Consider the following 57,161-nt stretch of genomic DNA (forward strand, 5'->3'; position numbering starts at 1 on the left):
CCGGCGGCACCCTGCACGTCACCGGACGCGAGCTTCGCCAGGAAGTCGTTGGTGATCTCCGGTGCCCCTGGTTCGGATTCGAACAGCCCACAGCCGCTCACCGTCACCAGCAACACCGTGATCGTCGCGAGAAGGCGCACTCGCGCGAGTATGCCCGTTCAGAAGAGGACAGTGGCGTATTGCCCGACTTGTTCGAATCCGATTCGCCGGTAGGCGGCCTGCGCCACGTGGTTGTAGCCGTTGACGTAGAGGCTCGCGGTCCTGTTGAGAACCCTGGTCAGCCGGTCGGCCACCGCCGCAGTGCCCGCGGTGCCGATGCCCTCGCCCCGGCGGTCCGGGCGAACCCAGACGCCCTGGATCTGGCCGACCCTGCTCGACATGGCGCCGATCTCGGCCTTGAAGACGACCTCGCCGTGTTCGAACCGGGCGAAGGCCCTGCCCGCGGCGATCAGCTCGGACACCCGTGCCCGGTAGCCCGCGCCGCCGTCCTCGGCGCACGGGTCGATGCCCACCTCTTCGATGAACATCGAGATGGCGGCGGGGAGGTAGCGGTTCAGCTCGTTCGGGCGGACCTGGCGGACGTGCGGGTCCGGGGTGATCTTCGGGGCCGTCGAGATGGCCATCAGCGGCTGGTCCCCGCGGACCTCCCTGGCCGGGCCCCAGTCGGACTGGAGCTCGTCCCAGAGGGTCAGGACCTGCTCGGCCGGGCCGACGAGGCTGGAGCACATCCGGCCACGGCGGCGGGCACGGTCGGCGAACATGCGCATGGCCGTCGCGCTGCCCCTGAGCGGGATCAGGTTCGGCCCGGAAAAGCACAGGCCGTCGACACGGCCGCGGATGGGCCGGGAGTCCGAGCCCCACATCTCGCCGCCCAGGCGCCACGGGTCGAGACCCGCCACTTCCACCCGTGCCGCGACCATGCACGCCGCCACGGGGTCGTTGTCGAAGACCCCGCGCACGTCGATCAGGTCGCGCTCGTCGAGAACGCGAGCTCCGGCAAGCCTCAGCACGTCACCTAGCGTGCCAGATTCACCGCGTGTGTGGCATCAGCCAACGGTGCCTTGTGCCTGGACACACGGTAAGGGGCACCTCACGGCCATGAGGCGCCCCTTTCGTTCGTACGTGCTACTAGCCGACCGTGACGGCGGGGGTTCCGCCCTCGACCGGTTCCATCTCCTCGGCGAGGCGCATGGCCTCCTCGATGAGGGTCTCCACGATCGCGTGCTCGGGCACGGTCTTGATGACCTTGCCCTTCACGAAGATCTGGCCCTTGCCGTTGCCGGAGGCGACACCCAGGTCGGCCTCGCGGGCCTCACCGGGGCCGTTCACGACGCAGCCCATGACGGCGACGCGCAGCGGCACCTCCATGCCCTCCAGGCCGGCCGTGACCTGCTCGGCGAGCGTGTACACGTCGACCTGGGCGCGGCCGCACGACGGGCAGGAGACGATCTCCAGCTTGCGCGGGCGCAGGTTGAGCGACTGGAGGATCTGGTGGCCGACCTTGATCTCCTCGACCGGCGGCGCGGACAACGACACCCGGATGGTGTCGCCGATGCCCTGGCGCAGCAGCGCGCCGAACGCCACGGCCGACTTGATGGTGCCCTGGAAGGCGGGGCCGGCCTCCGTGACGCCCAGGTGCAGCGGGTAGTCGCACTGCTCGGCCAGCAGTTCGTACGCGCGCACCATGACCACGGGGTCGTTGTGCTTGACGGAGATCTTGATGTCGTGGAAGTCGTGCTCCGCGAAGAGGGACGCCTCCCACATCGCCGACTCGGCCAGCGCCTCGGGCGTGGCCTTGCCGTACTTCTTGAGCAGGCGGGGGTCGAGCGAACCGGCGTTGACGCCGATCCGGATCGGGGTGCCGTGGTCCTTCGCGGCGGCCGCGATCTCCTTGACCTGGTCGTCGAACTTGCGGATGTTGCCGGGGTTCACCCGGACCGCGGCACAACCAGCCTCGATGGCGGCGAAGACGTACTTCGGCTGGAAGTGGATGTCGGCGATCACCGGGATCTGGGACTTCCTGGCGATCGCCGGCAGTGCGTCCGCGTCGTCCTGCGAGGGGCAGGCGACACGGACGATGTCGCAGCCGGACGCGGTGAGTTCCGCGATCTGCTGCAACGTCGCGTTGACGTCCGACGTGAGTGTCGTCGTCATCGACTGGACGGAGACGGGGAACTCGCTGCCGACACCGACGTTGCCGACCATCAGCTGCCTGGTCTTGCGACGTTCCGACAGCACCGGCGGCGGCAGTGCCGGCATTCCGAGCATCACGCCGTCACTCATGGGTTGTGCACCTTTCCGTGGATCACTTATTGCAACCTGATCGGGTTGACGATGTCGGCGGTCACGGTCAGCAGCGTGATGGCGCCGCCGATGAAGATGACCACGTAGGTGAGTGGCAGCAGGCGCATGTAGTCGACCGGGGCGCCGGCGGGCTTCCCGCGCAGCTTCCTCACCCAGTCTCGCACCCGTTCGTAGAGGTTGACGGCGATGTGACCACCGTCAAGCGGGAGCAGCGGCAGGAGGTTGAACACACCGACGAAGAAGTTCAGACCGGCCAGCATGAGGATGAAGAACGCCCACAGGCCCCGTTCCGCGGCGTCGCCACCGAGACGGGACGCACCCACGACGGAGATCGGGGTGTCGAGGTCGCGCTGGCCGCCACCGATGGCCTGGACGACGGCCGGGATGCGCTCCGGGAAGCGCATGAGGCCCTTCCAGGTGTTCACGAACATGTCGCCGGTGAAAGCGATCGAGGCCGGGACCGCCGCGAGCGGGCTGTACTCGAAGTTCTGCTGCCAGGTGACGCCGATGGCGCCGACCTCCTTGACCTCGCGGCCGCCCTTGCCGTCCAGCACCTCGCGGGTGACCTTCGGCACGTTCACCGAGAGCGCGACCTCCTTGCCGTCGCGCAGCACCTTGAACTCGGTCGGGCCGTTCAGCTCCCGGGTGATCGTGAGCATCTCCGACCACGTCGAGATCGGCTTGCCGGCGATGGCGACGACCTCGTCGCCGGGCTGCAGGCCCGCGTCCTTGGCCGGAGCCGGGGCGCCGGGCTGGCACGGCGCGGTGAGGCCGACGGTGTGGTTCTGCACGCACGGCGTGATCTCGGCGAGGACCGGCTGGTCCTTGTTGTTGGGCAGACCCAGCGTCATCGCGAGGATCAGCAGGATGATGAAGCCGAGGATGAAGTGCGTGATCGAACCGGCGGACAGCACGACGACGCGCTTCCACACCTTCTGGTTGTAGAAGGCGCGCTTGCGGTCGTCCGGATGCACCTCGTCCAGCGCCGTCATGCCGGTGATCTCGCAGAAGCCGCCGGCCGGGATCGCCTTCAGGCCGTACTCGGTCTCGCCCTTGCGGAACGAGAAGAGCTTCGGGCCGAAACCGATGAAGTAACGGGTGACCTTCATGCCGTAGAACTTCGCGGTCAGCAGGTGCCCGAACTCGTGCAACGCGATGGAGACCGCGATGCCGAACGCGAACAGCAGCACCCCGAGGATGTTGATGAATGTGTTCACGAAAGTTCAGTTCCTTCCAACCAGCTCGCGGGCACGTGCGCGTGCCCAATCCTCGGCGGCCAGGACCTCCGCGACGTCCGCGGGGTCCTTCTGCCAGTCGTTCGCCTCGCCGAGAACCTGGCCGATGGTGTCCACGATCGACAGGAACGACGTGTGGCCGGCGACGAAGGAGGCGAGTGCCTCCTCGTTCGCGGCGTTGTAGATCGCAGGAAGGCAACCGCCGGCGGTGCCTGCCTGCCGCGCGAGCTCGACCGCCGGGAAGGTGACGCTGTCCAGGGGTTCGAACGTCCACGAGGTGGCGGTGTCAAAGGTACAGGCGGCCGCCGCACCCGCGACGCGCTCGGGCCAGGACAACCCCAACGAGATCGGCAGCCGCATGTCCGGAGGAGACGCCTGCGCGAGCGTCGATCCGTCCGTGAAGGTGACCATGGAGTGGATGATGGACTGAGGGTGCACCACGACGTCGACGCGGTCGTAGGGGACCCCGAACAGCAGGTGCGCCTCGATCAGCTCCAGGCCCTTGTTGACCAGGTTCGCCGAGTTGATCGTGACGACCTGGCCCATCGACCAGGTCGGATGCGCCATCGCCTGCTGCACGGTGACGGCCTCGAGGTCCTTGCGGGTCTTGCCGCGGAACGGCCCGCCGGACGCCGTGAGCACCAGCTTGTGCACCTCGTCAGCGGTGCCACCCCGAAGGCACTGCGCGAGTGCCGAGTGCTCGGAGTCGACCGGCACGATCTGGCCGGGCTTCGCCGCCTTCAGCACGAGCGGCCCGCCCGCGATGAGCGACTCCTTGTTCGCCAGGGCGAGCGTGGCCCCCGTTTCGAGCGCCTTGAGCGACGGTTCCAGCCCCCTGGACCCGTCCATGGCATTGAGGACGACGTCCGCCGGGACCGCCTCGACCAGGTCGGCCATGCTGGTCAGCGTCCGGACGCCGGGGACCTCGGCGCCGTTGGCGACGGCGACCGTCTTCACGTCGAACTCCGCTGCCTGCTCTTTCAGCAGGCCGAGCTGACGTCCACCCGCGCCGAGGCCGACGACCTGGAAGCGGTCGCGGTTGCGCCGGATGACGTCGAGCGCCTGGGTGCCGACCGAGCCGGTCGAGCCCAGGACCAGGACAGTGCGTGGAGTACTCATCGCCCCTCATTGTTCCGGAGAGTGCCTGAGAGCACGGCACAGCCCGTTACTTTGATAACGGAGCGGTCTTGAAGGTGTGAAGTCGCCAGTTCGAGGGCATTCCATCGGCGTCAAGTCGTTGGAAGGAGACTCTCCGTGGGCATCCTCGGATGGATCGTGCTCGGTCTGCTGGCTGGAGCCATCGCCAAGGCAATCATGCCTGGCAACGACCCCGGCGGTTTCATCATCACGATGCTGCTCGGCATCGTGGGTGCGATTCTCGGCGGATTCATCGGATCCGCGCTCTTCGGGACCGACCTGGGCTCGTTCTTCGATCTTCGGACCTGGCTGCTGGCGATCGTCGGATCGCTGATCCTGCTGGGCATCTACCGCCTGGTAGCAGGCAAGCGCAGTCACGCTTAGCCGCGACAGACGTTTGAGGCCGTTCGGGTGTCACCCGAACGGCCTCTGTCTTTGGTCGCTGCTTCGCAGACTCCGGCGAGTTCGCCGGGAAGCTGGTCGTCCGGCCGCCGCTTCGACCGGACGACCAGCGCGAACTCGCGTTGATCAAGTCAGGTCGCGATGCCCGCGTCGCGTGCCAGCAGCGCCGCCTGCACCCGGTTCGTGAGCCCCAGCTTGGCCAGCAACCGGGACACATAGGTCTTCACCGTCGCCTCGGACATGTGCAGCTTCGCGCCGACGTCGGCGTTCGACATGCCCTGCCCGAGCAGCGCGAGCACCTCCACCTCGCGGTCGGTCAGCCCCTCGACGGCCTTCTGCGCCTCCTGCCGCTTCGGCTGCCCCGACGTCGCCACCATGCCGACCACACGCGACGTGACCATCGGCGACAGATACGCCTCGCCGTTGTTCACCGCGCGCACGGCTCGGAGGAGTTCCTCGGGTGCGGAGTCCTTCAGCAGGAAGCCGGCCGCGCCGTCCGACAGCGCGCGCACGATGTTGTCGTCCTCGCCGAACGTCGTCAGCATCACGACCCGGACCGAAGGTGCCACCACCCGCAGTTCCTTCGCGCACGCCAGGCCGTCCATGCGCGGCATGCGGATGTCGAGCACGGCCACGTCGACCCGGCGTTCGCGCACGATCTGCAGGGCCTCGCGACCGTCACCGGCCTCCGCCACGAGCTCGATGTCGTCGGCGGTGCCGAGAATGGCCTTGATGCCGGCGCGCATCAGCGGCTCGTCGTCGGCGATGAGCACCCGGATCATTGACCTGTCCTCTGAACGTGGATCTTCTTCTCGACCAGCTTGCCGTCCCGGAAGCAGAAACGCACCACTCGGGTGCCTTTCGCGAGGTACGACTGCTCGTCGGTGATGTGGTAGACGCAGCGTGCACCCGGCGGTTCCGGGCTGGCCTGGGACTTGCGTTCACCGTCGGCGACCAGGGGTTCGTCACCGGCCGGGAGCAACGCGAGCACGTCGGCCTCCGGCTGGCCCACCTCGATCCTGTCGAGGCTCTCCTGCGACACGACGTCGGTGACGGGCTGCGAGCCGAGGTAGGTGAAACCGCCGATGATGATCGTCAGCACCAGCGACGCCCCCGCTATCGAGCCGACGCCCGCCCACTTGCGGATGCCGCGCGGCGATTCGGTCTCGTCCTGTTCGTCCTCGGGCTCGTCGGGGAGCGGCGTCTCCTCGTACGGCAGCACGGCGGCGATGCGGAAGCCTCCGGAGGGCAACGCGCCGACGTGCAGGATGCCGCCGGCCACGCGCACGCGTTCGGTGAGCCCGATCAGGCCCACGCCCGGCGCCTGGACCGGCGAACCGTTGCGCGACGGGTTGTTGCGTACCTCCACGACCAGCGCGTCCGGCTCGTACTTCACCGTCACCTGCACGGCGGCGCCCGGTGCGTGCTTCGCGGCGTTGGTCAGGCCCTCCTGGGCCACGCGATAGGCCGCGTGAGAGACGCGGGACGGCAACGGGTGTGCTTGTCCGCCGCGCACCAGACTGACCAGAACACCGGCCTTGCGCGCGTCGCTCACCAACGAGTCGATGGACTCTGCGGTCCGTGTCGCGGGGTCGTCGTCGGGACCGTCCTCCGCGCGCAGCACGCCGATGATCGCCCGCAACTCCCCCATGCCGGTCAACGCCGCCGAGCGCAGCACCCCGATGGCCTCGCGCTGCTTGTCCCCCAGCGACGGATCCAGCGCCAGCGCGCCGGCGTGCACGGAGATCAGCGACAGGCGGTGGCCGAGGCTGTCGTGCATGTCCTGGGCGATGCGGCTGCGTTCGCGGAGGCGGACCTGGCGCGACAACATCTTGTGCTCGACGCGCATGCGCGCCTCGCGGTCCTGCATGGCCTGCACCAGTGCCTCGCGTTGCGCCAAGTAGCGGCCGACGAGGAACGGCAGCGCCACGCCCACGCCGAAGATCGTGATCAGGATCAGCATGCCGTAGACGGGTTCTACGTCGAGCGGGCGCTGGTCCCAGTCCCACAGCAGCACCACGACGACGAACGTGATCGCGGTCGACACGACGGCCTTGACCCACGACTCGATCCGGCGGCCCGCCGTGTAGCTCAGCACGACCATCATGGCGGGACCGAAGAACGGGATCGCCGCGCCCGCGATCATGACCGTCGCCGGCAGCAGGTGCCGCAGGGGCAGCGTCACCACGTAGACGGCGAAGTAGGCGACGAGCGTCCAGCCCGACGCCTTCGTCTCCGCCCACGGCCCCGGCCACAGGTCCAGCAGGAGCACGCCGACCATGACGAGCAGGTCGCCGACGAGCCGCACCGGGGTCAGCGCCCGGAGCCGGGCCAGGGTGTCGGCGCGGAACGCCTCGGCCCTGGTCCGCACAGCAGTAGTCACGGTTTCAACCTACGAGAGGTCCCATGTCCGCGCGGCACGCTGGAGTATCGAATTCCCGCGACGAAAGTTGACGCCGAGGTTGACCCAGGTCGCTTGGAACCCCTTCGACGAGGTTCGAAGGACCCCTTCCGCTCATGATCGTCTCGGCATACTCCGCCTCCTGCACATCAATCTCAGGGGGGAAACATGAGAAAAGCGTTGTGTGTGCTGTTCGCCGCCGCCTTGGCGTTGATGTCGTTGCTGGGGACGGCGGCAGCGGCGACACCGGTCGAGATCAACCTGAGCGGTCCCGCCGAGGTGGGCGCGCCGGCGCAGCCGGACGTGTCGGCTCAGGCCTTGTCGTGCGGCAGCGGCAACATGTGCGCGTGGCCGGTCAGTGACGGCAGCAGCAGCCGCTGCAGCTGGGGTGGCGCCGACCCCGACTGGCGGGGCGGGGACGTCCGGTGTTCCTGGTCGGGAACCCGCGCGGTGAGGGCGGTCGAGAACGCCGGGGTCAGCACGTCCTACACCAGGGTGTGCCTGTACCTGGGCGCGAACTACACCGGCGGCACCGCCTACTGGGTCGCTCGGGGCGCGGAGGCACCGAACTTCCCGAACGTGCAGATCCGCTCCCACAAGTGGGTCACCGGAAACACCTGCTGGTGAGCAGCTGACGACTGAGGGCCGTCCGGCAGTGTCCGCAGTGGACGCCGTCGCGACGGCCCTCAGCCGCGTTCACCGCCCCGCGGCGAGCACCCGCAGTCCCAGCGGGGTGATCAGGTGCCGGGCGAAGTTGTCCTCGCGTTCGGTGGCGATGAGACCCGCCTCGCGCAGGACACCGGTGTGGTGGCTCACGGTCGCGGGGGCGACGCCCACCAGCCTCGCCAGCCTGGTGGTGGTGCTCCCGCCGACCACCGACCGCAGGATCGACGCCCTGGTGGCACCCAGCAGCGCGGTCAGCTGGCCACCGCCCGCGCGCCCGCCGGCCAGGAGGCGGGACTCGGTCCGGATCGGGAACACCAGCACCGGGCCCGCCGGAGCGACCAGGTGGCGCAGGGCGAAGTAGCAGGGGATCAACGTGAGACCCCGCCCGCCGAGGTGCAGGTCCCGGTCGTGCGGGTGGTCGACGGACAGCACGGGCGGATGCCAGCGCGTCGCGGTGCCCAGCGTGCTCAGCAGCCCTTCCGGGCCGCACTGCAGGTACTCGTGGATCCTCGCTGCCGCATCGGTGCACAGGCCGGCCTCGATGATCGGCAGGTGCGGCTCGATCACGCGCCGGCGGTAGACGCGCAAAGCCTGGCGCAGCTGCCGGAACGCGGCGGTGGCGAGGTCGTCCGGCCAGTGCGGCGCCGCGGTCATCACGGTGTGCAGTGCCATCCGCAGATCCGGGTCGTGTACGGCGAGCTCGCGCACGTGGCGGCGCCATGGACCGAAGGACAGGTCCCCGTTCCCGTGTCGCAGGACCTGGGTGCTGCTGACGGTCTCCCACGTCAGGTCGGTTTCCAGTTTCAACCCCGTGTGCGCGATGTCCCGATCGGTGAAATGGATGCGCAACTGCGGCACGTCTTCCCCCAAGGAATGCCCATGTCCCCCACCGGAGAAGTCATCCGCACACGGGCGGAGATACAGCCCTGGCTCGAAGTTAGGCCAGCCGCGCGACGGATCCCGCCCTGCGCGCCCGCCACGACGCGATCACCACGCCGATGATCAACAGCAGCGCCGTCGCCGCCACCATCAGCGTCGACAACGCCACGATCTCCGGCGAGATCCCGCGCTTCGAAGCCTGCGCGTAGACGAACACCGGCAACGTCGTGGACCCGACGCCGGTCAGGTACGACGAGATCACCACGTCGTCGAACGACAGCAGGAACGCGAACGCCGCACCGGCCACCACCGCGGGCGCCACCAGCGGCAGCGTCACGGTCCGGAACGCGACGAAGGGCGACGCGCCGAGATCGGCCGCGGCCTCCTCCATCCGGGCGTCCATTCCGGACACCCGCGACCGCACCACCACGACCACGAAACTCAGTGAGAAAGCCACGTGCGCGAACAGCAGAGCCCCGAACCCCAGGGGCACACCGGCGAGCTTGACGAAGAACCCCAGCATCGCCACACCCATGACGACCTCGGGCACCACGAGAGGCAACGACAGCAACACAGTCCACAGCCCGCGACCGGGAAACGCACGCCGCAGCCCGAAAGCAGCCAACGTCCCGATCACCGTCGAGATCGCCGCCGACGCCGACGCCAGCTGCAACGTCAGCTGCAGCGAAGCGAACACACGCGTGTCGTCGGCCAGCTCCGCGTACCACTGCAGCGAAAACCCGCTGATCCGCGACAACGACCGAGACGAGTTGAACGACGCGATGGCGAGCCACGCGATCGGTGCGTACAAAAACAGGAAGACCAAGGCCACCACGGCGCCGAGCGCCCACGGACGACGGTTCACAGGACGTCCTCCCCACGCCGCCCGCGCAACACGAGCACGAACACCACCAGCACGAGTAGCAACACCGCCATCGCCGAACCCAGCGGCCAGTTGTTGCCGCCGCGGAACTGGTCGTCGATCACCGACCCGAACGTCGACTGCTCCACCCCGCCGAGCAGCTTCGGCGTCACGAAGTCACCGGCCGCGGGCACCAGCACGAGCAACGACCCGGCCAGCACGCCGCTCATGACCCCCGGCAGCACCACACGGAAGAACGTCGACACCCGCCCGTGCCCGAGGTCGTACGAGGCCTCCACCAGCCGCACGTCGAACCGTTCGCACGCCACGTACAACGGCAACACCATGAACGGCAGAAAGCCGTACGTCAGACCGAGCACGACCGCGCCGTGGGTCAGCAGGAACCCGCCGTCCCTGTCCAGCCCGACCCACCCGAGCACGGTGTTCACGAGCCCTTCGCCGTCCAGCAGCGCCTTCCACGCGTAGATCCGCGCGAGATAGCTCGACCAGAACGGGATCAGCACCGCCGCGAGCAACGCCGTCCGGTAGCGCCCGCCGTACCGCGCGATGAACCACGCCAGCGGAAACCCGAGCAGCAGGCACGCGACGGTGGTGGCGCCGGCGTACAGCAGGGTCCGGCCGAAGATCGGCAGGAACGCCGGGTCCAGCGCCGTCCGGTAGGCCTGGACCGTCCACGGCAGCACCGCGCGGGCGACCCCCGTGTGCCGCGTGGCGAAGCTGAACTCGACGACCACGACGAGGGGCGCGATCAGGAAGAACCCCAGCCAGAGGCCGGTCGGGGCGAGGAGGGCGTTGGCCTTCAGCCAGCGTCGAGGCACAGATCCACATCTTGCCATGCGAACATTCATGTACCGTTGTGAACATGAGTGTTCACCTCCTGCAGACGGCGACATCGGTGCTGCTCAAGGACCCGACCGCGTCCTTGGGCGACGTCGCACGGGCGGCCGGTGTCGGCAGGACCACACTCCACAAACGCTTCCCGACCCGGACGGACCTGGTCCGCGCGGTCGCGAACGACGCGCTGGACCTGATCGACTCCGTGTCGTGCCAGGTGGACTTCGGCAGCGACGACGCGATCGAGGACCTCATGACGCGCCTGGTCGCGCTCGGCCCGCGGGTGGAGTTCCTGCTCCGCTTCCCCGGCCTGGAGCGCGACGAGGAACTGAGGACGCGCATCGAGGAGATGGACCGGCCCGTGCTCGACCTGATCACCCGGCTGCAGGGCACCAAGCTGCGCCGCGACCTGCCCGCGTGGTGGATCCTGCACACCCTCTACGCCGGGCTCTTCAACGCCTGGGAAGCGATCAACTACGGCCGTCTCGCGCCGTTGGACGCTCCCCGGTTCGTCCTGACCACGGTGTTCGAGGGGGTAGCAAGTGCTGGAGCAACTGACCGGACATGAAGACCCGCACCCGATCTACGAACGGCTACGCGCGCAAGGGCCGCTGACGCACGATGGCGGCACGTGGCTCACGACGAGCCATCCACTGGCCAACAGGATCCTGCGCGATCGGAGGTTCGGCGTCCGGCTCTCCGACGGCAGCTATCCGAGCAACGGCAGCCTGCTGCCCGAGTCGTTCCTGGAACAGGACCCGCCGGACCACACCCGGCTGCGCCGGATCGCCATGCCCGCGTTCAGCCCGAAGAAGATCGACGAGTACCGGACCCGCGTGGAGAAGGTCGCGGAGTCGTTGCTGGACAAGGACGAGTTCGACCTGATCGCGGACTTCGCGGCGCCGCTGCCGATCTCGGTGATCAGCGACCTGCTGGGCATTCCCGACGCCGACACCGCGGAGTTCGCGGACTACGGCGCGCTCGTCGCCGCGTCGTTCGACTCCGGGGTGACGCAGGAGATGGCGAACGCCAACGACAAGGTGCTCGCGCTGTTCGACCGGCTCATCACCCAACGCCGCAGGACACCCGGCGACGACGTGATCAGCTCGCTGGTCGCCGCGGAGGCCGAGCAGAAGCTCACCGCGCAGGAGATGCTCGGCACGCTGGTACTGCTGCTGGTCGCGGGTTTCGAGACCACGGTGAACCTGATCGGCAACGGCACGCGCGCACTGCTCGACCACCCCGCGCAGTGGAAGCTCTTCAAGGCTCGGCCCGAACTCGCGTCCGCGGTAGTCGAGGAGACACTGCGGTGGGCACCGCCGGTGCAGATGACCAGCCGGATCGCGCACGAGCAGGTCGACGAGATCGGCAAGGACGAGTGGGTGACGTTGCTGATCGGCGCCGCGAACCGCGACCCCGAGGTCTATCCGGAGGCGCACAAGTTCGACGTGATGCGCGTGCACAAGCCGGAGCACCTCGCGTTCTCCAGCGGCATCCACTACTGCCTGGGCGCGACGCTCGCGCGCATGGAGGGCGAGGTGGCGTTCCGCGCGCTGGCCCGCCGGATGCCGGAACTGCGGCAGACGGGGCCGGTGACGTTCCGCGAGTCCGTGGTGATCAGGGGGATGAGGTCGTTCCCCGTCAGCCGGTCTTGACCTTCGTCCAGGCGTCCGCGTAGAGCGCTTCGGCGTCGCCGCCGAGGTCCTTGGTGAACGGGAGCTTCGCCAGCTGTTCGTCCGGCGGGTAGACCACCGGGTCGTTCAGGAGTTCCTTGTCGATCAACGGCTTCGCGGCGGCGTTGGGGCTGCCGTACCGGACGGCGTTGGACAGCGCCGCACCCGTTTCCGCACCGAGGATGTAGTCGATGAACCGGTGCGCGTTCCCGGCGTGTGGCGCGTCCTTCGGGATGACGAGCAGGTCCACGTAGGACAGTCCGCCCTCGGTCGGGATCGCGTACCCGAGGTCGTCGTTGGCGGCGCGAGCCTGGAACGCGTCACCGGAGTACGACTGCGCGAGTCGCACCTGGCCCGAGGTCAGCGGTTCGATCACGTCGGAGGTGATCTGGCCGAGCTTCTTCTTCAACGACAGCAGGAAGTTCGCCGCGTCGTCGATCTGTCCCGCGTCGGTGGTGTTCGGGTCGTGACCGAGCTTCAGCAGGCCGATGGCCATGCCGTCGCGGGCCTCATCGAGAATCGAGCTGCGGCCTTGGGCGTTCGGCAGGTCGAAGGCGTCGAACCCGGTGACGTCACCGCCGATCTGCGACTTCGAGTACGCCAGACCCGTTGTACCCCAGGCCCACGGCACGGAGTACTTGTTGCCGGGGTCGTACTCGGCCTCCACGAACCGCTGTTCCAGGTTGCGCAGGTTCGGGATGGCGTCGTGGTCGAGCGGCTGGAGCAGTCCGGACCGCAGGAACCGGCGCAGGAAGTTGTCCGACGGCACCACCAGGTCGTAGCCGGCCTGGCCGGACGCGATCTTGGCTTCCATCTCGTCGTTGGTCGAGAAGTTGTCGTACGTGACCTCGATGCCGCTCACGGACGTGAAGCCCGGCAACGTCTCCGGCGCGATGTAGTCCGTCCAGTTGTAGAAGTTGAGCATGGGCTCGTCGACCAGGTTCGCGGCCCTGCCGGCACTCGGGCCACCGGCATCGGTGGGCGCCGGGCCGACCGCGCAGGCGGCGAGCGCGAAGAACGCCATCGAGCCCAGCATCGTGCGCCGGGTCACCCGCGGGCTGTCGACGTCCCACAGCCGGGCGATCCGGACCTGCTCAGCCATCGTCCGGCTCCAGCAGCACGGTGAACTCGGGGTCCCACGCCACCCGCACGGACTGGCCGGGCGAGCCCGCGTCGTCGATGCGCTGGGCGTTCTGCACGAACGCCGTGAGCACACCTCCGGGGGTGCCGACCACGAACTGCGTGGACACGCCCGTGTAGACGACGTCCTGAACGACGCCCTGGAGCACGCACCAGCCGGTCGGAGGCTCGGCGGACTCGTTGAACAGGTGCACCTTCTCCGGCCGCACGGTCGCGGCGACCTTGCGGCCGTGGCTGACGCTGCCGGAGAACCTGGCACGCAGGTTCGTGGCGCCCGGAGCCGTCAGCGACACCAGCCCACCGTCCACACCGGACACCTCGGCGTCAAGGATGTTGGACGTGCCGATGAACCCGGCGACGAACCGGGTCGCGGGCCGTTCGTAGACGTCCTCGGGGTAGCCGACCTGCTCGATCCTGCCCGCGTTCATCACGGCGATGCGGTGCGAGAGGACCAGCGCCTCTTCCTGGTCGTGCGTGACGTAAAGGAACGTCGTACCGACCTCGCGCTGGATGCGCATCAGCTCGATCTGCAGTTCCTTGCGGAGCTTGGCGTCGAGCGCGCCGAGCGGTTCGTCGAGCAGCAACAACTGCGGACCGGCGGCGAGCGCACGGGCGATGGCGACACGCTGCTGCTGGCCACCGGAGAGTTGCGCGGGCCTGCGCTTGGCGAACTGCGACAGCCGCACCAGTTCGAGGTGCTCACCGACGCGCTTCTTCAACTCGTCGCCGCGGATCTTCTTGCGCTTGAGCCCGTACGCGACGTTGTCCCACACCGACATGTGCGGGAACAGCGCGTACGACTGGAAGACGGTGTTGACGTCCCTCCGATAGGGCGGAACGCCCACCATGTCGTTGCCGTCGAGCTCGATACGGCCCTCGTCGGGGTCAACGAATCCGGCGATCATGCGCAGGACCGTGGTCTTGCCGCAGCCGGACGGCCCGAGCACCGAGAAGAACTCGCCCTCGTGGACGTCGAGCGAGACGCCGTCGACCGCCACCTGGTCGGAGAAGCGCTTGCGCACACCGTGGAGACCGATCTCGACGGGGGCGAACGTGTCCGGGGTGGAGCCCTCGGCGGGAGAGAAGCCGGTCAAGTCGAGGCGCCTTCGCAAGATCGGACGGGCAGGCCCCGAAGAGCCTAAACCCTCGTCAGTCGTGCGCGCGCGACCTCACACCTCAGTGCTCACCGTCATGTGCGACGATGGTTTCGTAATCCGGATGAGCAGTGGAGGAAACCGTGGCTACGTCCTCGGAACTGGACAAGCGTCCTGCCGTCGACCCTCACGAGGAGCCGTCGCACGAGTGGGGCTGGCACGGCACGTTCCCCAAGGGCACCCGCATCGCGGGCTGGCTCTCGGCGATCTTCTGCTTCCTGATGCTGATCGGCAACCACCACGGCAAGACCGAGGACATCTTCCTCGTCGTCACCGGGGTCTCGATCATCGCCTTCCTGCTGTGGGACGCCGCGCGCAGCAAGAAGCCCTGGCGCCGCTAGAAGGTCTCCAGCACGATCTTGCCCTGGGTGCGGCCCGTCCCGCCCAGGGCATGTGCTTTTCCGGCGTCTTCCAGCGGGAACGTCGCGTCGACGTGCACCCTGAGCTCGCCCGACTCGGCCAGCGCCGCGATCGCCTCCAGGCCCGCGCGGTCGGGTTCAACCAGGATCGGACTGGTCCTGATGTCGTCGCGCAGGGGCCTGTCCACTCCGGACGGCACGCCGACGAACAACCCGCCCGGCCGCACCGCCGCCGGTGACGCGCCACCCACCAGGTCGACGAACACGTCGACGTCGGTGCCTTCGTAGTCGCCCTTGGTGTAGTCGATCACTTCGTCGGCGCCGAGGTCCTTCAGGAACGCGTGCTTGGGCTCGCGCGCTGTACCGATGACGTACGCGCCGTGCGCCTTCGCGATCTGGACCGCGAGGTGGCCGACGCCGCCCGCCGCGGCCGTGATCAGCACCTTCTGGCCCTTCCGCACGTCCGCGGTGTCGATCAGGATCTGGTGGGCGGTGAGCGCGGCGAGAGGCAGCGCGGCCGCCTCGACGTGGGTGAGGCTCTTCGGCTTCTTCGCGAAGTGACGGGACGGAGCCGTGACGTACTCGGCGTACGCGCCCGCGGCGTGCGGGAACCACGGCATGCCGTAGACCTCGTCGCCGGCCTTGAGGGTCGTGACGCCGAAGCCGACCTCCTCGACCACGCCGGAGACGTCCCAGCCGTTGATGAACGGGAACGTCTGCATCCCTGCCATACCGCTACCGGCGCTGGTCTTCCAGTCGACCGGGTTGACGCCCGCCGCGTGCACCCTGACCAACACCTCCGTCGGAAGTGGTGCCGGCTTGGGCACGTCGGTGAGGGTCAGAGGGCCGCCGAACTCGTGCTGGATGATCGCTCGCATGCTGTCAAGCATGGGAGAGCAGGTCTCTCCTGGCAATCAGGCACTATCTTGTGCACTAGGTACCTGATAGAAACTAGCTGTGATCAGGGACGTTTACCTCAAGATGTGTCCGTGCCGCGACCTGCTGGACATGGTCGCGTCGAAGTGGACGGCGCTGGTGATCGGCGACCTGGAGGACGGGCCCAAGCGGTTCGGCGAGCTCAAGCGCCGGCTGGAGGGCGTCAGCCAGAAGATGCTCACCCAGACGTTGCGCACGTTGGAGCGCGATGGGCTCGTCACGCGCACGGTCTACCCCTCGGTGCCGTTGCGCGTCGAGTACGAGCTGACCGAACTCGGGCGCAGCGTCACCGAGCCGCTGGCCGCGCTGCGGTTGTGGGCACAGAAGAACTACGAGACCGTCGCCGAGGCGCGGGAGACGTTCGACAGCGCCGGCCCCATCGGCCTGGAGCCCGTTACCACCCGCTGATCACGCGAGCACCCAGCCCTACACGGCCTCCGCTTACGATCGTGCGCCACCGTGCCCCTTCGAGCTTCATCGGCGCGTGCTCACCCGGTGCTTGTCGCAATACACGACGTGCAGCCAGTTCCAGTGCCGGTCCTTGGCGGTGACCTCAGCGCAGCAATGCGTGCCGACAGCCTCGTGCATGTGCCTGGGGCAGTCTTCGACCAGCTGCCGGAACGCCTGCCCGCCGGCCTGGAACGTCGGCCTGCTGCCGACGACGAACACGGTGCTGCCCACGACCTCGCCGCTCAGCTTCTCCCGGTCCCAATGAGGCGCGGGCCGTTCCTGCGGCAAACCTTGGCAGACAACGGTGTGCGGCCGGCCGGCCCGGATCTTGGCGCGCACGTCCGTCCACTTCGCCAGCCGAAACCCGAGGCTGTGGTGCAACAGCACCAGGTCCAGCGCAGGCCCGTCGGCACTACGGCACTTGCAGTCGCTCTGCCGCAACGGCAGGTATACCAACGTGCGCGGCGAACGCATCGCGAACGCCCATGCCATGGCGATGTCGAGCGCTGAGGACTTGGTCACGCACGCCTCGACGCCCATGTACCCCTCGTACAACGGCGCATGACGCAACGGCTGGGCCGGCCGCACCACCCGGTACTCGTCCCGCCCCAGCCGGACCGTGCTGACGATCGTGCGCCAGCGTTCCCCCTCGAGTTTCATCGCGGGGAACGGTAACGCCAGGTCAGCGGTTCGAGCTAGCGAATTCAGCCCTCGGCGGCGAGCTGACCGCAGGCAGCCGCGATCTCCTGCCCGCGCGTGTCCCGCACGGTGCACTCGACACCCTGCTCACGAACCCGCCGCACGAACTCCCGCTCCACCGGCTTCGGCGACGCGTCCCACTTGCTGCCCGGCGTCGGGTTCAGCGGGATCAGGTTCACGTGCACAAGCTGCCCGAGGTGCTTGCGCAGCTTCTTCCCCAGAAGATCGGCTCGCCAGCCCTGGTCGTTGATGTCGCGGATCAGCGCGTACTCGATGCTGACGCGGCGACCGGTCTTGTCCGCGTACCCGCGCGCCGCCTCCAGCACCTCGGAGACGTTCCACTTCGTGTTGACCGGCACCAGCGTGTCGCGCAGCTCGTCGTCCGGCGTGTGCAGCGACACCGCGAGGCGGACCTGCAGGTCCTCCTCGGTCAGCTTCTTGATCGCGGGCACGAGACCGACCGTCGACACCGTCACGTGGCGCTGTGAGATGCCCAGGCCGTCCGGCGCCGGGTCGCAGATGCGGTGGACGGCCTCGAGGATGCGCTTGTAGTTCGCGAGCGGCTCGCCCATGCCCATGAAGACGATGTTCGAGAGCCGGCCGGGACCGCCGGGCAGGTCGCCGTCACGCATGGCGGCGGCACCGAGGCGCACCTGGTCCACGATCTCCGCGGTCGACAGGTTGCGCTGCAGGCCGCCCTGGCCGGTCGCGCAGAACGGGCACGCCATGCCGCAGCCGGCCTGCGACGAGATGCACAACGTCGCTCGGTCCGGATAGCGCATGAGCACGGACTCGATGAGCGTGCCGTCGTGCGCGCGCAGCAGCGTCTTCGACGTGGTGCCTTCGTCGGCAGTGACCTTGCGCACGACCGTGAACAACGGCGGCATCAGGTCGGCCACCAGCTTGTCGCGCGTGGTCGCCGGGATGTCCGTCATCTCGGCGGGGTCGACGGTCAGGCGGCTGAAGTAGTGGTTCGACAGCTGCTTGGCCCGGAACGGCTTCTCACCAAGGGCCGCAACGGCTTCCGCGCGTTGGGCGGGTGAGAGGTCGACCAGGTGGCGCGGCGGCAGGCCGCGCTTGGGCGCGTCGAAGACAAGGGGAAGCGAGGTCATAGCACATCTAGTGTCCCACGAACTTCACCAACACAAGACCGTTGCATCGCGATAGGTTCCGATATATCGTTAACGACATGATGATGAAACCACACCACAGAGATCACCACCACAGGCACCGCCACGGACCCTTCGGGGGCGGCGGCAGGGGCGGCCGCCAGAGGCGCGGCAACGTCCGGGCGGCGGTTCTGTCCTTGCTGGCAGAACGGCCGATGCACGGCTACGAGATCATTCAGGAGATCGCCAGGCGCACCGGCGGCGTGTGGAGCCCGAGCCCCGGCTCGGTCTACCCGACGCTGCAGATGCTCGCCGACGAAGGCCTCGTCTCCGCAGCGGAAGAGGGAGGCAAGAAGCTGTTCAACCTCACCGAGCACGGCAGGACGGAGCACCCGGCTCCGCCCTGGCGCGACATCGAGATCCAGCTCGACCCGGTCGACGGCGAATTGCGCACAGCCGTCCGGCTGCTGGGCGCCGCGACGGAGCAGATCTCCCACGCGGGCACGCCCGAGCAGAAGACCCGCGCGGTCGAGCTCTACAACGAGCTGCGGCGCAAGCTCTACGCCATCCTCGCCGAGGAGTGACCTACCACCGGTCGTGCACGTGCGGCCGGATCAGTTCGTCGTACACCTCGGCGACGGCCTTGCCGTCCACCGGTTCGAGCGAGGCCGCCTGTGAGTTGGCCCGCGCCTGCTCCACGTTGCGAGCACCGGGAATCACCACCCTGACGCCGGACTGGTCCACGATCCACCTGAGCGCGAACTGCGCCATCGTGGCACCTTCCGGCACCAACGGCCGGAGCCGCTCAACGGCCTCCAGACCGATCTCGTAAGGCACCCCGGAGAAGGTCTCGCCGACGTCGAAGGCCTCACCGTTGCGGTTGTAGTTGCGGTGATCGTCCGCACCGAAAGTCGTTGCCTTGTCGTACTTCCCGGTCAGCAACCCGGACGCAAGCGGCACCCGCGCGATGATCGCGACCCCCGCCTCGGCGGCCTTGGGCAGCACCTCTTCGAGAGGCTTGAGCCGGAACGCGTTCATGATGATCTGCACACTCGCCACGTGCGGGCGCCGGATCGCCTCCAACGCCTCCTCGACCTTCTCCACTGACACGCCATAGGCAGCAATCCGTTGCTGCTCAACCATCTCGTCCAAGGTGTCGTACACCTCGTCACTGCTGTAAACCGCGGTAGGCGGACAGTGCAGCTGCACGAGGTCCAACGTGTCGACACCCAGGTTGCGGCGGCTCCGGTCGTTCCACGCGAGGAAGTTCTCCCGGCTGTACCCCTCAGCGACCTGCGCCGGCAGCCGCCGCCCCATCTTCGTGGCGACGAAGATGCCGTCGTCCTTGCGCTCCTTCAGAAACCGCCCGACGAGCGTCTCACTGCGACCGTCGCCGTACACGTCGGCGGTGTCGAAGAAGTCGACCCCCGTGTCGGCCGCGGCGTGCAGCAACGCGAGCGCGTCGCTCTCGTCCACCTCGCCCCAGTCGGCGCCGAGCTGCCAGCACCCCAGCCCCACGACGCCGACCTGGCGGTTCAACCTGCCTGCGTTTCGCTTCTCCACGAACCGAGCCTAGTCCCGCCTCAGTTCCGAAGCCTGCTTCAAATACCGATCAGAGATCCGAAGGCGCATATCGCTCCCAGAGATCGCGGTCAGGCCAGTTATCGTCGAAGGACTCGAGCACGTGGCGATACCAGCGCTCAGCGTTGATCTTGTCCGTTACCGCTAGCAGCGCAGCGGCTTTCTCCTTGATGGTCGGCCACTTCAGCGTATGCATGCAGAACTGCAGAATCACGACACAGTCCCAGTCGATCTCATCGAGCATCTGCTCGAACTTCTTGATCGTGTAGTCACGACACTCGTCATGACTCAGGATCCGATCGAGCAGGTCATCCATCAAAGGCTCGTACTGGTCGTATCCAGACGCGATCCGTTGCACATCACGCAAGAAATCGATTTTGTCGCCGATGATCTCGCACGACGAGCGGTCAGCCGGTCGGGAAGCGATCAATGTACTTTCCTGTTCCGTTGAGCCCAATCCTGTCAAAGGCCGCCTCGGCCGCAGCTTTGGCGTGCCGACCACGAGGCTTGTAGTGTCCCGAGTCGTTGTCCATCCATACCACCTCGCCGTGCGCGATCTTCACCTCGCCCGCCGCGATCACGTCTCGACCTCTGGCGAGGCTCACGTGGCCGTCGCCTTGCCCCACCTTGATGGCGCCGTTGGGAAACACAACGTATTGGTACTTACCTTTCCTCTTTCGCAAGACATCGGCGCTGAATGATCTGGCGAAGTTGGGCTCGTCCTCGGGCTTCAAGTTCGTGAAGATCTTCGGGTCATCGTCCTCCTCGACGGCTTCAGCTTCTCCCCCGCCGTTCCAGGCGACCTGGCGGTGTGAAGCAGAACCGTCTTCGCCTTTGACTACCTTGAAGATCCCGTCCTCGGTGTAGATGTTGGTGCCACTGCCCGAGCCCGACAACTCGGACGGGTTCTGCTCCGCGGCGTTCTGGATCACCGGGTTGTCGGTGCCCAGCACCGCCTCCCGCACCTGACGAACGACCTCGTTCGCGTCCTGGACGTCGCCCATCTCGACGGCGACCCTCGACGCGGGCGCCTGCGGATTGCTGGAGACGACCCCGGCCTCGACGATCGGCTGCGTCGCCGCGGCAGGCGGCGCGAGCGCGACCTCCTTGGCGCTCTTCTCGGCCTCGGCCCTGGCAGCCACCGACGGGTCCCACACCGGCTGCGGGGCGTTGACGCTTCCATACCCACCGGGCCACCTGATGCCGCCGAGCAGGTCCTTCAGGTATCGGCCGAGGTTCACGAGCTGGCCGTACAACCCGCGGAGCATGTCGCTGAACCAGGTCGAGCCGGCGGTGGTGTTCTTGGGGAAGCGGAGGTTCTTCAACACCGGGGACTGGACGTACTGGACCTCCGGCTTCTCGAAGAGACTGAAGATGCCCTCTGCCGCGCTGATCGCCCCGCCGACTCCGGGAACGAACTTTCCGAACCTGATTGCCGTGAAGCCCCAGCTCCTGACGTTCTGCCTGTCGCGCTGGGCTTCTTTCCCCCTGACGTAGTCGTCGTATCCCGGCGCGATGATCGTGTCCGTTTGATGGCCGTCGGGATCGACGTAAGTCGCGGGAGCACCACGACCGTAGGCATATCGGTTGGTGAGGCCTGAAGGGCTCGTCGGCAGCGAGATGCTGTCGCGTGCGGTGAACCCGCCGGTCGACGGCGAGTACCAACGCGCGCCCATGTCGACTTCACCGGAGTCCGGATCCGTCCAGTCACCCTGGTAACCGAGTCCGGTCCGCGCCCCCGACACCACCTTGCCGAACGGGTCGTAGGTCGTGGTGTCTCCGGCGTTCTGGCCTGAAGTCGAGAACTCCGCGAGCACGTCGCCGCGCATGTCGGTCATGGCCAAGCCGCGCTGCGTGGCGAGCAGTTCGCCGCCGGGACCACGGCTGAACTTCTGGCTGCCGTCCGACGCCAAACCGAGGCTCGCACCCACGTACGAGAACTTCTGTGCGCCACGGGTGACCATGCGGTCCAGGGCGTCGTAGCCGAACGTGGTCGCGCCACGCTTCACCGAGCGACCGAACGCATCGAACTCGTAGGCGTCGGAACCGGAGCTCCGCAGGGTCCCCCGTGCGGCCCAGGTGTAGGACTTGTCGCCGTCGGACATCAGGCGGTTGCGGGCGTCGTAGGTGGACGTCTTGCCGTCGGCCTTCACGCGGTTGCCCGCGTCGTCCCATTCGTACGACGTCGTCTTGCCGCCGTACGACCAGGCGGTCATCCGGCCCGCGTAGTCGTACGCATAGGTGTGTTCACCCGAACCAGCGAGGCCCGAAGTCTTCTTCGACTTGACCAGGTCGTTGAGTTCGTAGCCGTACTCGATCGACGACAACGTGGTGGTGCCGTCGCGCAGGACGTCGGAGATCTGCCTGCCGTACACGTCGTAGTCGTAGGACCGCACCTTGCCGGCGAACGTCACCGACTTGACCTGGCCGGCCTCGTTGTAACCGAACGCCTGCGCGGCACCGGTCAGTCCATCCTGGACGGTGGAAAGCCTGCCCTGGTGGTACGTGTAACGAGCGGTGCCCGAGGCATCGACCTGCTGCGTCAGGCGACCCGAGTCGTCATAGGTGAACTGGGAGTCGCCGGACGGGCCGGTGGCCGAGAGAAGTGCACCGCGGTCGTTGTACTCAAGGGTGTTGGTACCTCCGGGAGCGTTGAAGCTCGTCAGGCGACCCGCGGCGTCGTAGCCGAGGGAACGCGACGCCGTCGAGGCCTCCGCACCCTCACCCGTTTCCCCGGTGAGGCGGTTGAGGTAGTCGTACGTCAGCGTGCGGGTGACACCACCCGGCGCGACCACGCGCTCCACGTTGCCGGCGAGGTCGTACGACCTCGTCCAGGTGCGGTCGACCGCGTTCGGGTGCGCCTCGGTCGCGGGCTCGATCACCGACTCGGGCAGTCCGAGGCTGTTCGTCCGGTAGGTCGTCGCGTTGCCGCGGCCGTCGGTGAAACGGCTGCGGTTGCCCGCGGCGTCGTAGCCGAACGACGTGGTGATCGACTTGCCGTCCGCCACCGGCTCGACCTGGTTGACCATGCGACCGAGTGCGTCGAAGGTGAAGTTGGTCGACCGGTTCAGCGGATCCGTCGTCTTCACGACGTTGCTCGCGCGGTCGTAGAAGTTGCGCGACATCCGCAACAGCGACTCGTTCGCGTCGAGGTCGTATCGGGTCGACGGCCGGCCTGCCGTGTCGTAGCTCTGGAACGACGTGCGGTTCAAGCCGTCGGACACGCGGGACTGGCGGCCAGCGCTGTCGTACCCGAACTTCGTGACGACACCGGCGGCATCCTTCGCCGAGATCCTTTGCCCCAGAGCGTCGTACGTGAACGTCGTGACCTCATTGGACGGTGAGGTCACCGCCTTGAGGTTGCTCGCGTCGTCGTAGACCGACTTCGTGACCAGGGCGGCGACAGCGGGCCGCCGTTCCAAGCGCGTGGCGGTGACCTGACGACCAAGGTCGTCGTAGGTCGCCTCCGCTCGCGCACCGGTCGGGTCGGTGATCGACAGGCGTTCGCCGGCACGGGTGTAGCTGTAAAGCCAGGAACCGTTGGTACGTCCCGCGACGGTGGCGTCCGCCTGGTACGCGGCCACCACTCGCCGCAGCTGGTCGTAGCTGTACTCGGTGACGGCCCCGCGCGGGTCGGTCACCTTGCGCACGTCGCCCAGCGGCGTGTACTCGGTCAGCGTGACCGAGCGCGCGCCGTTGCTCGCCCCGGGCTTGGTGTACTCGGCAGACTCGGTGCGCACCACGCGGCCGAGCTTGTCGAACGCCTGCTTGCTGATGTTCCCCTTGGCGTCCTTGAGCTCGACCGCGCCACCGAACGCATCGAGTCCGGTGTGGACGGACGGTCGCGACGTGATGACCGTGCCGTTGTCCTCCACCTGGGCGGGCGGTGCCGTGACGGAGACGGCGTTGCCGCCCTCGTCGTAGCCGTAGTCGGTGGTGAACGCCGCCCTGTCGGCGCCGTCGGACGTGCCGCGCGGGTCGGTGACCGAACGTAGCAGGCCTCGGTCGTCCAGGACGCTCGACGTGGTCAAGCGCTCGGTGCCGTTGAACGCGGTCTCGCTGGTGCGGCGGCCCGCGGCGTCGTAGCCGAACTCGGCGGCCGTAGTGCGCTGGACGTCCTGATGCACGCTGTTGGACGGCTTGCCCGTGACGGCGACCTTGGTGACGTTGCCACCGGCGTCGTAGTCGTAGGTGGTGAGGCGGCCGATACCCGCCGGGTCCGCCTTGGAGGTCCTGACCCGGTTGAGGGCGTCGTAGGTGTTCTCAACGGCGAGCCCGCCGGCACTCGCCTCACGGACGACGTTGCCTGCCCCGTCGTAGGTGTACTCCTTCAGCACCAGGTCGCGGGGCGCGACGACCGGGTCGAACGGGTCACGGATCTTGGAGGCGACGACGCGGCGAACCGAGTCGTCCCGGTAGTACTCGTAACGCTTGGCGCGACCCATCGCGTCGGTCTCACGCGTGAGCCTGCCTGCGAGGTCGTAGGCGAAGGCCTGCACGACCAACGTCTCGCGCACGGTCGTGTCGCCTTGACCTTCACCGTCACCACCGGGGCCACCGGGCCCGACAGGGTCGCCGTGCCACGCCCGCAGACGCACCTCGGCGATCTTCTGGCGAGCGGTGTAGGCGAACTCCTGCTTGGTGCCGACCGCGTCGACGGTCCACGCGAGGTTGCCGAAGGTGTCGTAACCGCTGGTGGTCACGTTCCCTTCGGAGTCGGTGACCCTCGCCGCCCGGCCGTGGCCGTCGTACTCGGTCACCACGCGGCGGGTCTGATCGCCTCCGGTGAGGTCGGCGGACTGGGTGGCGGTGGTGTTGCCGTCCGCGTCGTACTCGTATGTGGTCTGGAGCGTGTGCTTGACGCCGGTGATCTTGTTCGTCGTCGCCGGACGCGTGACCGTCTTCAGCCGCGAGAGCTCGTCGTAGGTGTACGTCGATGTGAGGCCCTGCGGGTACGCCTGGGAGATCTCGGTCTGGGTGATCTTGCGACCGAGGGCGTCGTAGGTGAACTTCGTGACCAGGCCGGCCGCGTTCGTCACCTTCTCCAGGTCGCCTGAGGCGTAGTACGAGTACGACGTCTTGGCACCACGTCCGTCGATCGTCGTCTCCACCAGGCCGGCCGGGCCGACCGAAGACGACGTCGTGTACGTGTGCCGCGCCGTCGAGCCGTCAGGTGCGACCTGCGACTCGATCAGGCCGCGCACGCCCACACCGGTGTAGGTGTTGGTCGTGCGGTACCTGGTGTCGTCAGGACCGGATGAGCGGCCGTCCGACGCGGTCAGCAGTTTGCCGTTGCGCGGATCGGTGAGATCGCTCGGGTTGTTGTAATAGCTGGAGTACGAGGTGTGGCAGTCGGTGTCCGAGGTTCGACACGTCTTGCGCGAGATCGGGTTGCCGCGCGAGTCATTCGTCAGCTCGACCTTGTTGCCGTTCTCGTCGACGATCTTGCTCAGGAAACCGCGCGCGTCGTAGTCGAACGTGCGCACACCCTGGCCCTGGTTGGGGCCGCCCTGGTCACCACCGGGCGGCAACGACGTACCGGGAGGCAGATCCTCCGGACGCACCCCTTGGCCGAGCGGGGTGAGTGAGCGCAGGACGCGGCCGCGGGCGGGGTCGTAGTCGGCGTAGTGGAACCGGTTGCCCGGATCGCGAACCATGGTGGTGCGCACCAGGTTCTGTTCGGTGCCGGTCACCGCCGGCGCGGCCAGCTGCCACTGTCCACCGTTGCGGTCGACGTACTCGCGCAGGCGGTCATTCACGACGTCGTAGCTCATCGTCGCGGCGACCCGGCCACTGGGCAGCGTGATCTTGGTCAGCTGGTCGGACGGCGCGGCTGACTCGAAGTGCTGCTTGGCGGCGGTGGTGCCGATCGGGTGCTCGTAGAACGCGACCTCGTCGATGACGCCGGAAAAGTACCGGACTCCGGCGGGCAGGCCGGGCCAGCCGTCGGAGCTCGCGGCGCCGATCTGGTTCTGGGTCATGGTGAGGTGGTTGATCTCACCGAGAGCCGACGCGACGAACTTGCCGTCCACGAACAGCGACTGCGTGCCCAGCGAACCGGACAGTACGACGTGGTGCCAGTTGTTGTCGTTGACCGCTCCGGTCGTGGTGATCGGTTCGGTCTTGCCGTTCCAGAAGTTGCCTCGCAGCTTGCCGTCCGTGCCGACCCACAGCACCGGCAACTGCGGCGAGGAGGGCGGCGTGGCCGAACCTAGCTCGAAGTGCTGCATGCCCAGAAGCGGGCCACCGGCGGTGGTCTTGAACCACATCTCGACGGCCAGGTCGCGGTTCTTCTTGATCAGGCCAGGCGGCAGCTTCACGAACGACGAGCTGCCGTTGAACGTCCGCGCGCCGTCCGGGGATCCCGCGATCGCTCCGGCAGTCCAGGAGGTGTCCTTGGCAGTGCCGTCGTCCTTGCCGAGGTTGGTGCGGACCTGGCTCTCGATCCGGGTGCCGTCGGGGTCACCGAGGCGCCAGTAGGAACCGGGAATCGAGTCGATCACCGCACTGCGGTAGTGCGATCCCTGGGCGTAGTCGTACTTGGTGCACCCGTTCGCCGGGTCGCACACCTCGGTCAGCTTGTCGCCCGTGTACTTGTAGGTCCAGACGAGCGCCTTGCCGTTGACGACGTCCGTCGTCACCGACTGCACGTGCGCACCAGACCACGCGAAGGTCAGCTTGCGGCCGCTGCGCGGGTTCACGACCTGCGACAGCTTGCCCGCTTCGTATCGGACGTCGAGCTGCTGACCGGTCTGATCAGTGATCTTGGTCAGCTTGCCGTCCGCACCGAACCGGTACGACGTCGACGAGGTGTCGACCATGGTCCAGCCGCCACCGAACTCGGCGGGTTCCGGGTGCAGGTCTCCCTGCCGTCCGGGCGCCGGCGCGAAGCCGCCACCGGGGTTGCGGCCGAACCGCACCTGCTGGCCGTCAGGAAGTGTGACGAGGACGTTGCCGGAACCGTCGTCGTCCGGCACGACCTTCATGTCCCAGCGCGTCGACCACCCTGCGCCGAACAAGAGGTCACGGCGCGGATCGAGGCTGTTGTACGTGCGAGCAACGGAGAGCTCCGGGCCTGACCCAGTGATCGACGCGTCGATCGCGCTGGAGAAGTAGTTGCCGTTGTTCGGGTCGAACGCCTTGTTCGCGCCGTTGTACGGGGCGTTGGCCAGATGCGTGGTGATGCTGGGCTGCGGCACCGAGGTCAGCAGCGTGCTCCACGGCAGCGCCTCGCTCTCCTGCCCCTTGTCGTCGATGGCGGTAGCGCGCCACATATAGACCCTGCCCCAGAACATCTTGTCCTTGGGGACCGTCCACATGCGATCGTCGATGTTGCCCGAGTCGAAGCAGCCGGACGGAGTTGCGCCGCCGGAGTCCTCGCACACCTGGAATCGGTACTTGAGCGCGCGGTTCGGCGGGGAGTCGACGTCGACAGCGTCGACCCACAGCTGGGGCGTCAGGGTGGCCGCCGAGTAACCGTTCGGCGGGTACTGGGCCTTGACCAGCGGCGGGATGTTGGGCACGCGGAACGACAACCGCGCCGGCGGGACGTGCTCATCGGTGAACCAGGGCCCACCCTTGCGCAACATGGAGAAGTCGAGCAGGTAGGTACCGTGGTCGAGCGCGTCGATCTGGACCTCGATCGTCGCCGAGCCGCCGCGCGGCACGTCGTGCGGGAGTGCGGTCTCGACGGTCCTGACAGGGCTGCCCGCGTCGGTGAACACGCGGTAGCCGAAAGCAAAGGTCGACGGCGTCCAGGTCTGCGCGCCGCGGTTGGTCACCGTGAGCTTGACCTTGCCGCCCCGGTTCGCGAGCACCGCGGGCTCGGGAACGCCGCGGTCGATGCGGTACTCGGCGTCGTACGGGGAATGCGTGATGTAGAGCCGCGGAGGGTTCGCGGTGCCCTTGCTGGTGAACTTCTTCCAGCCGTAGACATCGGACTCGGACCCTCGCACGGTCAGGCCGTGGTTCGCCTGTGCGCCGGTGACCCATCGCTGGATCAGGTCGCGGCCCTTGACGCCGAGGTTGATCTGCTCGACCGCGGTGGGGCAGTTGGACCGCGTCTGCATGGGCGCGATGTAGCCGTGCGCGAAGCTTGCCGAGCTGAGCTCTTCGCCGTAGGCGGGGCCGGGGAATCCTCCTCCGCCCCATGGCGCGGTGACGGCGTGCACGGTGACGGGCCGCGGACTGCAGGACCACGACCAGTAGTTGGTGAGGGCGAGCGCCGCACCGTGGATCTTGTGGTTGGCCAGGGTGTTCTCGACGCCGCCGAAATCCAGATAGGCGGCGGAGTTCAGACCTCCACTGTTGCCGACCTTCAGCTCGGTGCTCTCGGTGTTCCAGGTGCCTTGGTAAAAGCGGGCGCGCGTTGGCTCGCGGGTCTCGATGGTGGGGTCGACCAGGACCGGGAACTTGCGTGCCGGGTCACGCAGCCAGGCGGAGTCGACCTCGACCTTCAGCACGCCATCGGCGATCTGATACTTCACGCCGTAGGACAGCGCGGGGTCACCGGTGTTCGGATCAATGCTCGAGTCGGTCATGAAGCCGCGGGGGAAGCGGCCTCGCTCGTTGCCGTCGCGGTCGTGCAGCACGACCTGGTCGTCCACGACCTTCGCCGTCAAACCCTTGAGCCGCAACGGGAACGTCCACGAGTGCGGCGCGTCGGCCGACGCGAGCACCATGATTTCCTTGACGCCGCCGGACTGCGCCTCGAACTTCAGGTCGACGCCGGGCATGACCTGCGGGTAGGTGACCGTGCTGCCGTCAGCGACACCAGCCGACGCCGCCGTGCCGCGCAGACCGAACGCGACCTCGTGCTGGTCGTCGAAGCGCATGCGCACCAACGAGTCCTCTGACGCGCGGCCCGCAAGCCGCAGATCGACGCGGTCGGCGGCGTTGCGCCAGCCGTCACCGGTGCTCACGAACGTGGTGTCGATCGGCGCCCAGGTGCCGTCGGGCTTGCGATAGTTGACGGCGCTCTGGCTGAACTCGGTGGTCAGCGAGCCGTCAGCGTTGCGGTACGTGCGCTCCCTCTCGCCGCGCTGGCCCGGCAGTTCCTTGCTGGTGGAGGCGTCGAAGCCGCGCACGTCGGAGGAGGTTGGTTTGACCTCGACGTCGTTGCGCACGGCGTCGGCGCTCTGGCCCTTGATGGACGGGTACTTGCTCTGCAGGGAGACGGGCTCGTCCTGGTTCGGGGAACCGTCACTTAGCTCGTGCGAGTGGCCGTCCGCCGAACCCCACTGCTGCTTGGGGGACAACGCCCTCGCCTCGGCGAGCTCACGCAGACCGTTCAACTGTGGCATCAACTGAGACGCGTGTGGCCCGAAGAAGCCAATTGTCACCAGGATCGCAGCCAATAGGACTGATGCACGTCTGCCCGCTCTTGCGCGTGGCAGACCAATCCCCTTGCTTTTAGGCACAGCTTCCCCCCAAGAAAGACCTACCGACCCGCGCGACAGTCCCCCGTCCGCCGCACGGCGACCAAAGAATGCTTCATCGGCGACTTCTCCGCAAGTACCTGGGAACGAGGTAACGTTCGCCGCGCCTCGCGCGACCAAAGCCGAGGCACAACCATCACTTGGGGGGAACACCGTGTACCAGAGGCCGAAGAGATTCGGTAGACCCGGCCTGCGCAACAGCGTCGCCTTGACCGTTGCCGCGACTGTGACTTCGCTCATTCTGCCAGCTCAGCCCGCTGCAGCGGCTGAACAGATCAGCTGCCGGGAGTCCGCGTCGATTTACGCGGCGACCGGCGACGGAACGTTGTTGGAATACTTCCACAACACTCCGGAATCGGGAAGTTACGATTGGAAGCCGCAGCGTTCAATCGGTCAAGCATGGTCGCAGATGACCGTCGTAACCGGCGCTGACGGTCGCATTTATCAGATTCCGAACAATGGCGAACTGCGTCGCTTCCGACACACCGGAACCGAATGGGAACGTCCAGGCGGTGGTTGGTACACGACCATTGACACGGGCTGGGGTCAGTACCGGGACGCGGCTCAGCAGAACCGCGTCGCCGTCGACTCGAACGGCGACTTCTACACCATCGACAGCACCGGCACGCTGACCTGGTCGCGGTACAACGAGCACGCGGGCACTTGGACGAAGAGGCCGCTGACCAGCCAGTGGGGCAGGTTCGACCACATCGTCGCCGCTGGCAACGGCGTGTTCTACGTCCGTGACAAATTGCGCAACAACGGCTCGCTCTACCGATTCCAGTACCACGCGGACTCCCAGTCGTGGCTGCAGGCGATGAAAATCGTGGGTGACGCCGGCTGGAACATGCACCGCAGGATCTTCTCTCCTGGTGGCGACGTGCTGTACGCGGTCGAGCCGAATGGAACGTTGTGGTGGTACCGCTGGTCGGAATCCGCCAGCACCTTCGCCACACCGACCAGCATTGGCACCGGCTGGTCTTCCGACTGGCAAATCGGCGCAATGACGGACGCTTGCACGTTGAGCGGTCTTCCGACCCGGCTGCGCCCGGCACCGCGCCCGGTTCAGGACCTCGCTCGCAGCGAGTTGATCGAGACTCAGAACGGCTTGATCCAGGGCTACTACGTGGACTCCTACGGCACGCTCAAGGTCGCCACCCAGGCGGCGGGTTCGGCCGTCGACTTCCTCGGCATTGAGCCGATCGAGACTCCCGGCGCGGTCAGCACGACCCCCACCGCGGTGATGTACAAGGGTCGGCCGAACGTGTTCGCTCTCGGCACCAGCACGGACATCTACGAGGGCTCGCGAAGCGACAACGGCGTCAGCTGGCCGGCGTTGAACCAGTTCGGCGGCTGGACGGTGGACAGGGCCGAGGCCATCACCTACCCCGACGGACGACGGCGGCTCTACGCCGTCGACGGCATCGGCCGCCTACTCACCCGCGGTCAGTCGGTGGTCGACGCGCCGATGTCGCCGTGGGCACCTATCGCCTTCAACTCCCTCACCGGCGAGATCATCGCCATGGCGGCGAACAACACCGATGTCGAACTCCTGGCGTATGACGTTCAGGGCAACCTGGCGAGCCTTCTGCACCGCAACGGCACCGCGGACCGCATGCGGTCGATCACCGACGCCGCCGGACGCATCACCGGCCGCCCCGCCGCAGTCATCAAGGACGACGGCAAGGTACAGGTGTTCGCTCGCCGCGCCGACGGCAAGATCCACACGATCCGTGACACCGGTTCCGGCTTCGGGAACACTTGGACCCCGCTGGACGGCGTGACCGCGAACGGCGCTCCTGCCGCGGTGATCAGCGAGGGCAAGATCAAAGTTGCGGTCCGGAGCACGGACGGCTTCGTCTACACGAACGGACAGTCCGAGGTGGATGGTCCGTTCACCGGCTGGACCAAGCTCGTCGACTCCCGGACGGGCAACGCGTGGCCGACGGACACCGAGCCGTCGATGGTCGCGCTGAGCACAGGCAAAGTCGTGGTGATGTACCGCAGCGCCGACGAGGTGACCTTCACCTTCGAGTCAGCACCTGCCTCCACGGGCGTGGCAGCCCGATCGGCCTCGACCAGCAGCGGGACCGGGTTCGTCGGCGGCCCTTCGCCGAAGCCCCAGCGCTGAACCAGCAGGCGGGGAGTTTCGGCAAGACTCCCCGCCTCTGTCAGAGGATCAGCCCCTTCGGCTTGCGCCGGACGTGCAGCCGATAGCCGACCGGAAAGCTCAGCCCGTTCACGGACGCGATCGCCCGTTCGGCCACCGTCGCGGAGAATTCGATGCGCAGCACGGCTTCCAGGTCCTCGCGCTTTTCGAAACGCCATTCCGCGGTGACGCGTCGCAGCGAGAAACCGTTGTCCGCGAAGAACTTCTCGATCGCGGCCGGGTCGTAGCGCGGTTCGTCGGCGCACAGCCACGGCCCGTACGGATCGGCCGAGCCGTCCAGGTCCACGATCGCCAAAGCACCTCCGGGCCGCAGCACCCGGTCCGCCTCGCGCAGGCCCGGTTCGCAGCCAGGCCCGAAGAAATAGGCCGTGCGGGCGTGCACCAGATCGGCGGAGGCGTCGTCCAGCGGCAAACCTTGTGCGGGACCGGAAACGATGCGGACGTTCGGCAACGAGGCCACGCGGTGCTTGGCGCGCACGACCAACGGCGGGTGGGGTTCCACGCCCGTGACGGACTTCGCCGCCTGAGCGAACAGCGGCAGGTGGAATCCGTCGCCGCAGCCGACGTCTACGACGTCCTTGTCGTTAAACGGACATTCTTCGCTTAACGCCGCCCAAATCGCCCCGTGGACGTCCTGCGCGCGGTTCTCGACCTCGTACACGTCGGGCCAGTGCCAGATGTTCGGACTTGGCACGACGTCTGCCGGACGCACCGCGTTCAACGCCGCCCGCACGAATCCCCTCACGACGCCACTGTAGGACTTCCATTTGCCTGTGACCGTACGAATTCGTCCAATCACGGCGTAGCGTGTTGGCATCTCTTTCCCCTGCAGGAGGCGGCAGTGTCGATCGCGCCCAACACGCCCCAGCTCGCGACGTTGCTGTCCGGAAGTCCGTGCTGGGTCGAGCGAACCGTCGACGACCTCAAGGGCGCGATCGATTTCTACACCGGCCTGTTCGGCTGGCACTACGCCGACGACGCCGGCTACACGGTGGCGATGGTGGACGGCGTCCCCGTCGCCGGACTGCCGCAGGGTGATCCAGATGCCTGGCGGTTATACCTGGTCACACCACATGCGCGCGCTACCGCGGAGAAGGCTTTCCACCTCGGCGGGTCCGTGCTGCGCAACCCCGAGGACGCAGCCGACCACACGCAGAGCACGGTGATCGCCGACCCGACCGGCGCGGTCGTCGGCTTTCGGCACGTGCCACCGGACTGGCGGTTCGGCACGGGTGGGCACGGCGCGTACGCGTGGGCCGAGCTGAACACCCGTGACGGGGCGATTGCCGACGAGTTCTTCGGCGAGCTGTGCCACTACGACATCACGCAGATCGGCGACGGGCACCGGCTGGACTACGCGTCCTGGTCCGTCGAGGGCACCGAGGTGATCGGCCGGCAGAAGATGGGGCGCGAGTTCCCGTACGGAGAGCGCTCCCACTGGATGGTGTACTTCAACGCGGCGCCCGAGATCGGCACCGACTCGGTGGCGTACCGGGTGCTGGAACTCGGCGGCCGGGTGACCGTCGAGCCCTACGACACTCCGTTCGGACGCATCACCGTCGTCGAGGACCACGCGGGAATGGCCTTCTCCGTGATCGACCAGTCCCGTGTGATCGAGGCCGAGTCTCGGATCGCGGTGGACGACCCGTTCGACGACTAGCGGCTACTGCACGAAGAGGTGCAGCAGGAGCCAGGAGGCGACAGCGGACGGGAGGAGCGAGTCCATCCGGTCCATCAGGCCGCCGTGGCCGGGCAGCAGCGTGCCCATGTCCTTGATGCCGAGGTCGCGCTTGATCAGCGACTCGACCAGGTCGCCCGCGGTGGCCGTGACGACGAGCACGGCACCGAACAACGCGCCCTGCCACCACTGGCCGTCGAGCAACGTCGTCACCGTGATCGCGCCGCCGACCGCGCCCGCGGTCAGCGAACCGGCGAAGCCCTCCCAGGACTTCTTCGGGCTGATCGTCGGCGCCATCGGGTGCTTGCCGAGGAAGACACCGGCCGCGTAGCCACCGACGTCCGACAGCACGACACCGATGATGAACGCGAACGCGCGACCCGCGCCGTCGTCGGGAACCACGAGCATGGCCGCGAACGCCGCGAACAACGAGATGTACGCGATCGTGAACACCGAGGCGCTCAGATCACGCAGGTAGCCGTCGGAACCGCCGCGGAACCGCCAGATCATGCACACCAGCACGGTGACCACGAAGGCGGTCATCATGCCGGAGCGCTCGAGCGGCCACGACAGCCAGATGATCGCCTGGCCGCCGATCAACGCCGGCCACAGGGCGACGTTGATGCCGGCCTTCTTGAAGGCGTTCGCGATCTCCCACGTCGACACCGCCGCGGCGGCCGCGACGATGCCGATGAAGGTCTCCTTGACGGTCAGCAGCGACACGATGATCATGGCGCCGAGCCCGGCGCCGACCAGGATCGCCGCGCGCAGATCACGTCCAGCGCGCGACGGCTTCGACGTGGGGACGTCCGCGGGACCGCCTGCCACCTGTGCTCCCATCAAGACCTCCGCCCGGCCTGGGCAATCACGCCTGCGGCGACTCGGCCGGGCGAACCATCAGTGGAACATCAGACTTCGAGAAGTTCGGCTTCCTTGTGCTTCACGAGCTCTTCGACCTGCGCGACGTAGCGGTGGGTCAGAGCCTCGAGCTCCTTCTCACCACGCGCGCCGTCGTCCTCGCCGACCTCGCCGTCCTTGACGAGCTTGTCGATCTCTTCCTTCGCCTTGCGACGAACGCCGCGCAGGGAGACCTTCGCGTCCTCGCCCTTCGACTTCGCGACCTTCACCATGTCCCGGCGGCGCTCCTCGGAGAGCTGCGGGATGACGATGCGGATGATCGAACCGTCGTTGCTCGGGTTGAGGCCCAGGTCGGAGTCGCGGATCGCCTTCTCGATGGCGTTCAGCTGGCCCGCGTCGTACGGCTTCACGACCGCCATGCGCGCCTCGGGGACCGTGATGCTGGCCATCTGGTTCAGCGGCGTCATGGAGCCGTAGTAGTCGATCTGGATGCGGTTGAACATCGAGGGAGTCGCACGACCGGTTCGGACGGAGGAGAGGTTCTCCTTCGCGACCGAAACCGCCTTTTCCATCTTCTCCTCGGCGTCGAGGAGGGTCTCGTCGATCACGACTGCTCCTTGCTCTACGTGTTCGTGCCCAATTCCCGGTCCTGGAGAGATCCCACCAGGTCTAGAAGGCCGGGCGGCCACCGGGGGTGCTGACCAGAGTTCCGATCTTCTCACCACGCACCGCGCGTGCGATGTTCCCCTCGGTGAGGAGGTTGAAGACGAGGATCGGCATGTTGTTGTCCATGCAGAGGCTGAAGGCCGTGGCGTCGGCGACATTGAGACCGCGCTCCAGCACCTCGCGATGGGTGATGTTGTCGAACATCAGCGCGTCCGGGTCGATCTTGGGGTCGGCCGTGTAGACGCCGTCGACGGCCTTGGCCATCAGGACGATCTCGCAGCCGATCTCCAGTGCGCGCTGGGCGGCCGTGGTGTCCGTGGAGAAGTACGGCAGGCCGGCGCCACCGCCGAAGATCACGACGCGCTTCTTCTCGAGGTGACGCATCGCGCGGCGCGGGATGTAGGACTCGGCGACCTGCGTCATCTGGATGGAGGTCTGCACGCGCGTGTCGATGCCGTGCTCGCGCTCGAGGAAGTCCTGCAGCGCCAGGCAGTTCATGACCGTGCCGAGCATGCCCATGTAGTCGGCGCGCGACCGGTCCATGCCGCGTTGCTGGAGCTCGGACCCCCGGAAGAAGTTGCCGCCACCGATCACGACGGCCACCTGCACGCCGGACCTGTGGATGGCCGCGATCTGCCGGGAGACTGTCTGGACGACGTCGGGATCGACGCCGACGCCACCACCGCCGAACATCTCGCCGCCGAGCTTGAGCATCACCCGGCTGTAGCCGTGGCTACCTTCTTCGCTCACAGGTCCTCTCCTTTGACCTTGGGCCGGGGGTGTGGGGGTGTGCCCCGCTGTTGCGCGGAACGACCCGGTTCGCGCTTCCCGCGAACACACCTCACCCCGAGTGAAGCCTTCTGTAGACACGCCAAGGGCGGGGTCGCTGGTACCCGCAACCCCGCCCTCGTGCGAATCAGCTCTGGCCGACCTCGAACCGAGCGAAACGGGTAACCGTCACGCCGGCCTCGTCCAGAAGAGCCTTGACCGTCTTCTTGCTGTCCGTCACGGAAGCCTGCTCGGTGAGCACGACGTCCTTGAAGAAGCCGTTCACGCGACCCTCGACGATCTTGGGGAGCGCGCCCTCGGGCTTGCCCTCCTCGCGAGCGGTCTCCTCGGCGATGCGACGCTCGTTGGCGACGAGCTCCTCGGGGACCTCGTCACGGGTGACGAACTTCGGGCGCATCGCGGCGATCTGCATCGCGGCACCCTTGGCGACCTCGGCGTTGTCGCCGGTGTACTCGACCAGGACGCCCACTGCGGGCGGCAGGTCGGCAGCGCGCTTGTGCAGGTAGACCGAGACGGTGCCGTCGAAGTCGACGGCCTTGGCCAGCTCGAGCTTCTCGCCGATCTTGGCGGAGAACTCCTGGACCAGCGCGTCCACGGACTTGCCGTCGACCTCGACGGCCTTGAGGGCGTCGACGTCCGCGACCTTGTTCGCCTTGGCGAGCGCGACGATGTCGTCTGCCAGGGCGATGAAGTCGGCGTTCTTGGCCACGAAGTCGGTCTCGCAGCGCAGCTCGATCATCGCGCCGTCCTTGACGGCGACGAGGCCGTTGGACGTGGTGCGCTCGGCGCGCTTGCCGACGTCCTTGGCGCCCTTGATGCGCAGGATCTCGACGGCCTTGTCGAAGTCGCCGTCAGCCTCGTCCAGCGCCTTCTTACAGTCCATCATGCCGGCGGCGGTCAGCTCGCGAAGCTTCTTGACGTCCGCGGTGGTGTAGTTCGCCATCGTTTTCCTTCTGCGATGTACGCGCTTAGGTCACGAGGTGCCCGCTTGTCGCGGGCACCTCGTGGGGGAAATCAGGACTGGACGGGCTGCTCGGCCGGAGCCTCGGCCGGGGCCTCAGTCGCGACGGCGGCGTTGGTGGTGAGGAGCTCCTGCTCCCACTCCGCCAGCGGCTCGTCGGTGGCGACCTCGGGCTTGTCCTGGCCGTCAGCGGCGTCGCGACGGGCACCGGAACGCTGCATGAGACCGGCGGCGGCGGCCTCGGCCACCACCTTGGTCAGCAGTGCGGCGGAACGGATCGCGTCATCGTTACCCGGAATCGGGTAGTCGACCTCGTCCGGGTCGCAGTTCGTGTCGAGGATCGCGACGATCGGGATGTTCAGCTTGCGAGCCTCGCCGACCGCGATGTGCTCCTTCTTGGTGTCCACGATCCACACGGCGCTGGGCACCTTGGACATGTCGCGGATACCGCCGAGCGTGCGCTCCAGCTTGTCCTTCTCACGGTTCATCATCAGGATTTCCTTCTTGGTGAAACCCTGGAAACCGCCGGTCTGCTCCATCGACTCGAGCTCCTTGAGGCGCTGAAGCCTCTTGTGGACCGTCGAGAAGTTGGTGAGCATGCCGCCCAGCCAGCGCTGGTTCACGTAGGGCATGCCGACGCGGAGCGCCTCGTTGGCGATGGCCTCCTGCGCCTGCTTCTTCGTGCCGATGAACAGGATCGACCCGCCGTGCGCGACCGTCTCCTTGACGAACTCGAAAGCCCTGTCAATGTAGGTCAGCGTCTGCTGCAGGTCGATGATGTAGATGCCGTTGCGCTCGGTGAAGATGTAACGCTTCATCTTCGGGTTCCAGCGCCGGGTCTGATGCCCGAAGTGCACGCCGCTGTCAAGCAGCTGCCTCATGGTTACGACGGCCATGGCCGGTTCGCACCTCATCTGTCGGACGCGCTAGGACTCGCCTTTGCGCGTCGGTTCGGTTGACGCCTCAGGCCGGTAGGCCTTCAGCCCTGGTGCCATTGCCGCCGTCCGCACCCGCGGAGCATCTCTGCACCGTCAGGACCCGTCGAACGTCGTGACTCGACCCTGCTGGGATCAGCCGGTCGGATCTGCGTTGGCACGCGAAGTCGTCCCGCGCACAGACGGGACGCGCCCAAAAGTCTACTCCCCATCCCCGACAAACTTCGAATCGCCCCCACCCCGCAGGGCGTAGTTGTCCACAACCGGCGAGTAATCCACAGTTTCCCAATACCCGCTGGTCCCCAGGGGTCCCCCTGGCCGACCGTTGACCCATGCCCCTCCTCCCCACAGCGCTGCTGCTCACCACGCTCCTGAGCCCGCCGGCCGACCGCTTCACGTGGCCCCTGCCCCCGCCACACCCGGTGATGCGCGCCTTCGAGGCCCCCGCCTCTCCGTTCGGCCCAGGTCACCGAGGCGTCGACCTCGCCTCACCGGCCGGTACCCCGGTCCTCGCCGCGGGCGACGCCACCGTCGTCTTCGCAGGCGCGGTGGCCGCCAGAACCCTGGTGTCGCTCCAGCACCGCAACGGCCTGCGCACCACCTACGAACCGATCGCGCCCGCCGTCACCGCAGGCCGCCCGGTCCGCCGGGGAGAGGTGATCGGCCACCTGCAGGCGGGCCACTGCCCGACCCCGTGCCTGCACTGGGGCGCCCGCCGAGGCCAGGCCTACCTGGACCCGCTCCGCCTGGTCAGCTCAGGCCGCGTACGCCTGCTGCCGCTGGCGGCCCCCACATAGCCGCCCACCCAGCCCGCGCCGCACGTCCCCCCTCGCGGCGCTCCCACACGGGCGCTCCCCGCCGTTCCCCAGGCGGCAGGACAGCGGCGCACCCCGACACCCGCCGCAGCGCCCGTCAGGCGCCGGGAGGCGGCGACCCGCTCACCCAGGCCGCCTCCCGGCCTACCTGACTCACGCCATCCCGCCCGCGGGGGTCGCACAACGCCCAAGAGGCGTGCACCACCGCGCCAGGCTTACCAGCGGCAGTCAAGAACGACCACCGCGCAAGTTCGGCGCCCTGCGCGGCCGTCCACCAGCGTTCGCCTGCTTGCACCGCATGACCCACCGTCCGGAGCACCACTCAGGCCACTTCGCCACCAACCGCACGACCGCCGACCGCACGACACCGTCAACGTCGGCTGCCGGTCCGGGTGGCTCAAGCCGCCCGACTCCCGGCGTCCGTGTTCGTCGGCAGCCCGATTACCGGCGCGGCTGTTCTCCACCCAGGCAACTGCGGGCCATCCGCTCACGAACCTCGGGGCGCAGGTGGCCGCCGACCGCACGGCCGTGCAGCCGGGTTCGCGTTGGCGAGGCGTTCGGTGGGCTGGCTCGGTGCTCGCCCGACTCGCGGTTCGGGCGGACGGGGCGATGCCCGAGTGGGCACGGGGCGTGCTTGGTGCAGGTCCAAGCGCCACCCGTTCGAGTGAATTAGGCCTGGCGACCGGGCAGAGAGGGGGTTCGAAGCGGCTTTGTGAGGCTCGGGAAGCTTCCCGGTACGGGTGTTCGGCAGCCCGGCACTCGCCAGGCTGCTGAGTGATCGAGGTGCGGTCAGGCCTCGGACTGCTCGTTGAGCTTCGTGCGCAGGCGCAGGACTGCGCGGGTGTGCAGCTGGCACACCCTGGACTCGGTCACGCCGAGGACCTTGCCGATCTCGGCGAGGGTCAGGTTCTCGAAGTAGTAGAGGGTCACGACCACGCGGTCGCGTTCTGCCAGCTGGGCGATCGCGTCGGCCAGCTGACGGCGGCTGTCCTGGTCGACGAGGCTCGCCACCGGGTCTTCGGCGGCGTCGTCGGGCAGCGACTCCGCCAGGGAGGAGCCGCCCTTGTTCGGGGCGATCAGCTCGTCGAGGGCGACGACGCTGGTGAGCTGCAGCTGGCCGTAGAGCTCGCGGAGTTCGGCCAGACCGATCTTGAGCTCTGCGGCGAGCTCGCGGTCGGTGGGCGTGCGCTGCAGCTTCGCGCCGAGGCGTTCGAGGGCTCGTTCGACGTCGCGGGCACGGCTGCGGACCGAGCGCGGCACCCAGTCCTGGGAGCGCAGGTCGTCGAGGATCGCACCGCGGATGCGCTGCATGGCGTAGGTCTCGAACTTGAGGCCGCGTTCCGGCTCGAACTTCTCGATCGCGTCGACCAGGCCGAAGATGCCGGACTGGATCAGGTCGGCCACGTCCACGTGTGCGGGCAGGCCCGTGCCAACGCGGCCGGCGACGTACTTGACCAGCGGCGCGTAGTGCAGCACCAGGCGGTCGCGCTGGCTCTGGTCGCGGCATTCGCCGTAGCTGCGCCACAGCGCGACGATGCCGGCCTCGACGTCGTCACCGGACCGCACGTCCGCGCGCGTCACCGCAGTCGGAACGGCCGCGGGCGTGCCGTTGACATGCGTGTTGGCACCGGGCTCGGGGGTCGCCTCGGTGCGTGGCGCGCCGTTCTGACGGTGCCCGTTGCTCGTCTGCTTCGACACTGGTGCGGGCAGGACGGGTTCAGGGGGCACGGTCGCCGTACGCGATCCTCCCCCTGCGGCGTCAGGAACGGGGGTGGGTTCGGTCATGGATCGCCTTCAGCCGTTCGACAGTGACGTGTGTGTAAAGCTGAGTCGTTGCGAGCGTAGCGTGACCAAGCAGTTCTTGGACGGTGCGCAGGTCCGCTCCTCCTTCCAGCAAATGGGTCGCAGCAGAGTGGCGCAACCCGTGCGGCCCGATGTCCGGTGCGTCCGGTACCACGGCGACGACCTCGTGCACCAGGGTTCGGACGGCCCGCTGGTTCAGCCGGCCGCCGCGGGCGCCGAGGAACAACGCCGGTGGCGAATCCGGTGCCACCAGGGCGTTTCGGCCCTCGTCCACCCATCGCCGCACCGCACGCTCGGCAGGCACGCCGAACGGCGCGCTGCGCTCGCGACCACCTTTGCCAAGAACCCGAATCACCCTTAGGGAGTAGTCCACGTCGTCGAGATCAAGACCACAGAGTTCGGCCACGCGGATACCTGTGGCGTACAGCAACTCCACCACGGCCTGATCACGCAGCGCAACCGGATCGCCCTGGGACGCGCCAGAGGATACGGCCCTCATCGCGTCCCTCGCCTGGTCTTCGCGCAACACCGACGGCAGCGTCCGATGCGGCCGCGGAGCAGCCAGCCGAGGCCCTGGATCCGAGGCCATATGCCCTGCTCTGTGCGCCCACGCGGTGAACGTGCGCGAAGCAGCGGCGCGCCGCGCAAGTGTCGTGCGGCTCGCACCCGCAGTGTGCTGCGCGGCAAGCCATGACCGCAGATTCGTCAGGTCGATGCTCCTGAGTTCAGCGTTTTCCGGGATATTCCCGGCGACATGTCCAAGCAATGCCACCGCGTCACCGACGTAAGCGCGCACCGTGTGCGGCGACAGGTCACGCTCCAACATCAGGTGCCGTTCGTACTGCCGCAACACGTCTTCCACGGTCGCCGGCAGTTTTTCGCGCAGGCGAACGAGGTCGACACGACGTGTCCGACCATGCGGCGGCGGGGACATAGGCCAAGACGCTGCGCCAGTCGGGGCGTTTGGTCAAGTATCGCCACACCCCCGCGCCATTTGAGAGCGCTCTCATGATCCGGATCACGATAACGTTTCAACTCCCTGTGACGAGCAGCGGTTCGGCGGCACTTGCAGATCACCTTTCGGAGTAGCGACGGCCGCCGGCGCCACCGTCCGAACAGCCGAGGAAATCGCTCGCCGCGCAGCACGCAAGATCGCACCCGACGGCTGCCGCCGTTCGGCACCGGCGCCGTTCCGACCTCGCAGGGACCCCAAGCAGGCGAAATGCCACCCGCGTCGCCCTGACGACAGCCCGCCGAGCCGTCGACACCTCCCTTCAGCAGAGGCGAAGCCGCAGGTCAGCCGCAACTGACTATCCACAATGGACGAAAGTCACCCCACCTCCAGCTTCTGCCAGCCCTGATCGACCTGCATTGCGAGCCCGGCGAGTTCCAGTTCGGGCAACAACGCCCGCACCCGGTCCAACGGAACTCCGGACTCGACCGACACGGCCTCGTCGCTGACGCCGCTGCGCTTCCCGAGGGCCTCGTACACCCTCATCGCCTCGCCCTGAGGTGCTCCGAGGTCGCTCTCCTTCTCATCGGGCCGGGTGGCGAGATCGTCACCGAACCGCCCCACCGACTCGACGATCTCGGCCACCGAACTCACCGACTCGGCCTGCCCGTCCCGCAACAACTCGTGACAGCCGACCGAGCTCACCGACGTCACGGGCCCCGGCACGACCATCAACGGCCGGCCCAGTGCAAGCGTGATCGCCGCCGTGTTCTTGGCTCCGCTACGCCGCCCGGCCTCCACGACCACGGTGCCGCCACCGAACGCGGCGATGAGCCGGTTACGGGTGAGAAACCGATGCCGCGCAGGCGTCACGCCGGGCGGGTACTCGCTGACGATCAACCCTTCCCGCGCAACCCTGGCAAGCAATCCCTGGTGCCCACCGGGATAGGCCATGTCCGCACCACACGCCAGCACCGCGATCGTCACTCCTCCAGCCCCGAGCGAGCCGCGATGAGCAGCACCGTCGATCCCGTAGGCGGCCCCGGAGACAACGGTCAGCCCCGCCAACGCCAACCCGTGGGCGAACTCGCCGGCAACGTGCTCGCCATATCCGCTGGCGGCCCGAGACCCGACCACGGCAACGGCCTTGTCCACCACGTCGGCCAGGAAGTGCGGTCCCCGCACCCAAAGCGCCAGCGGCTCACCGCCACATCGCCGGGCAGCGACGTTCTCGAGCGCGAGCAACGGCCACCGCGGCCACTCCTCGTCCTCGGGAATGACCAGCCGACCACCACGCCGGGCGATGAGGTCGAGGTCTGCGTGGGCGTGTTCCTCGGCCCGCCGCGCCGACGTCTGGCTGGCCACCGACGGCGAAACTTCGCCGGCCCTCACCCGTTCCGCGGCCTCGATCGGCCCGACTTCGGCGACCAGGGACGCGAGCGCCGCCGGATAGGGCTCCGCGACGCGCGACAGATAAGCCCTGGCCAGCCGAACGGCATCGGCGGCCGGTGCGGTCGGTGCTGTGGTCACCGGAACCACCACCAGGGCAACCAGCGCTGCCAGGGTTCGGGGCACCACGCATTCGGCGGGCTGACACCTGATGTGCGCCTCCTGACTGTGCATTGCAACTGCAGCAGTGCAGGCATCGCGGCCGCCGCGGTGGTGATGGAGGTCGTGGCGGGAATGAGGCGTCGGGTCATGGGCAGGCTCCTTGTTCGGAGGAGTTCATGAGGTTCGAGCGGATGGGACAGGGACGAGTAGGTGAGCGGGTCGCCCGCTGGGGAAGGGCGGGCGACCCGCTCGCACCGGACACGAGCCGAGGCTCGGAGCTCGTGTCCGGTGGGTCCGGGCGCCTGGGTTGGGACAGGCGCCCGAACGTTTCGGTGGGCGGGTGCCGGGCGCGGAGCGGGAGTGGGGCTCCGCGCCCGGCTGCATGGGGCAGGCCGGGTTCGGGGGTGACGCACGCCGAGGGACGGCCTGGGACGGCGGGAGCGGGAGTGCGGCAGGTCTGAGAGTTGGGATGGGGATGTCGGGTGGAGATGGCGGCAGGGTGCAGGCGCAGGTGGTGGAGATCGCGCTGCTGGGGCGGAGACGCAGGTAGTGGGGTAGTGGTGACGGTGCGGCAGATCGGTGAGTGGCGGGTCAGGCGAGCAGCGGGTCAGGCGAGCAGCGGGTCAGGCGAGCAGCGGGTCAGGCGAGCAGCGGGTCAGGCGAGCGACCGGCGGCTTGGGGCGGGCGATGAAGCTCCGCATCTCGTAGTGGTGCGCGGGGGCTGTGGTGGCTGGAGCTGCCGAGGAAGGGCTGCGAGCTTGGGCGAGGCTGTGCCGTCTTGAGGGACGAGGATCGCTTGGGTAAGGACGACCCGGCCTCGGTCCGGGTGAGGGCGGGATCAGGGGGCTCGGCGTTCTCGGAAGTGGAGGGCTGCGGCTACGTGGTCCTGGGTTGGGCGGTCGGCTTCTGCCAGGTCGGCGAGGGTCCAGGCGACGCGTAGGCAGCGGTCGGCGCCTCTGCCTGTCAGGGCTCCTAGGGCGAGGGCTCGGTCCAGGAGGGCCGTTGTCGGCCTTGGGAGCGCGAACTCTCGGCGTAGGGCTGGGCCTGGCACTAGGGCGTTCGCCGGCCAGGTGTGGCCGTGGGCGGACCAGCGGGTGGCGGCTCTTGTCCTGGCTTTCAGGACTCTGGCTCTTACTACCGCTGTCGGTTCTGGTGGGGTGGCGTCTGCGTTCGCCATGGCCGTTGTCGCCCTCATCCGGACCCTCAGGTCCACGCGGTCGAGCAGCGGGCCGGAGAGGCGGGACTGGTAGCGGCGGCGGACTGTGGAGGTGCAGATGCAGTCCGTTTCCTTCGGTGGGGCGCAGGGGCACGGGTTGGTGGCGAGGATCAGCTGGAAGCGGGCCGGGTAGCGGGCTATGCCGTCTCGGCGCGGGATGCGGACCTCGCCCTCTTCCAGGGCCGTGCGGAGGGTGTCGATGGTCTTCTGGCCGAACTCGCAGGCCTCGTCCAGGAAGAGGACGCCCTTGTGAGCGCGGGAGGCGGCGCCTGGCTTCGCCATGCCGCTGCCGCCGCCGATCAGGGCCGCTATCGACGTCGTGTGGTGGACGTTGACGAACGGCGGGCTGGCTACGAGGGGGTAGTCGGAGGAGAGGACGCCCGCTACCGAGTGGACGGCGGTCACCGCCAGCGATTCTTGGCGCGTCAGCGGTGGGAGAAGGCCCGGGAGGCGTTCGGCCAGCATCGTTTTGCCGGTGCCCGGCGGGCCCGTCAGGAGGAGGTGGTGGGCGCCTGCCGCGGCCACCTCCAGGGCCCAGCGAGCCTCTGGCTGGCCCACGACGTCGGCCAGATCCGGGACGGCCGGGAGCGGTGGGTCGGCCGGCTGCGGTGGCGGGTGCAGCGGCACGGGCTCACTGCGGAGCCAGGCGAGAACTTCGGCGAGGGTCTGGGCGCCGTGGAGGTCGATGCCGTCGACCAGGGCCGCCTCCGGCAGGACGTCCACCGGGACGATCGCTGTCGTGAGGCCCGCACGGCGGGCTGCGAGCAGGGCGGGCAACGCGCCGCGGACCGCGCGGACCCGGCCGTCGAGGGCCAGTTCGCCCAGCAGGACGGTGGTGGTCAGGCGCTCGCACGGGACCGAGCCGGCGGCGGCGAGGGTGGCGCAGGCGATGGCGAGGTCGTAGCTGCTGCCGCCCTTGGGCAGGTTCGCCGGGGACAGGCCCAGGACGATGCGCTGCTTCGGCCACTCCTCCTCGCTGTTGCGGACGGCGGCCTTCACCCGCTCCTTCGACTCGTGCAAGGACGCGTCGGGCAGGCCCAGGAGGTGGGTGCGGGGCTGGCCCACGCCCACGTCGGCCTCGATCTCGACCGCGATGCCGTCGACGCCGTAGAGGGCGACGGACCAGGCCTGCGCCAAGCCCATCTCAGGCTCCCCGCAGGTGCTGCAGGCGCGGCTCGCCGGAGGGAGGCCAGGTGACCGAGATCAGGTCGACGCGGACGTTGCACCAGCCGACGCCGTGCGACGCGAGCCAGCGCAACGCCGTGCGGCGCAGGCGTGAGAGCTTGCGTTCGTCGACAGCCTCGTCCGGGCGGCCCCAGGCCGGGCCGGACCTGGTCTTGACCTCGCAGACGACCAGGCGGTCGCCCTCCACGGCCACGACGTCGAGCTCACCGTCGCGGCACGTCCAGTTCCGCGACAGGACGACCAGGCCCTGCCCCTCCAGGTACCTGCACGCCAGATCCTCGCCCTGGCGCCCCATCTCCTGCTGCCTGGTCTCGACCAGTGCCTGTGCCACCACTGCCCTCGCCTCCCTGCGGGTCGTTGGACACGACCTTGCAGGGCGGGACGGGGTGGGCGACCGGGCCGCGGGGAATCTGTGGACAACTCGGCGGCTGTGGACAAGTCGGCCGTTGTAGATCTTGGAACGGCGGAATCGTCGGTGGGGTGTGCTAGGAGCGTGGCCCGAAACGCCGCCGTGAGAACTCGCGGCCGCACGGGCTCATCGCGGCACCGCGGACGGCACCGCCAACGTTTCGGGTCACTCCTCTTTCAGCTGGGGAAAGGGCCGCTCTCCGGCAGTCGGAGATCGGGCTTGTCCAGCTCTTCCACGTTCACGTCCTTGAACGTGATGACACGAACGTTCTTGACGAACCTCGCAGGGCGGTACATGTCCCACACCCACGCATCCGACATGCGCACCTCGAAGTACACCTCGCCGTCGGCGTTGCGCACCTGCACGTCCACCGAGTTGGCCAGGTAGAAACGCCGTTCGGTCTCCACGACGAACGAGAACTGGCTGACTATGTCGCGGTACTCCTTGTACAGCGACAGTTCCATCTCGGTCTCGTACTTCTCGAGATCCTCTGCACTCATTACGCCTCCGCGCGGGTCATCTGCTCCGCGCCCTCACTCGTCGCGAGCTCCCCGGCGTCAGCCGGGGTTGCATCATTCTGGACCACGGCCTGCGCGGTTGTGCCGCGCGCCACCCTGTGCGGCGCGGCGAGACCGTGCTTGGCAGCCGCCGCTGCCACATTTACATACGACCAGCGATGCTCCGCACACGGCCCGTGTTCCATCAACGCTGCCGTGTGGTCGGGCGTGCAGTACCCCTTGTGCACGTTGAACCCGTATTCGGGATGACGATCATGCAGATCCGCCATGATCCGGTCCCGCGTGACCTTGGCCAGCACCGATGCCGCCGCCACGCACGCCGCGGCCTGGTCGCCCTTGAGCACCGCCACGTTCGGCGCCGGCATCCCCGGCACCTTGAAACCGTCCGTCAGCACGTATCCGGGGTGCGTCTCCATCTGCGCCACCGCGCGCCGCATGCCCTCGATGTTCATGACGTGGATGCCCAGCCAGTCGATGTCGGCAGGCGGAACGACCACCACCGAGTGATCCAGCGCACGCTTGAGCACCAGGTCGTACATCCGATCGCGGGCAGCGGCCGTCATCAGCTTCGAGTCGTTCAGCCCTTCGAACCGCGAAGCATCACCCGGTCGAAGGACACACGCGGCGATCACCAACGGACCGGCGCACGGGCCGCGGCCCGCCTCGTCCACGCCGGCGACCGGTCCCAGGCCCCGGCGCTCCAGCGTGCTCTGCAACGCCCAGTTCCCCGCCGAGCCCCGCACCACCGCGCGGGGCGGCATCAGCATGGTCATCGGCGGAATCGGTCTCGCACTCGACGCCCGAGCAGCAGAAGCGGCCACGCACCGACGATACCGAGGCCCAGCGGGACGTTCTCCTGCCAGCCCGGCGCACCCATCGAGACGACCTGCGGGTTGTGGTCGGACACCCCGCCCCACCTCGACGGAGGCAGCACGATCACGCGCGCCTTGCCGATCACGTCGTCCACCGGCACGAGCCCGTTGAGCCCGCCCTGGCCCTGGCAGCGCGAGTCGCACGAATGATTGCGGTTGTCGCCGAGCACGAACAGCATCCCGTCCGGGATCTTGATCTCCTCGAACGACTCCTGCTCGGCCGGCGTGCCCACGTCGAAGTGTTTGTACGGCTCGTCGAGCGGCTTGCCGTCCACCGTCACGCGGTTCTGCTCGTCGCAGCACTTCACGGTCTGCCCGCCGACGGCGATCACGCGCTTGACGAAGTCTTCCTCGTTCGCCGACGGCAGCCCGACCAGCGAACCGAGCCACGCCAGCCCCTGCGAGATCGGGTTGCCGGGCTCCGCGGAGACGAAGTCGTTCTGCCACGACGGCGGCCCGCGGAACACGATCACGTCGCCCGGCGCCGGATCGGTGAAGCGGAAGGTGACCTTGTCGACGAGCACCCGGTCGCCGTAGCAGTCGGTGCACCCGTGCAGTGTCGTCTCCATCGACTCGGACGGGATCATGTAGACGCGGCCGAGGAAGATCTGGATACCGATCGCGAGGCCGAACGCGACCAGGATGAGGATAGGCAGTTCCTTCCAGAAGTTGCCCTTTTTCTTCTGCTTCGCGGGCTTGTCCGAAGCGTCCGAACTGGGCTCGTCACCGGGAGGGTTCTGCTCTGGAGCGTCGTCGACCACGAGATCAGCCTAGGGGCTGGGGGTTGTGATCCGACACAACACTCCACCGATCTTTCGGGAAAACGATGTACCGGGCCTTCCCGATGACGTTCTCGAGCGGAACGGTGCCCGCCACGCCCCCGCCGCCCTGTTTGCGCGAGTCGGTGGAGTTCATCCGGTTGTCCCCCATCACGAACAACCGGCCGTCCGGTACGCGGATCGGCGCGAACGGCTCGTGGTCCGCGGGCGAAGTGCCGGCCTGCCAATGCACGTACGGCTCATCCAGCGGTTTGCCGTCCACGACGACACGGTGCTGCTCGTCGCAACACATCACCGTCTGGCCGGGCAACGCGATCACGCGCTTCACGAAGTCGCGCTCGTTCGCCGGGGCGATGCCCAGCAGCGAACCGATGTTCTGCACGAAACCCGCGACGGGATTGGTCGATCGGGGAGTGCGGAACTCGGTCGACGTCCACGCCTCGGGGCCGCGGAACACGACCACCTCGCCCGGTTCGATGTCGCTGAAGCCGTAGGTGAGCTTGTCGACCAGGACGCGGTCGTTCTCGCAGCCCGTGCAGCCGTGCAGCGTGTTCTCCATCGACGCCGAGGGGATCACGTAGACCCGCGCCACGAACGCCTGGATCAGCACCGTCAGCACGACGGCAGTCACGACGACGTAGAGAATTTCTCTCCAGACAGGAGTACGCCCCCGCTCCGGTTCATCCGGTGCGGAGGCGTCCTCGAAGTCTTCTGGGCTCGAAGCCACCGGTCAGGAGACCGGACGGGCCTCGCGCTTCTCCTTGATCTTGGCGGCCTTGCCGCGCAGGTCGCGCAGGTAGTACAGCTTGGCGCGACGCACGTCACCGCGGGTGACGATCTCGATCTCGGCGATGTTCGGCGAGTGCAGCGGGAAGGTGCGCTCGACACCGACGCCGAACGAGACCTTGCGGACCGTGAAGGTCTCGCGGATGCCGCCGTTCTGACGACGGATCACGACGCCCTGGAACACCTGGACGCGCTCGCGCGAGCCCTCGATGACGCGGACGTGGACCTTCAGCGTGTCGCCGGCGCGGAACGCCGGGATGTCAGTGCGCAACGACTGGGCGTCAAGTGCGTCCAGGATGTTCATCGGTGGTTCCTCACGTGTCTTGAACTCCCCAGAGCATGCTCCATGGCTGTGCACGACATGATGGGGGTCGGCTTGTGTGCGCACGCCGGTATCACACCGGCTTCGGCAACTGTTCCAGTGTGCCAGACCAGGCACTCCGGAATGAAATCGGGCTACTCCCCGCCCTCACGCAGGCGCGTGAGCAGGGCTCGGTCGTGCTTGTCGAACGCGTCCGCCGGCAAGGATTCCAGCAGGTCAGGACGCCTTTCAAAGGTGCGGGCGAGCGACTGGTCACGGCGCCAGCGGTTGATCAGTCTGTGGTTGCCGGAACGCAGCACGTCCGGCACCGCCAGGTCGCGCCACACCTCGGGCCGCGTGTAGCTCGGCCCTTCGAGCAGCCCGTCCTGGAACGAGTCCTCGGCGTGCGACTTCGGGTTGCCGAGCACACCGGGCAGCAACCGCGCGACCGCTTCCACGATCGCGAGCACCGCCACCTCGCCACCGACCAGCACGTAGTCACCGATGGACACCTCATCGACGCGTACGCGCCGTGCGGCGTCATCGACCACACGCTGGTCAATGCCCTCGTAGCGACCGCACGCGAACACGAGGTGGGACTCGTTCGCGTACTCGTGCGCGACCGCCTGCGTGAACGGACGCCCGGCCGGCGTCGGCACGATGAGACGCGTCTCGTCCGTGCACACGTCGTCCAGGGCGGGACCCCAGATGTCGGCCTTCATGACCATGCCGGGCCCACCGCCGTACGGGCTGTCGTCGACAGCCTTGTGCACGTCCTGGGTCCAGTCACGGAGGTCGTGCACGCCGACGCCGATCAGGCCTCTGTCGATCGCCTTCCCGAGCAACGCCGCGCGCAGTGGCGCGAGGTACTCGGGGAAGATCGTGACGACGTCAATCTGCATCGAGCAGGCCCTCTGGCGGGTCGATCACGACACGGCCGCCGCGCACGTCCACGGTGGGCACGATCTCGCGCACGAACGGGATGAGCGCCTCCCCCTGGTCACGGATGACCACGAGCAGTTCGCCGCCGGGACCGTGCAGGATCTCCTTGACCGTGCCGATCTTCGTACCGTCGACGAGTTCGGCCGCGAGCCCTTCGAGCTCGTGGTCGTAGAACTCGTCCGGGTCGTCGATCGGTGGCAGGTCGTCGGTGCTGCCCAGCAGATACGTGCCGCGCAACGACTCCGCGACGTCCCGCGTCAGGACTTCCTCGAAACGCACGAGCAGCCGCCCGGCATGAGGCCGGGCGGCTGACACGGTGAGGCTTCGGGACGTGCCGTCACGCAGCTTGGCCTGGAGCGTGGCTCCGAGCTTGAACCGCATTTCGGGTGAATCGGTGCGCACGTCAACGGATAGTTCACCGGTGATCCCGTGCGCCTTGGCCACTCGGCCGACGACGACGTCCATTTGCCCTTTGCAGCTTCGTTCAGCGGTCGGTGTCGACGACGTCGACCCGCACACCACGACCGCCGATACCGGCCATCACGGTGCGCAGAGCCGTCGCGGTGCGACCGCCACGACCGATCACCTTGCCGAGGTCGTCCGGGTGGACGTGGACCTCGAGGGTGCGGCCGCGGCGGGTCGTGACGAGGTTCACCCGGACTTCGTCCGGGTGGTCGACGATGCCGCGAACGAGGTGTTCGAGGGCGTCAGCCAACAAACTCACGCCTCGTCCTTGGGCGCCTCGGCCTCAGTCTCAGCCTCAGCCTTCGCCTCGGCCTTGGGGGCGTCGTCGGCCTTCTTGGCCTTCTTCGCCTTCGGCGTGGTGGCGTCGGTCATCGGCTCGGAGTTCGCGGCGGCGAGCGCGGCGGCGAAGAGCTCGGCCTTCGGGGTCTTCGGCTCCTTGACCTTCAGGGTGCCCTCGGCGCCCGGCAGGCCCTTGAACTTCTGCCAGTCACCGGTGATCTCGAGGATCCGCTGGACCGACTCGGTCGGCTGCGCGCCGACACCCAGCCAGTACTGCGCACGCTCGGAGTCGACCGCGATGAACGACGGCTCGTCCTTCGGGTGGTACTTGCCGATCGTCTCGATGGCCTTGCCGTCGCGACGGGTGCGCGCGTCGGCGACCACGATGCGGTAGTACGGCTGGCGGATCTTGCCGAGACGCTGAAGCTTGATCTTGACGGCCATTGGCCTGGTACTCCTCGAGCTCTGTGTTGGTGGTTCGCACAGTCGCGGCCCGGGCAGAGGGGCCGACCACGACGGACAGCGGGCAATTGTGCCAGATGGGGACCGGCGGATCCGAATCGGGTCCTACGCGAACGGTGTCACGGTGCCGAGCGCTTCCCTCACGGCACGCGCGTGTGCGACCGCTCCCGGCGTGTCGCCGTGCACGCACAACGACTCCGCCTGCGTCTTGATGACGGTGCCGTCGACCGCGACGAGTTCGCCCTGGAGCAGCCGGGTGGCCCGTTCGACGATCTGCGCGGTGCCGGTGAGCAGGGCGTCCGGCCGGCTGCGCGGGACCAGCGTGCCCTCCGGCGTGTAGCCGCGGTCGGCGAACGCCTCCTGAACGGGCCGCAAGCCTGCTCGTGAGGCCTTCTCCAGCAACTGGGAGCCGGGCAGGCCGAGGATGGGCAGGTCCTTGAACGCCTTGGTGCCGTTAACGACGGCCTCGGCCTGCTTCTCGTGGTGCACCGTGGCGTTGTAAAGCGCGCCGTGCGGCTTCACGTACACGACCTCGGTGCCTGCTGCTCGTGCGCACGCATCGAGTGCGCCGATCTGATAAAGCACCTCGTCCGCGAGCTCGACCGGATCGGCGTCGATGAACCGCCGGCCGAACCCGGCCAGGTCGCGGTAACTCACCTGGGCGCCGATCTTCACGCCGTTCTTCGCGGCTTCCTCGCAGACCTTGCGCATCGTGGACGGATCACCGGCGTGGAAGCCGCACGCGACGTTCGCACTGGTGATGACGCCCAGCAGCGCGGTGTCGTCGCCGAGCTTCCAGATGCCGAAGCCCTCGCCGAGGTCGCTGTTCAGGTCCATCAGATGACACCGACCGACAGGAGCAGGAGGGACAGTCCCGGCAGGAAGTTGTTCAGCACGTGCGCCACCATGCTCGCCCCGAGGCTGCGGGTGATCAGGCGGGCGACGCCGATGGGGATGGCGATCACGAGGAGCAGCCACGTGCGCTGCGGTTCGAGGTGGCTGAGCGCGAAGATCACCGTGGTCAGCACGAACGCGGCCCACCTGCTCCAGCCCTGCCGCTCGACCGCGCCCCAGAGCAGCCCGCGGAAGATGATCTCCTCGCAGATCGGGCCGATGAAGCTCATGTAGAGGAACATCGTGATGGCGGCGGCCAGCGGCAGGTTCGCGTTGCTGAAGAGCTCGCCGATGGCGCTCGTGGCGTTGTCCTGACCGACGATCTTCGCCCACACGGTCGCGGCGACGTAGGTGAAGACCAGGCCGATGACGCCGATCTTGAGACCGAAGACGACGTCCGCCTTGGTCAGGCTCAGCCGCAGGTCGATGACGGGACCGTTGCCGCGCACGTACGTGATCACGACGGCCAGCGAGGCCGCGAGCATGATCGGCACCAGCGAGCCGATCAGCACGAGCGAGGTCGAACTCTCGAGCGTCGCGCCGTAGCTCGCGCCTACGGCCGTGATGAACACGGCACTCAGGATGAAAACCGCTTCTACCAGCAGGAACGCGCCGAATCCCCAACGCTGGCCGACCCGCTCCGGCTCCGGGTTGCGGCTGATGTCCCGCACGCTCTCGATGAAGCCCCGCTTCGGCTTCAGGGATTCCGGCTCACTCACGCTCTGCAATTTAGTCACACCGCGGCTACCAGCGGTGGAACAGCAGGCAATGCCACCCTCATGATCAGCCCACCTCGCGATCGACGCCGGCCCAGAAGCCGAGGCTACTGTGCGCCACCGACGGAAACCCGGTCGAGCATCTGGTCAGAATGTGGTCAGATCGGGTCCCGCCGGGTGTCCTACTCCTGGTGGTTGGATCGGCGTGCGAAGGCGGGGGCTAAACCCCGCGCGGATCGTGACCCGCTGATCAACGGCGCAGGGTCGTCTCCTCGGTCATGTGCGAGAGCTTGGCCGGGTTGCGCACCGCGTACAGGCCGCTGATCAGCCCGTTCTCCATCCGCACCGCGACCACGGTGTCGAGTTCGCCGCCGAACCGCACGATCAACGCCGGGCAGCCGTTGACCTGGGCCGGCTCCATCGTCCAGCCGGTCACCTTCAGCAGGCCGCCGAGCAGCATCCGCGCGACCTTCGAGGAACCGACGACGGGACGCGGGACGGCCTGCTTCACGCCGCCGCCGTCGCCGAGGAACACGACGTCCGGTGCGAGCAGGTCGAGCAGGGCCTGGAGATCGCCCGTCTCGGTGGCGCGCTGGAACGCGGCCAGGGCCTCGCGGGACGCGGCCTGCGTCACGACCTCGCGCGGGCGGCGGGCGGCGACGTGGGAACGGGCGCGGTGGGCGATCTGGCGGACTGCGGCCGGATTCTTGTCGAGCGCTGTCGCGATCTCGTCGTAGTCGACGTCGAAGACCTCGCGCAGGACGAAGACCGCTCGTTCGGTCGGGGTGAGGGTTTCCAGGACCAGCATCATCGCCATCGAGACGCTGTCGGCGAGTTCGACGTCCTCGGCGACGTCCGGGGCGGTGAGCAACGGCTCCGGGAGCCAGGAGCCCACGTAGGACTCCTTGCGGCGGCCCAGGGTGCGCAGGCGGCCGAGGGCCTGGCGGGTGACGATGCGGACCAGGTAGGCGCGGTGGTTCTCGACGGTGCCGTGCTCGACGCCCGCCCAGCGCAGCCACGTCTCCTGCAGCACGTCCTCCGCGTCGGCGGCGGAGCCGAGCATCTCGTAGGCGATCGTGAAGAGGAGGTTGCGGTGGCTGACGAACGCGTCGGTGGCGGCATCCATGGTCACAAGACACCAGCCTGCCGGACTTTGTGACAGTGGGCTGGATCACAGTCACACGGAACGGGTCGCCGGCATCTCGTGGTCGTCAAGCAAGTCCACGAGGGAGGAAAGATCATGGAACCGCGTTTCAACCTCTTCGGCACCGAGACCGGCAGCAAGATCGCGAAGCGGTTCGCAGGCCTCGGGCAGGCCGTGCACCAGACGTCGCTGCCCGCGACCACGGCGGAACTGGTCAGCCTGCGGGCGAGCCAGCTGAACGGCTGCGGCTTCTGCCTCGACATGCACGTCAAGGAGGCCATCGCGGCCGGCGAGGACCCGCTGCGGCTGCACCTGGTGGCCGGCTGGCGCGAGACCACGGTGTTCACCGAGGCCGAGCAGGCCGCGCTGGCGTTCACCGAGGAGGGCACCGTGCTCACGCGGGAGGGCGTGAGCGACGAGACCTGGGACAACGTGCGCAAGCACTTCGACGACGAGCAGGTCGCGGCACTGGTCTGCCTGCTCGGGCTGATCAACGCCGCCAACCGGATGGCCGTCATCACGCGCCAGAAGGGCGGCTCGTACCAGGTGGGCGCGCTGGCCGAGCACGCCTAGTGGATGCGGCCCCGGAGCATGACCATGCGCGGCGACCGGAGAGTCTCCAGGTTCTCCCGCGGGTCCTCGTCGTAGACGACGATGTCCGCGGCCGCGCCCTCGGTCAGCGACGGGAAGCCGAGCCACTCGCGGGCACCCCACGACGCGGCGCCGATGGCGTCCACAGCGCTCATCCCCACGCCGTGCAGCGCGACGATCTCGTCGACGATGCGGCCGTGCCGGATGCCACCGCCCGCGTCGGTGCCCGCGTAGACGGGGATGCCCGCCTCGATCGCGGACGCCACCGTGGCGGAGACGCGGGCGTGCAGGTCACGCATGTGGTTCGCGTACTTCGGGTACTTGGCGGCCTTGTCCGCGATGCCGGGGAACGTCTCGATGTTGATCAGCGTGGGCACCAGCGCGGTGCCGCGCGCGGCCATCAGCGAGATCGTGTCATCGGTCAGGCCGGTGCCGTGCTCGATGCAGTCGATGCCCGCGTTGATCAGGCCCGGCAGCGCGTCCTCGCCGAAGACGTGGGCCGTGACCTTCGCGCCGGCGTCGTGGGCGACCTTGATGGCCTGCGCCAGCTCGTCGTCCGTCCACAGTGGAGCCAGGTCGCCCTCGCCGCGGTCGATCCAGTCGCCGACGAGCTTGACCCAGCCGTCGCCGTACGCGGCCTGCTCGGCGACCGCCGACACGAGGTCGTTCTCGACCTCGACGCTGATGTACGGGATGTAGCGCTTCGGCCGGGAGATGTGCTTGCCCGCGCGGATGATCCGCGGCAGGTCCAGGCGCTCCTGCAACGGCGTCGTGTCGATCGGTGAGCCGCAGTCGCGGATCAGCAACGTGCCCGCGTCGCGGTCGGTGATCGCCTGCTCGACGGCCTCGGGCAGCTCGACACCGCCCTGCGGGCCCAGACCGACGTGGCAGTGCGCGTCCACCAGGCCCGGCACGAGGAACCCGCCGTCGACGACGGTCTGCGCGCTCGGCACCGGCCGGGTGCGGACTCGGCCGTTGACGACCCACAGGTCTCGTGGCTCGCCGTCCGGCAGGACGACGCCGCGCAGGTGCATGGTCACTTCTTCTTGTCGTCCCCGTCGAACTTGAACTTCGTCGGGTCGAAGCCGGGCGGAAGCTCGTTCATGCTGCCGCCGAGGTTCGGCACGCCGCCGGGAGGCATGCCGGGGATCCCACCGGGAGGCATGCCGGGCATGCCGCCGGGGAACATCCCAGGCGGGAAGCCGCCCTTGACCTTGGGGGGCGTCGGGCCGCGTCCGCCCTTGCCCTTCTTCCCCTTCTTGCCCTTGCGGGTCTTGCTGCCGCCACCGCCGCCGCCGAAGCCCATCCGGCCGGCCATCGACGCCATCATCTTGCGAGCCTCGAAGAAGCGGTTGACCAGGTCGTTGACGTCGCTGACCTTGACGCCCGAGCCGTTCGCGATGCGCAGCCGGCGGGACCCGTTGATCATCTTGGGGTCGTCGCGCTCGGCCGGGGTCATGCCGCGGATGATCGCCTGGATGCGGTCGAGGTGCTTCTCGTCCAGCATCCCGAGCTGGTCCTTCATCTGCCCGGCGCCGGGCAGCATGCCGAGCAGGTTCGCGATCGGGCCCATCTTGCGGATCGCGAGCATCTGCTCCAGGAAGTCCTCGAGCGTCAACTGGCCGGAGTGCAGCTTCGCCGCGGTCTTCTCGGCCTGGTCCTGGTCGAAGTGCTGCTCGGCCTGCTCGATCAGGGTGAGGACGTCACCCATGCCGAGGATGCGCGACGCCATCCGGTCCGGATGGAAGACGTCGAAGTCCTCGAGCTTCTCACCGTTGGACGCGAAGAGGATCGGCTGGCCGGTGACCTCGCGGACCGACAGCGCGGCACCACCGCGGGCATCGCCGTCGAGCTTGGTGAGCACGACACCGGTGAAGCCGACGCCATCACGGAACGCCGTGGCGGTGTTGATCGCGTCCTGACCGACCATCGCGTCGACCACGAACAGGATCTCGTCCGGGTTGACCGCGGCCCGGATGTCGATGGCCTGCTGCATCATCTCCTCGTCGACGCCGAGCCGGCCGGCCGTGTCGACGAGGACGATGTCGTGCTGCTTGGCCTTGGCTTCCTCGATGCCGCGGCGCGAGACCTCGACGGGGTTGCCCACGCCGTTGCCGGGCTCGGGAGCGAAGACGGGCACGCCCGCGCGCTCACCGACGACCTGGAGCTGCGTGACGGCGTTCGGGCGCTGCAGGTCGGCGGCGACGAGCAGCGGCGTGTGCCCCTGGCCCTTGAGCCACTTGGCCAGCTTGCCGGCGAGCGTCGTCTTACCGGCACCCTGCAGACCCGCCAGCATGATCACCGAGGGCGGGTTCTTCGCGAGGTTCAGCCGCCGCGTCTCGCCACCGAGGACGTTGACGAGCTCCTCGTTGACGATCTTCACGACCTGCTGCGCCGGGTTCAGCGCCTGGTGGACCTCGGCGCCCTTGGCGCGCTCCTTCACCTTCGCGATGAAGTTGCGCACAACGGGCAGCGCGACGTCGGCCTCGAGCAGGGCGACCCTGATCTCGCGGGCGGTCGCGTCGATGTCGGCGTCGCTGAGCCGGCCCTTGCCGCGAAGGCCCTGGAGAACCGTGGTCAGCCGGTCGGAAAGCGTGGAGAACACGTCGTCCAGACTAGCTAACCGAACGTTCACCCGATCCCGTGGCTCGCCAGGGCCCGCAGGAGCACCGGTTCGCGGCGGCCGACCGGAGCGGTGGAGATCTGTGCGAACCGCAGTCCCGCCTTCACCGCCGCCCCGTCCGCCACCGGGTCGTCGCCGACGAACAAACACTCGGACGGGTCAACGTCCAGCCGGACGCAGGCGGCGTCGAAAGCCCGCGCGGAGGGCTTGGAGAACCCGATCTCGTAGGACAACGCGAAGGCGTCCACGGACAGCGACTCGCGCGCGAACACCCGCCGGATGTCCCACGAGATGTTGCTGAGCACCCCTACCTTCAGCGGCTTCACCGCCGCCAAAGCCGCGGCCGTGTCGGCGTAGGGCAGCCAGAACGCCGGGTTGTGCAGACGCTGGAACAGGTCCTCGGTCATCGTGAGCCCTGCCAGCCGGAACAGGGTCACGTGGGCCGAGCGGCTCGCCAGCGCGGTCAGGTCGCGGGCGTTCCACACGGCGCGCTCGGCGGCGTTCATCCGCGCCACGAACGGC

Annotated in this window: 55 protein-coding genes (2 of these 55 cut by a window edge); 11 read left to right on the forward strand and 44 right to left on the reverse strand. The window is 68.0% G+C overall.

Annotation, left to right across the window (positions count from 1 at the left end):
• The 5 genes from IG04_RS0127475 to dxr form a co-directional block, all read right to left on the reverse strand.
• Positions 1–140, reverse strand: partial view of a penicillin-binding transpeptidase domain-containing protein gene (locus IG04_RS0127475; RefSeq protein ID WP_030479619.1) — the 5' portion only. It extends 1,651 nt beyond the left edge of the window; 140 of the gene's 1,791 nt are visible here — the first part of the coding sequence; the start codon lies at positions 138–140; the stop codon falls past the left edge of the window.
• 18 nt (positions 141–158) lie between these two features.
• Positions 159–1,010 (reverse strand): GNAT family N-acetyltransferase, encoded by an 852-nt coding sequence (locus IG04_RS0127480; protein WP_030479620.1) that lies wholly within the window; start codon positions 1,008–1,010, stop codon positions 159–161.
• A gap of 118 nt (positions 1,011–1,128) precedes the next feature.
• Complete coding sequence (ispG, locus tag IG04_RS0127485) at positions 1,129–2,259, reverse strand: flavodoxin-dependent (E)-4-hydroxy-3-methylbut-2-enyl-diphosphate synthase (protein ID WP_036016096.1); 1,131 nt, start codon at positions 2,257–2,259, stop codon at positions 1,129–1,131.
• 50 nt (positions 2,260–2,309) lie between these two features.
• Complete coding sequence (locus tag IG04_RS0127490; protein ID WP_245816255.1) at positions 2,310–3,521, reverse strand: M50 family metallopeptidase; 1,212 nt, start codon at positions 3,519–3,521, stop codon at positions 2,310–2,312.
• Between the two features lie 6 nt (positions 3,522–3,527).
• Positions 3,528–4,658: a 1-deoxy-D-xylulose-5-phosphate reductoisomerase gene (gene dxr / locus IG04_RS0127495; protein ID WP_030479623.1), complete on the reverse strand. Its 1,131-nt coding sequence runs from the start codon at positions 4,656–4,658 to the stop codon at positions 3,528–3,530.
• Between the two features lie 135 nt (positions 4,659–4,793).
• Here dxr and IG04_RS0127500 point away from each other — a divergent pair, with 135 nt between their 5' ends.
• Positions 4,794–5,060, forward strand: coding sequence for a GlsB/YeaQ/YmgE family stress response membrane protein (locus tag IG04_RS0127500; RefSeq protein ID WP_030479624.1), 267 nt, complete (start codon positions 4,794–4,796; stop codon positions 5,058–5,060).
• Between the two features lie 149 nt (positions 5,061–5,209).
• Here IG04_RS0127500 and IG04_RS0127505 read toward each other — a convergent pair whose 3' ends face one another.
• Both IG04_RS0127505 and IG04_RS0127510 read right to left on the reverse strand, forming a co-directional pair.
• Positions 5,210–5,860 (reverse strand): response regulator, encoded by a 651-nt coding sequence (locus tag IG04_RS0127505; protein ID WP_030479625.1) that lies wholly within the window; start codon positions 5,858–5,860, stop codon positions 5,210–5,212.
• A complete protein-coding gene (locus IG04_RS0127510) occupies positions 5,857–7,461 on the reverse strand; it encodes a sensor histidine kinase (RefSeq protein WP_036016015.1) in 1,605 nt (534 codons plus the stop codon). Before IG04_RS0127510 ends, IG04_RS0127505 begins: the two co-directional genes overlap by 4 nt.
• 186 nt (positions 7,462–7,647) lie before the next feature.
• On the opposite strand from IG04_RS0127510, the gene IG04_RS0127515 reads away from it, so the two are divergent.
• Positions 7,648–8,106, forward strand: a complete 459-nt coding sequence (locus tag IG04_RS0127515) for a peptidase inhibitor family I36 protein (protein WP_084401392.1) — start codon at positions 7,648–7,650, stop codon at positions 8,104–8,106.
• Between the two features lie 69 nt (positions 8,107–8,175).
• Here IG04_RS0127515 and IG04_RS0127520 read toward each other — a convergent pair whose 3' ends face one another.
• From IG04_RS0127520 to IG04_RS0127530, 3 genes are all read right to left on the reverse strand, one after another.
• Positions 8,176–8,994 carry an ArsR/SmtB family transcription factor gene (locus tag IG04_RS0127520; protein ID WP_144065388.1) on the reverse strand — a complete coding sequence of 273 codons (819 nt, stop codon included), beginning with the start codon at positions 8,992–8,994 and terminating at the stop codon, positions 8,176–8,178.
• Between the two features lie 88 nt (positions 8,995–9,082).
• Positions 9,083–9,889 carry an ABC transporter permease gene (locus tag IG04_RS0127525; protein WP_030479629.1) on the reverse strand — a complete coding sequence of 269 codons (807 nt, stop codon included), beginning with the start codon at positions 9,887–9,889 and terminating at the stop codon, positions 9,083–9,085.
• Complete coding sequence (locus IG04_RS0127530) at positions 9,886–10,725, reverse strand: ABC transporter permease (protein ID WP_245816253.1); 840 nt, start codon at positions 10,723–10,725, stop codon at positions 9,886–9,888. The genes IG04_RS0127525 and IG04_RS0127530 overlap by 4 nt, the downstream gene beginning before the upstream one ends.
• Before the next feature lie 44 nt (positions 10,726–10,769).
• Between IG04_RS0127530 and IG04_RS48280 the strand changes: the two genes are divergently transcribed.
• Together IG04_RS48280 and IG04_RS0127540 are read left to right on the forward strand one after the other, a co-directional pair.
• Positions 10,770–11,309: a TetR/AcrR family transcriptional regulator gene (locus IG04_RS48280; RefSeq protein ID WP_030479794.1), complete on the forward strand. Its 540-nt coding sequence runs from the start codon at positions 10,770–10,772 to the stop codon at positions 11,307–11,309.
• Complete coding sequence (locus tag IG04_RS0127540) at positions 11,284–12,396, forward strand: cytochrome P450 (protein ID WP_084401388.1); 1,113 nt, start codon at positions 11,284–11,286, stop codon at positions 12,394–12,396. The genes IG04_RS48280 and IG04_RS0127540 overlap by 26 nt, the downstream gene beginning before the upstream one ends.
• On the opposite strand, the gene IG04_RS0127545 is transcribed toward IG04_RS0127540, so the two are convergent.
• The gene (locus IG04_RS0127545) at positions 12,383–13,516 is read right to left on the reverse strand and encodes a polyamine ABC transporter substrate-binding protein (protein ID WP_030479632.1); all 1,134 of its coding nucleotides are present in this window, start codon (positions 13,514–13,516) and stop codon (positions 12,383–12,385) included. The two genes, IG04_RS0127540 and IG04_RS0127545, sit on opposite strands and share 14 nt — an antisense overlap.
• Positions 13,509–14,648: an ABC transporter ATP-binding protein gene (locus tag IG04_RS0127550; protein WP_030479633.1), complete on the reverse strand. Its 1,140-nt coding sequence runs from the start codon at positions 14,646–14,648 to the stop codon at positions 13,509–13,511. Before IG04_RS0127550 ends, IG04_RS0127545 begins: the two co-directional genes overlap by 8 nt.
• Positions 14,649–14,791: 143 nt before the next feature.
• Between IG04_RS0127550 and IG04_RS0127555 the strand changes: the two genes are divergently transcribed.
• The gene (locus IG04_RS0127555) at positions 14,792–15,049 is read left to right on the forward strand and encodes a DUF2631 domain-containing protein (RefSeq protein WP_063758331.1); all 258 of its coding nucleotides are present in this window, start codon (positions 14,792–14,794) and stop codon (positions 15,047–15,049) included.
• On the opposite strand, the gene IG04_RS0127560 is transcribed toward IG04_RS0127555, so the two are convergent.
• The gene (locus IG04_RS0127560; protein ID WP_211257826.1) at positions 15,046–15,945 is read right to left on the reverse strand and encodes an NADP-dependent oxidoreductase; all 900 of its coding nucleotides are present in this window, start codon (positions 15,943–15,945) and stop codon (positions 15,046–15,048) included. The two genes, IG04_RS0127555 and IG04_RS0127560, sit on opposite strands and share 4 nt — an antisense overlap.
• Positions 15,946–16,048: 103 nt before the next feature.
• On the opposite strand from IG04_RS0127560, the gene IG04_RS0127565 reads away from it, so the two are divergent.
• Positions 16,049–16,411, forward strand: coding sequence for a winged helix-turn-helix transcriptional regulator (locus IG04_RS0127565; protein ID WP_051770854.1), 363 nt, complete (start codon positions 16,049–16,051; stop codon positions 16,409–16,411).
• 66 nt (positions 16,412–16,477) lie between these two features.
• Here IG04_RS0127565 and IG04_RS0127570 read toward each other — a convergent pair whose 3' ends face one another.
• Positions 16,478–17,113: a hypothetical protein gene (locus IG04_RS0127570; RefSeq protein WP_030479637.1), complete on the reverse strand. Its 636-nt coding sequence runs from the start codon at positions 17,111–17,113 to the stop codon at positions 16,478–16,480.
• 44 nt (positions 17,114–17,157) lie between these two features.
• Entirely contained in the window at positions 17,158–18,264 is a 1,107-nt protein-coding gene (rlmN, locus tag IG04_RS0127575) for a dual-specificity RNA methyltransferase RlmN (protein WP_030479638.1), read from the reverse strand.
• A 77-nt stretch (positions 18,265–18,341) separates the two neighbouring features.
• Here rlmN and IG04_RS0127580 point away from each other — a divergent pair, with 77 nt between their 5' ends.
• Complete coding sequence (locus IG04_RS0127580) at positions 18,342–18,845, forward strand: PadR family transcriptional regulator (RefSeq protein WP_084401386.1); 504 nt, start codon at positions 18,342–18,344, stop codon at positions 18,843–18,845.
• 1 nt (position 18,846) lies between these two features.
• Here IG04_RS0127580 and IG04_RS0127585 read toward each other — a convergent pair whose 3' ends face one another.
• The 3 genes from IG04_RS0127585 to IG04_RS0127595 are packed head-to-tail and all read right to left on the reverse strand — an operon-like array spanning position 18,847 to position 29,144.
• The gene (locus IG04_RS0127585; protein ID WP_030479640.1) at positions 18,847–19,824 is read right to left on the reverse strand and encodes an aldo/keto reductase; all 978 of its coding nucleotides are present in this window, start codon (positions 19,822–19,824) and stop codon (positions 18,847–18,849) included.
• A 49-nt stretch (positions 19,825–19,873) separates the two neighbouring features.
• Positions 19,874–20,272, reverse strand: coding sequence for a hypothetical protein (locus IG04_RS0127590; RefSeq protein ID WP_030479641.1), 399 nt, complete (start codon positions 20,270–20,272; stop codon positions 19,874–19,876).
• Positions 20,250–29,144 carry an RHS repeat-associated core domain-containing protein gene (locus tag IG04_RS0127595; RefSeq protein WP_159460473.1) on the reverse strand — a complete coding sequence of 2,965 codons (8,895 nt, stop codon included), beginning with the start codon at positions 29,142–29,144 and terminating at the stop codon, positions 20,250–20,252. The genes IG04_RS0127590 and IG04_RS0127595 overlap by 23 nt, the downstream gene beginning before the upstream one ends.
• 361 nt (positions 29,145–29,505) lie before the next feature.
• On the opposite strand from IG04_RS0127595, the gene IG04_RS44305 reads away from it, so the two are divergent.
• Complete coding sequence (locus IG04_RS44305) at positions 29,506–31,410, forward strand: tachylectin-related carbohydrate-binding protein (RefSeq protein ID WP_245816251.1); 1,905 nt, start codon at positions 29,506–29,508, stop codon at positions 31,408–31,410.
• A gap of 40 nt (positions 31,411–31,450) precedes the next feature.
• On the opposite strand, the gene IG04_RS0127605 is transcribed toward IG04_RS44305, so the two are convergent.
• Positions 31,451–32,194 (reverse strand): class I SAM-dependent methyltransferase, encoded by a 744-nt coding sequence (locus IG04_RS0127605; RefSeq protein WP_051770798.1) that lies wholly within the window; start codon positions 32,192–32,194, stop codon positions 31,451–31,453.
• 96 nt (positions 32,195–32,290) lie between these two features.
• Between IG04_RS0127605 and IG04_RS0127610 the strand changes: the two genes are divergently transcribed.
• Positions 32,291–33,109, forward strand: a complete 819-nt coding sequence (locus IG04_RS0127610; RefSeq protein WP_030479645.1) for a VOC family protein — start codon at positions 32,291–32,293, stop codon at positions 33,107–33,109.
• A gap of 3 nt (positions 33,110–33,112) precedes the next feature.
• On the opposite strand, the gene IG04_RS0127615 is transcribed toward IG04_RS0127610, so the two are convergent.
• The 5 genes from IG04_RS0127615 to rpsB all read right to left on the reverse strand — a co-directional run bounded on the left by IG04_RS0127615 (position 33,113) and on the right by rpsB (position 37,297).
• Complete coding sequence (locus IG04_RS0127615; RefSeq protein ID WP_030479646.1) at positions 33,113–33,967, reverse strand: phosphatidate cytidylyltransferase; 855 nt, start codon at positions 33,965–33,967, stop codon at positions 33,113–33,115.
• A gap of 68 nt (positions 33,968–34,035) precedes the next feature.
• On the reverse strand, positions 34,036–34,593 hold the full coding sequence (gene frr, locus IG04_RS0127620; protein WP_030479647.1) for a ribosome recycling factor: 558 nt from the start codon (positions 34,591–34,593) through the stop codon (positions 34,036–34,038).
• 61 nt (positions 34,594–34,654) lie between these two features.
• Positions 34,655–35,365, reverse strand: coding sequence for a UMP kinase (gene pyrH / locus IG04_RS0127625; protein WP_420843932.1), 711 nt, complete (start codon positions 35,363–35,365; stop codon positions 34,655–34,657).
• A gap of 202 nt (positions 35,366–35,567) precedes the next feature.
• Positions 35,568–36,383: a translation elongation factor Ts gene (gene tsf / locus IG04_RS0127630; RefSeq protein WP_030479649.1), complete on the reverse strand. Its 816-nt coding sequence runs from the start codon at positions 36,381–36,383 to the stop codon at positions 35,568–35,570.
• Positions 36,384–36,454: 71 nt separating this feature from the next.
• Positions 36,455–37,297: a 30S ribosomal protein S2 gene (gene rpsB, locus IG04_RS0127635; RefSeq protein WP_030479650.1), complete on the reverse strand. Its 843-nt coding sequence runs from the start codon at positions 37,295–37,297 to the stop codon at positions 36,455–36,457.
• A gap of 371 nt (positions 37,298–37,668) precedes the next feature.
• Between rpsB and IG04_RS0127640 the strand changes: the two genes are divergently transcribed.
• A complete protein-coding gene (locus tag IG04_RS0127640) occupies positions 37,669–38,133 on the forward strand; it encodes a M23 family metallopeptidase (RefSeq protein WP_051770800.1) in 465 nt (154 codons plus the stop codon).
• Positions 38,134–38,940: 807 nt separating this feature from the next.
• Here IG04_RS0127640 and IG04_RS0127645 read toward each other — a convergent pair.
• From IG04_RS0127645 to IG04_RS0127725, 17 genes are all read right to left on the reverse strand, one after another.
• Positions 38,941–39,936: a FliA/WhiG family RNA polymerase sigma factor gene (locus IG04_RS0127645; protein ID WP_030479652.1), complete on the reverse strand. Its 996-nt coding sequence runs from the start codon at positions 39,934–39,936 to the stop codon at positions 38,941–38,943.
• Positions 39,911–40,888, reverse strand: a complete 978-nt coding sequence (locus IG04_RS0127650) for a tyrosine recombinase XerC (protein ID WP_030479653.1) — start codon at positions 40,886–40,888, stop codon at positions 39,911–39,913. Before IG04_RS0127650 ends, IG04_RS0127645 begins: the two co-directional genes overlap by 26 nt.
• A gap of 396 nt (positions 40,889–41,284) precedes the next feature.
• Positions 41,285–42,436, reverse strand: coding sequence for a DNA-processing protein DprA (gene dprA / locus IG04_RS0127655; RefSeq protein ID WP_030479654.1), 1,152 nt, complete (start codon positions 42,434–42,436; stop codon positions 41,285–41,287).
• 859 nt (positions 42,437–43,295) lie between these two features.
• On the reverse strand, positions 43,296–44,816 hold the full coding sequence (locus IG04_RS0127660; RefSeq protein ID WP_030479655.1) for a YifB family Mg chelatase-like AAA ATPase: 1,521 nt from the start codon (positions 44,814–44,816) through the stop codon (positions 43,296–43,298).
• 1 nt (position 44,817) lies between these two features.
• The gene (locus tag IG04_RS0127665) at positions 44,818–45,189 is read right to left on the reverse strand and encodes a YraN family protein (protein WP_245816249.1); all 372 of its coding nucleotides are present in this window, start codon (positions 45,187–45,189) and stop codon (positions 44,818–44,820) included.
• A 254-nt stretch (positions 45,190–45,443) separates the two neighbouring features.
• Positions 45,444–45,767 (reverse strand): DUF2469 domain-containing protein, encoded by a 324-nt coding sequence (locus IG04_RS0127670; RefSeq protein ID WP_030479657.1) that lies wholly within the window; start codon positions 45,765–45,767, stop codon positions 45,444–45,446.
• Entirely contained in the window at positions 45,767–46,558 is a 792-nt protein-coding gene (locus IG04_RS0127675; protein ID WP_030479658.1) for a ribonuclease HII, read from the reverse strand. The genes IG04_RS0127670 and IG04_RS0127675 overlap by 1 nt, the downstream gene beginning before the upstream one ends.
• Entirely contained in the window at positions 46,555–47,418 is an 864-nt protein-coding gene (gene lepB, locus IG04_RS0127680) for a signal peptidase I (protein WP_030479659.1), read from the reverse strand. The genes IG04_RS0127675 and lepB (IG04_RS0127680) overlap by 4 nt, the downstream gene beginning before the upstream one ends.
• A 4-nt stretch (positions 47,419–47,422) precedes the next feature.
• Positions 47,423–48,163 (reverse strand): signal peptidase I, encoded by a 741-nt coding sequence (gene lepB / locus IG04_RS0127685; RefSeq protein WP_084401376.1) that lies wholly within the window; start codon positions 48,161–48,163, stop codon positions 47,423–47,425.
• A 3-nt stretch (positions 48,164–48,166) separates the two neighbouring features.
• Positions 48,167–48,526 (reverse strand): 50S ribosomal protein L19, encoded by a 360-nt coding sequence (rplS, locus tag IG04_RS0127690; RefSeq protein WP_030479661.1) that lies wholly within the window; start codon positions 48,524–48,526, stop codon positions 48,167–48,169.
• Between the two features lie 152 nt (positions 48,527–48,678).
• Positions 48,679–49,425, reverse strand: a complete 747-nt coding sequence (gene trmD / locus IG04_RS0127695; RefSeq protein ID WP_030479662.1) for a tRNA (guanosine(37)-N1)-methyltransferase TrmD — start codon at positions 49,423–49,425, stop codon at positions 48,679–48,681.
• A complete protein-coding gene (gene rimM, locus IG04_RS0127700; protein ID WP_030479663.1) occupies positions 49,415–49,930 on the reverse strand; it encodes a ribosome maturation factor RimM in 516 nt (171 codons plus the stop codon). Before rimM ends, trmD begins: the two co-directional genes overlap by 11 nt.
• A 19-nt stretch (positions 49,931–49,949) precedes the next feature.
• Positions 49,950–50,189, reverse strand: a complete 240-nt coding sequence (locus tag IG04_RS0127705; protein ID WP_030479664.1) for an RNA-binding protein — start codon at positions 50,187–50,189, stop codon at positions 49,950–49,952.
• Positions 50,186–50,653 (reverse strand): 30S ribosomal protein S16, encoded by a 468-nt coding sequence (gene rpsP, locus IG04_RS0127710; protein ID WP_030479665.1) that lies wholly within the window; start codon positions 50,651–50,653, stop codon positions 50,186–50,188. The genes IG04_RS0127705 and rpsP overlap by 4 nt, the downstream gene beginning before the upstream one ends.
• 123 nt (positions 50,654–50,776) lie before the next feature.
• The gene (locus tag IG04_RS0127715; RefSeq protein ID WP_030479666.1) at positions 50,777–51,508 is read right to left on the reverse strand and encodes a LamB/YcsF family protein; all 732 of its coding nucleotides are present in this window, start codon (positions 51,506–51,508) and stop codon (positions 50,777–50,779) included.
• Positions 51,508–52,284 carry a type II CAAX endopeptidase family protein gene (locus IG04_RS0127720; RefSeq protein WP_030479667.1) on the reverse strand — a complete coding sequence of 259 codons (777 nt, stop codon included), beginning with the start codon at positions 52,282–52,284 and terminating at the stop codon, positions 51,508–51,510. Before IG04_RS0127720 ends, IG04_RS0127715 begins: the two co-directional genes overlap by 1 nt.
• A 247-nt stretch (positions 52,285–52,531) precedes the next feature.
• On the reverse strand, positions 52,532–53,407 hold the full coding sequence (locus IG04_RS0127725; RefSeq protein WP_030479668.1) for an RNA polymerase sigma-70 factor: 876 nt from the start codon (positions 53,405–53,407) through the stop codon (positions 52,532–52,534).
• A gap of 114 nt (positions 53,408–53,521) precedes the next feature.
• On the opposite strand from IG04_RS0127725, the gene IG04_RS0127730 reads away from it, so the two are divergent.
• Positions 53,522–53,998: a carboxymuconolactone decarboxylase family protein gene (locus tag IG04_RS0127730; RefSeq protein ID WP_030479669.1), complete on the forward strand. Its 477-nt coding sequence runs from the start codon at positions 53,522–53,524 to the stop codon at positions 53,996–53,998.
• Here IG04_RS0127730 and IG04_RS0127735 read toward each other — a convergent pair.
• The 3 genes in view from IG04_RS0127735 to IG04_RS0127745 are tightly spaced (at most 26 nt apart) and all read right to left on the reverse strand, a layout consistent with a single transcriptional unit that may run on beyond the window.
• A complete protein-coding gene (locus tag IG04_RS0127735; protein ID WP_030479670.1) occupies positions 53,995–55,050 on the reverse strand; it encodes an amidohydrolase family protein in 1,056 nt (351 codons plus the stop codon). The genes IG04_RS0127730 and IG04_RS0127735 overlap by 4 nt on opposite strands.
• Before the next feature lie 2 nt (positions 55,051–55,052).
• Positions 55,053–56,621: a signal recognition particle protein gene (gene ffh / locus IG04_RS0127740; protein WP_030479671.1), complete on the reverse strand. Its 1,569-nt coding sequence runs from the start codon at positions 56,619–56,621 to the stop codon at positions 55,053–55,055.
• Between the two features lie 26 nt (positions 56,622–56,647).
• Positions 56,648–57,161, reverse strand: partial view of an HAD family hydrolase gene (locus tag IG04_RS0127745; RefSeq protein ID WP_051770802.1) — the 3' portion only. It continues 101 nt past the right edge of the window; only the last 514 of its 615 coding nucleotides appear in the window; its start codon lies off the right edge, out of view; the stop codon is at positions 56,648–56,650.

Origin of the sequence: Lentzea albidocapillata (genome assembly GCF_000719115.1) — a bacterium.
Taxonomy (GTDB): Bacteria; Actinomycetota; Actinomycetes; order Mycobacteriales; family Pseudonocardiaceae; genus Lentzea; species Lentzea albidocapillata.

Bases quoted from the DNA above. Each gene is read 5' to 3' on its own strand.
- IG04_RS0127560 (WP_211257826.1), bottom strand. From the start codon at position 15,945: ATGCGAGCGATCATCCAGCACGAGTTCGGCGGCCCTCTGACCCTCACC.
- IG04_RS0127715 (WP_030479666.1), bottom strand. From the start codon at position 51,508: ATGGACCTGAACAGCGACCTCGGCGAGGGCTTCGGCATCTGGAAGCTC.
- IG04_RS48280 (WP_030479794.1), top strand. From the start codon at position 10,770: ATGAGTGTTCACCTCCTGCAGACGGCGACATCGGTGCTGCTCAAGGAC.
- IG04_RS0127650 (WP_030479653.1), bottom strand. From the start codon at position 40,888: ATGTCCCCGCCGCCGCATGGTCGGACACGTCGTGTCGACCTCGTTCGC.
- ispG (WP_036016096.1), bottom strand. From the start codon at position 2,259: ATGCCGGCACTGCCGCCGCCGGTGCTGTCGGAACGTCGCAAGACCAGG.
- IG04_RS0127565 (WP_051770854.1), top strand. From the start codon at position 16,049: ATGTGTCCGTGCCGCGACCTGCTGGACATGGTCGCGTCGAAGTGGACG.
- rpsB (WP_030479650.1), bottom strand. From the start codon at position 37,297: ATGGCCGTCGTAACCATGAGGCAGCTGCTTGACAGCGGCGTGCACTTC.
- IG04_RS0127505 (WP_030479625.1), bottom strand. From the start codon at position 5,860: ATGATCCGGGTGCTCATCGCCGACGACGAGCCGCTGATGCGCGCCGGC.
- IG04_RS0127675 (WP_030479658.1), bottom strand. From the start codon at position 46,558: ATGACCATGCTGATGCCGCCCCGCGCGGTGGTGCGGGGCTCGGCGGGG.
- rplS (WP_030479661.1), bottom strand. From the start codon at position 48,526: ATGAACATCCTGGACGCACTTGACGCCCAGTCGTTGCGCACTGACATC.
- IG04_RS0127545 (WP_030479632.1), bottom strand. From the start codon at position 13,516: ATGGCTGAGCAGGTCCGGATCGCCCGGCTGTGGGACGTCGACAGCCCG.
- IG04_RS0127730 (WP_030479669.1), top strand. From the start codon at position 53,522: ATGGAACCGCGTTTCAACCTCTTCGGCACCGAGACCGGCAGCAAGATC.
- IG04_RS0127640 (WP_051770800.1), top strand. From the start codon at position 37,669: ATGCCCCTCCTCCCCACAGCGCTGCTGCTCACCACGCTCCTGAGCCCG.
- IG04_RS0127725 (WP_030479668.1), bottom strand. From the start codon at position 53,407: ATGGATGCCGCCACCGACGCGTTCGTCAGCCACCGCAACCTCCTCTTC.
- rimM (WP_030479663.1), bottom strand. From the start codon at position 49,930: ATGGACGTCGTCGTCGGCCGAGTGGCCAAGGCGCACGGGATCACCGGT.
- rpsP (WP_030479665.1), bottom strand. From the start codon at position 50,653: ATGGCCGTCAAGATCAAGCTTCAGCGTCTCGGCAAGATCCGCCAGCCG.
- IG04_RS0127645 (WP_030479652.1), bottom strand. From the start codon at position 39,936: ATGACCGAACCCACCCCCGTTCCTGACGCCGCAGGGGGAGGATCGCGT.
- trmD (WP_030479662.1), bottom strand. From the start codon at position 49,425: ATGCAGATTGACGTCGTCACGATCTTCCCCGAGTACCTCGCGCCACTG.
- IG04_RS0127580 (WP_084401386.1), top strand. From the start codon at position 18,342: ATGATGATGAAACCACACCACAGAGATCACCACCACAGGCACCGCCAC.
- IG04_RS0127515 (WP_084401392.1), top strand. From the start codon at position 7,648: ATGAGAAAAGCGTTGTGTGTGCTGTTCGCCGCCGCCTTGGCGTTGATG.
- rlmN (WP_030479638.1), bottom strand. From the start codon at position 18,264: ATGACCTCGCTTCCCCTTGTCTTCGACGCGCCCAAGCGCGGCCTGCCG.
- IG04_RS0127735 (WP_030479670.1), bottom strand. From the start codon at position 55,050: ATGCACCTGCGCGGCGTCGTCCTGCCGGACGGCGAGCCACGAGACCTG.
- pyrH (WP_420843932.1), bottom strand. From the start codon at position 35,365: ATGCTCAAGCTCGGCGGCGAGATGTTCGGCGGTGGTGGCGTCGGCGTC.
- tsf (WP_030479649.1), bottom strand. From the start codon at position 36,383: ATGGCGAACTACACCACCGCGGACGTCAAGAAGCTTCGCGAGCTGACC.
- IG04_RS0127670 (WP_030479657.1), bottom strand. From the start codon at position 45,767: ATGAGTGCAGAGGATCTCGAGAAGTACGAGACCGAGATGGAACTGTCG.
- IG04_RS0127660 (WP_030479655.1), bottom strand. From the start codon at position 44,816: ATGGGCTTGGCGCAGGCCTGGTCCGTCGCCCTCTACGGCGTCGACGGC.
- IG04_RS0127595 (WP_159460473.1), bottom strand. From the start codon at position 29,144: ATGCCACAGTTGAACGGTCTGCGTGAGCTCGCCGAGGCGAGGGCGTTG.
- IG04_RS0127570 (WP_030479637.1), bottom strand. From the start codon at position 17,113: ATGAAACTCGAGGGGGAACGCTGGCGCACGATCGTCAGCACGGTCCGG.
- dxr (WP_030479623.1), bottom strand. From the start codon at position 4,658: ATGAGTACTCCACGCACTGTCCTGGTCCTGGGCTCGACCGGCTCGGTC.
- IG04_RS0127615 (WP_030479646.1), bottom strand. From the start codon at position 33,967: ATGGGAGCACAGGTGGCAGGCGGTCCCGCGGACGTCCCCACGTCGAAG.